We start from the raw sequence: 57,671 nt of genomic DNA on the forward strand, positions 1-57,671 counted from the left end.
GGAATCTGAGATAATTTAGCGGAAGCCCGTAAACCAATTCCAGGTTCAGGTCCATGCCAGGTAACCGGCATATTTTGATTAGAAGAAGCGCCCGTCGTCAATACTTTTAATTCCTGTAAACAATCCGCGTGGTCCAGCAATAATTCCTGTGCCTGTTTTGGTAACGAACTTATCGGAGACTCTTCGTTTGCCATTAAATGGGTATAGAATCCCGCCGGTCGTCTCACCGTCTGTGCCGCATTATTGATAAGAATATCGAGGCGCTCGTATTTTTGTTCTATAAAATTACAGAAAATCTCTACACTCGGAATGTGTCGTAAATCCAATCCATGTATTTTTAAACGGTGTCCCCACTCCATAAAATCTTCTTCCTTAGAAAAACGCAAAGCTGAATCCACCGGAAAACGGGTCGTCGCAATAACGGTTGCTCCTCCACGCAAAAGCATTAAGGTAATGTGATATCCTATTTTTAATCTGGATCCTGTTATAATCGCTATTTGTCCCTTTACATCCGCTGTTTGGAAACGTTTGGCATAATTAAAATCTCCACAATCAGTACACATGGTATCATAGAAGTGGTGCATTTTAGTAAATGGGGCTTTACAGACGTAACAATTTCTAGGCGTTTCCAGTTCTAATTGTGTTTTGTTAGCAAGATCATTAAAAGCCAATAGTTTTGGCGCCATAAATATACTCGCTTCCCGAGCGTGTCGTATTCCGGTTTCTTTACGAGCGGTTTTATCTTGCTTTTCCTTTTTGCGCTTAGCCACTAATCTTCCGTCTTTTTTACGTCGGGAAAGTTCGTCGCGATCTGGTCTCGAAAACATTCCTGCTACCTTGATCAAGGCTGTCCTTTGGTCTTTCTCAATATCAAATATCTCGTCAGTATTCGAATTTAATTGTGCCAATATGGCGATGCATCTATCAATTTCATCTGAAGTTATTGCGATCTTAGGCACTATTTCATCTTTCGTCATCATAAAAAACGGGGATCAGTCTTGGCAAAAACACCAAGGGCGCAAATATAGTTTTAAAATGGTTCCCCTACTCGCTTTTTTTCTGATAGTCCAAACTCGTCAAAAACACTACGTAAACGGACTCGTTTCATGAAAGTATTGCTCCAACACAATGACATTGGAGTCCTATTTATTAGGTAAAGAATAATCTCCAAATACAACAGTACATTGTTTTTCAAAGCTCCTCTTTTTTTCTATATTTGCGGTCGCGACAAAGCAATTCTAGCTACCGTAACATTCTTTAACGAGAACAAATAAAAAATGATAGCCATCATAGGCAATATAAGAACAGTTTCTTCCAATCTCAATCTTTTTGAAAACCAGCCCGCATTAGCTAATGCAATTTTTAAAATTTCAATCTTTGACGACATAGACAAATGACCTCCTTTTAACCTTGATTTAGACAACGAAAATTCTCCAAGGCAAATCAAGAATATTTGACAATGGAGCAACTTTTTCAGCTGTTGCCTCAACTGCTCGTTTAGCTGACCTTCTAAACTCTTTTGACAAAATAAAAAACGAATTTAAACTTTTAATATAAAATTATAATGACATCTTTCAGTAAACAATTATCCTTACGTTGGTCAGATTTAGATCCTAACTTTCATGTTCGTCACAGCGCCTATTACGATTTTGGTGCGCAGCATCGTATTGAGATTCTGGAAAGTCTTGGCTTGACCATGAAAGTCTTACAGACCAACCATTTTGGTCCGATACTCTTCAGGGAGGAATGTATTTTCAGAAAAGAAATCGGGCTTTCCGACACCATATTTATCCATACCAAAATTTCTAAAATGAGACCTGATGCTTCGCGTTGGTCTATTGTACACGAATTCAAGAATGAAGAGGGAAAATTGTGCTCCACTATAACCGTTGATGGTGCCTGGATGGACACAACGCTTCGAAAAATAGCTAACCCAACTCCTGCCATAGCGATGGAAGCCATGAGCAGTATTCCAAAGACGGCTGATTTTATCGAACTTTAAATTATTGGGATTCCAAAAATTGCAAGCGGTATTCTTAATTGAAAACAGAATTGACCCGTTGGGAATAACAACAAAAAGACTGATAATCAATGATAATCAGTCTTTTTTCTTTATATTGGTTCAACAGAATAAAAAAGAGCTTAGGCCACTATCCTTACAACTGCTTTGAGCAATGAAACTCATTTCATCAGAGGATAATTTCATTTCAATACGTAATCACGTAAATAGCAGCTATAAACGTATGGCAGACAGGACTCTGGGCATCTATAATAAGACAGGCAAATGAAAAGTAAGATTGGCATTGTATTATCAGGAGGTGGCGCCAGAGGTGTTGCACATTTAGGGATTTTAAAAGCGTTGGAAGAATTTGGAATTGTGCCTACTCATATTTCAGGAACCAGCGCAGGTGCCATTACAGGTGCATTTTATGCAGCAGGCTATTCTATCCCTGAGATTGTAAGCATCTTAAAAAAAGGACAGATCTTTAATTTTTCCAATATTCTGATAAAGAGACAGGGCTTATTTGCCATGAAAGGATTTCATGATATTTATAAAGAATACTTTCCTACTGATTCTTTTGAGGACCTCAACATACCATTATATGTAGCTGCTACTGATATTTTAAAAGGAGAATCGGTTTACTTTTCATCGGGAAATCTATCCCAATCGCTAATGGCTTCTTCCTGTATACCTATGTTGTTCCAACCTGTACATTATAAGAACACATTGTTTGTGGACGGCGGAGTGCTCAATAATTTCCCCACAGAACCTTTAAAGGGGCAATGTGACATCATTATAGGCAGTTATGTCAATTCAATCAAGAAAGAGGTGGATCAAGTTCATATGAATAATATCATGGACCGTTGTTTTCATTTGGCCATGAAAGGTTCTGTTCAAAGTAAAATAGACAGTTGCTCTTTATACATTGAACCGCCAAATATGAGTCAGTTTAGCATTTTTAACCTGAAGAGAGCGGATGAAATTTTTGATTATGGATACCAATATGCACGTACTTTCGAAAAACAGATAAAAGAACTCGACCTTGAGTTGTAGTGTATTCTAAAATTCTCCTCTCGAGATTTACCACCTTAATAAATCTAAAGATCAAATATTTTAAAACAGATCATTGCTATTTTTTTTAGTTTGTTTAACACTCAAAAACAGACTGTTATGAATTTAATTCGTAAATTTGAGTAGCAACGCTATGTAAAACCCATCATTTTTTACGAAATAAAAAAATATGCTGTTTTTTTATTGTCCTAATCGTGTTTTTAATGTTAGGAATGGTCTTGCATAAAACAGTACTATCAACTAACCATTTAACAAAAACAACCATGGAATTTACTATTCAATTTGTGCAAACCCCAACTAATGACGTAGCTCATGATATAGTCTTCGATAAACTGGAACAATTAGGAGAGCACTACTCTTGGCTTATTCGAGCGAAAGTTTTTTTTAGGGACGTAAAAGATTCCAAAGGAAAAGGGAAAATATGTGAAATCACATTAAGTTGTCCAGGTCCCCAAGTATTTGCCTCTTCCGATGAGGAAAGTTTTGAAGCCGCAGCTAAAGAAACCATTCGAGATCTCGACGTACAGTTAAAAAAACGCAAAGATGAGATGCAAGAGCACTAAAATAAATTCATAAAGCCGATAACTTGTTTTAGATGTTGCTTTATGATCCAACAAGTTTAAAATAAGAAGCTATAACCGGAAAAGGTTGTAGCTTTTTTTATACTTTTATAATCGATTGCAGCGAAAACCTATTAAAAGCATTTCATACCCCCCATGTTTCCCTAATCCAAGAGACGGATCTAAAGGGCAAAAAAAATCACCATTTCTTTGTGAAATTTACGATTCAACCCATTACACTGAAATCATACTAATCACTTCTTTAAACAAATAAATTTTGGCAAACAAAACCTCCCAACATATACTAAGCACATCGGCGAACCTACTCGGTTTTTGTCTCTTTATAATCACGTATCTACACATGACCGATGCCACAAAAAACAGTTTGACAAATGAATTCACCTCCGTCGTCGCCTTATTATTAACTATTTCGTCTCTTTTATTTTTTTTTCGATCCGAACACAAAATCTGGATAGAGAAATCCGACTTGAAAATCTGGCCGAAAATTTTTTATCACTTCCTTAATTGGAATTTTTGCGATAATCTTATTTATCATCGTCACGTATTGGAATCAACAAAACAGTAGCGCGAAAACCTAAGCCTTAACTGATGTCTTCTTTTCGCACTGTCGGGCCTTTAAAAAAAATGAAAATGAAAACTATTCACTATTTAGTATTAACTTGTATTATATCAGTCTTTAGCGCTTGTAAAGGACAAAATAAAGAAGCAGAAAAAATGGAACAAAAGCACCAGTTTACTAATGAATTAATACATGAAACGAGTCCCTACCTGTTGCAACATGCCCATAATCCGGTAAATTGGTATCCTTGGGGTGAAAAAGCATTTGAAAAAGCCAAACAAGAGAATAAACTAGTGATCATAAGCATAGGTTATGCCGCCTGTCACTGGTGCCATGTAATGGAAAAAGAAAGCTTTGAAGATGTGGCTGTCGCCGAATATATGAACGCCCATTTTGTTTGCGTCAAAGTGGATCGCGAAGAGCGTCCTGACGTCGATCAGGTATACATGACCGCGGCTCAATTACTTACAGGCAGTGGCGGATGGCCATTGAATGCGTTAGCGTTAGCGGACGGAAAACCATTTTATGCAGGAACCTATTTTCCTAAAGAAAACTGGCTCGAAATGCTACGTTATTTTGTGGATAAGCAAAATACAAATCCACAATCGCTGATTGACCAAGCCCAAAAAGTTACGGAAGGTGTTCAAAGTGCTGAAAATGTATCTTTTGTAAAAGAAACGTCGATTACCTCCATTGCCAATTTGAATTCTATTTTTAAGAAATGGGAACCCCGAATTGATTTTAAAAAAGGCGGTGGACAAAGAGCGCCAAAATTTCCAATGCCAGCCAACTGGGAATATTTATTGCAATACCACCATTTGACTGATAACCCCGAAGCCTTGAAGGCGGTCACTGCCACCTTAGACAATATGGCTTTTGGCGGAATTTATGATCAACTGGGCGGCGGATTCTCCCGCTACTCTACCGATGAAGACTGGCTGGTTCCTCATTTTGAAAAAATACTTTATGACAATGCCCAACTGGTTAGCTTGTATAGCCATGCCTACCAATTGACCAAAAACCCCTTATATAAAACGATTGTTTATGAAACTCTGGACTTTATTGAAAATGAGCTGACTGCTCCGGAAGGAGGGTTTTATTCTTCCTTGGATGCCGACAGTGAAGGGGAAGAGGGAAAGTATTATGTATGGACTGCCGAAGAAATCAATACTATTTTAGGGAAAGAAGCTCCCCTATTTTCTGATTTTTACAATTCTACTAAGCAGGGAAATTGGGAACACCAGAAAAATATTTTATTCAGAAAAGATTCGGATGCAGCAATAGCCGCAAAATATCAGATTTCAATAGAAACCCTGCAAAGCAAAATTCATGAAAGTAAAAATAAATTGCTAAAGGTCCGTGCTAAACGCGTAAAACCAAGACTGGACGATAAAATCCTGACAGCATGGAATGGCTTAATGGCTAAAGGATATGTTGATGCCTATCGCGCCTTTGACGAACCTACTTTTTTAAATAAAGCAATAAAAAACGCTACTTTTTTAAGTACGGAAGCTATCACCGAGTCTAATGAAGTAATGCGCAATTATAAAAATAATAAAGTTACAATACACGGGCTCCTGGACGATTATGCGTTTACGATTTCAGCATTTATCGATTTGTATCAGGCTACTTTTAATGAAAAGTGGTTGTATAAAGCAAAAGAGCTGAATGATTATGCGGTCACCCATTTTTATGATGCCAAATCGGGTATGTTTTTTTACACACACAATAATCATTCGAATTTGATTGCCCGAAAAATGGAAGTGGCAGATAATGTAATCCCTTCATCCAATTCTGAAATGGCGAGAAACCTATTCTTTTTAGGGTTGTACTTTGACAATGCCGATTATTCTCAAAAATCCAAACAAATGCTAACCAACGTGCAAAAGGATATCCATAATGATATTCAGTATTATTCCAATTGGGGACGTTTAGAAATGCTTTTCATAAAACAACCGTTCGAGATTGCGATTGTGGGCCCCGATTTTGAAAACGCCAGGAAAGCTTTCGATAAAAAGTATCTTCCAAATGCGATTTTTCTAGGCGGAAAAACCGAAGGGACATTGGCATTACTCGAAGGGAAGTTAAACAAAGGAGAAACTTTCATTTATATCTGTCAGAATAAGTCATGTCAACGCCCTACCACTGACATTGGGGAAGCCATGAAACAATTAAAATAGAACGGTAATGCACCATAGAAAAAGTCAATAGAAAACTATTGACTTTTTGATTTTTTAATTAGTTCTATTACTTTTTAGACCCTTCTTATTAAACTGAGAACAAATAGCAGGACCACAGCTCCTAAAACAGCGGTAACTACTATTGCTACACTAAAACCTCCCACAACAGCACCGGAAATTCCTAGTTTTGAGCCAAGCCAGCCCCCTAAAAAACTACCGATAATACCAATAATTATGTTGCCGATAATACCGAAACTGCCACCGTTAATAACTAGACCGGCTGACCACCCTGCAACTACTCCTAAAAGTAACCACACTAAAAGACTTTCTCCTGACATATTTAAATAATTTAAAACATGAAACAGTGGTTAAAGTTACTTGAAAAAGGCATTGATTTTTCACATAGCATAAAAGTATTCTTGTCAATTACCTAATCATTCGACCCTAAAACAGTACATAACAGACCCGTAAACACCTTTTTCGGGCTATAAAAAAGTCCTTCCTTTGGAATCTATTCAAAAAATAGTGGTAATTTAGTAACCTATAAACAAGTATCTCCAAGCTGTTTTTCTTCATCCTACGCCTGTAGTAGTATTATTTTTTTATAGTGCTGCTTTATTATTCGTTTAACCTTATAAATCAAATGTTATGACTAAATTACTTTATGATCGATTAGGCAGCTCAACAGGAATCACTCAAATTGTAAATGATGCTGTGCAGGCACACATAAATAATCCGGCTATAAATGCACGGTTTCTCCTTCTTAAAAAACAACCTGAACATTTAGATTCCATCACGTAACACACTATTGAATTTTTTAGTGCAGGTAGCGGTGGTCCGGAAACCTACTCTGGAAGACATATAGTCACTGCTCATACAGGAATGAATATAAATCGGGGAGAATTTACACATGGCATTGATGATATATTAAAAGTTTTGGAAAACAATCACATCGATGAAGAATTGAAAAAGTACATTCTTGGCATTCGTCCTTAAAAGCATGGTAGTTTCTCTACAGCACTAACAGTCCCTATTTCATGATTTGCCTTAAAAAGCATTTTTTGGTAAAGTCCGTTTTACCGCAGGGTACGGCATCGTAAAATTATCATACTCACTTGTTAGTTATAATTGCAAATTATTCACTTGTTTTTATATCGAATAATTTTCTCTTATCTTTAAGTATATATTCTACTATGGAAATATTTAATCATATTCTTAAACTCAGCGCGGGTATAGGCCTTTTCCTTTTTGCTATGTATTTACTGGAGGAATCTTTAAAAAACCTTTCTGGAAGGAGTTTTAAACTTTTTTTACAACGCATTACAAAGAACGCGATTGGGGCCGTTACAGGCGGTGCGATAGTAACCGGTATTCTTCAGAGTAGTTCCATGGTGTCCTTTATGGTGCTCGCTTTTGTGGGCGCTGGTGTGTTTACCATGAGAAATGCGATGGCTATCATACTAGGGGCAAATCTGGGAACAACACTTGATAGTTGGGTAGTAGCGACGCTAGGGTTTAATATGGATATAGAAGTAGTTTCCTATCCCGCCGTTTGTGTAGGAGGCCTTATTCTTATCCTCTTTGGAAGTCGGAAAACCTATAGATACATTTCCTACTTTCTTTTTGGATTTGGTTTATTGTTTATTGGGTTATCCTTTATGAAAACAGCTATGGAAGCGCAGGTAAAAGTTTTTGATTTTTCACACTATGCGACAATGTCTTTGGCCGTTTTTTTACTTATCGGTTTTATAATTACCGTACTTGTTCAATCCAGTTCTGTAACAATGGCACTTACACTCAGTGCGCTTCATGTTGGAGCTATAAGTTTACCAATAGCCGCCGCCATTATATTGGGCTCACAAACCGGAACTACTATTAAAATAATGCTAGGTGCTGTAGGCGGTAATGCTTCAAAAAAGCGAATCGTATTGGGGAATTTCCTTTTCAATGTTTTCATTACCATCTTTGCTTACCTCCTTTTAAGCCCCATACTATTTCTGATTACTGATCTTTTTTATGTCAATGATCCTCTAATTGCTCTTGTCCTTTTCTCCACAATAATAAATTTGGGTTCTATTATCATCTTCATCCCCCTATTAGACAAATTCATTCATTTCTTAGAGCGCTTTTTCAAAGAGTCTGATCGAGCTGTGACTGCTTTTATTGGGCATGCCAGTATAGCTGAGCGCTTGACAGCTTTAGATTTATTTAAAAGAGAAACAAACTATTTTATACACAATTCCATGCTATTCAATTTAGAGCTTTTTAATATTAACACTCGGTACATTAGTGAAAATTCTGATTATAAAAGCATCAATGTGAAGAAGAAATTTTTTATAAAAACAAAAGAAGAAAAATATAATTTTCTGAAACAGTTGCAAGGAGAGCTACAGGTATTTTATTTAGAATTACGGCCAAAACTACAATCAGAACAGTACTCTAATCTCAACCAGTTAATTTCTGCCGTCCGCAGTTCCATGCACTCTGTAAAAAGTGTAAAAGATATAGGCACTAATATTGCTAATCTCAGAAATTCGTCAAAAGACATCAAGTATAAATTTTTTATCCATAACAAACAAGAAACGGAAGCACTATACCAGCAGTTTAATGCACTCATGACTGAAGAAAAACCTGCTGATTTTGAAAATCTACAACATGTTTTCAATACAATAGAAGATAATTATAGTTCCGCACTGAATACCTTCTATTCAGAGGCGCAAGATGCCCCGTTAGAAAAAATTGATATTACCACGATTATTAATTTTAACAGAGAACTTTTTACTTCTAACAAGGCGATGCTAATGACAGTAAAAGATTTTTTATTAAAAGAAGAAGAGATCCAGGAATTCCATGAAGTGCCACTGCATAAACGATAGAACATTAAAAGATTGGGACAGTATCTAGATTATTTTCAACAATAACAAAAAAAATTATAAAAGAAAAATTCCATTTGCTATGATTCTAATCCAATAATTTTACAATTTAAACTTTCTGTTTTATAAAAGAGTCCCAATATAATTATCCATCTTTGTGGTTAACTCAATTTTGAATTTTAGTAGATCTTGAGTTTTTTGATTTAAAAAACAGCACCATTTGAAAGAATATTTTAAAAAAGGTTTGAAAATTTTCCAATGGACAGTAGGAACAATCATCGTATTATTCCTGCTGCTGTTGCTGCTTATCCAAATCCCCTACGTGCAAAATTTCGCAAAGGATAAAGCGGTACTTTATATTCAGGATAAAATCAAAACTAAGGTTGTTATAGCTAAAATTGATATTGGTATTCCCAAAACAATAATACTGGAAGGGGTATACTTTGAAGGTCTTAAAAAGGACACGTTGTTATCTGCCAATAAACTTGCCATTGATATCAGCATGTTTCAATTGTTCAATAATAAAATTGAAATTAACTCTGTCGATTTAGAGGGAGTTACGGCAACTATAAATAGGGATTCAGTCTCCGTATTTAATTTTGATTATATCATAAAAGCATTCTCTTCTCCTGACAAGCAAGATCCAAACACAACCCCGATGACATTCTCACTAGAAAACATCAATCTGGATACGATACACTTGAGATATAGCGATGCCTTTTCAAAAAATGGCCTTTCCATCAAACTGAATCACCTAGAAACCCGCATCAAAACTTTTGATTTAGAGAAGATGGATTTCGAAGTACCCAAGATCAATATTAAAGGGTTAAACCTTAAATACAAACAAGGTATTACAGCAAATAACAATGAGGATAGCAGCACTTCTCAAACCAGATATAAACTTCAGTTAGGCGCAATTGATTTATCTGAAATTGCAGTAGATTATCAAGATGAAGCCAGTCAATTAAGCTCCACTTTTTATTTAAAAAAGGGACTTACTAAATTTAACAATACTGATTTTTATAACCATTTTTTCCTGATCGATGTCCTCAATATATCTGATGCAAATGGGAAAATAGCCTTTGGTAAATCAGAAAAAAACACGACTAAAAAAGAATCAGCTGCAAGTACAAGTAGAGACTGGGATTTTAAAGTCAGAGAATCCAATATCAAACGCGTTGATTTTAATTATGATAATCACAATACTGCTGCGATACCAAAAGGCTTTGATTACAACCATATAAAAATAAAGTCGCTAAGCATTGCTACCCAGGAAATCCATTACAATTCCGTAAGTACCTCCGGAAAAATAAATGCTTTTAAAGCAAAAGAACAAAGCGGACTCGAGATTCAATCATTCAAAGCTGATTTTTTCTATGGGAAAACAAATTCTTTTTTTAAAAATTTATACCTAACAACTCCCCAAACCGTAATAAAAGACGAACTCCTGATAGGCTACCCGTCGATTGCTGCCCTTAGTGATCATTTAGAAGAATTAAGTGTTAATACCACTTTAAAAGAAAGTAGCTTAGGATTTAAAGACCTTTTACTTTTTGCCCCTGATTTAGCCAATACGGTGCCTTTTAAGAACAACCAAAATGCCATACTTCAGGTAAACGGCAGGCTATTTGGCAAATTGGCTGAAATCCAGATACCAAGTGTTGCAATCAGCGGCATCGGCAATACAACATTTGTGGGCAGTGGATCCATTATCGGGTTACCGGATACTGACAAAGCCTATTTTGATATTGACATAAAAGAACTTGTGTCCACGGCAAAGGATATCAATGACTTTCTGCCCAAAAAAACTATCCCGAATTCCATCAACTTGCCTGCATCGTTTAATGCCACAGGAACTTTCAAAGGAACAATAAATAACTTCGCCACTGATCTGATTTTGAAAAGTAGTTTTGGTCCTGCAAAAATGAAGGCCTCATTTGATCAACGACTAAAAAATAAAGAAAAATACGAGGTCAAAACAGAGCTCAACAATTTTGATCTGGGAAAACTAATACAAAACAATTCGTTTGGAAAAATAACTGGAAATGCCACTATCAAAGGATCCGGATTAGACCCAAAAATAGCTGATGCCAAAGTAAAAGGGACCATCGGAAAAATCTCTTACAATAAATACAACTATAAAAATCTCGATCTTAGCGGAACCATTGGCAACGGCCTCTTTCAAGCCAATGCTAACAGTAATGATACCAATTTAACCTTTGACTTGGTCAGCAGCGGTAGTTTTAAAGACAAATACCCTACCGGAAAAATAAAGTTAAATATTGATGTTGCCGACTTAGAGAAACTGAATTTACATGCCGGTCCAATGAAGATTAGAGGGGTCTTAGATGCGGATATTCAATCTGTCGATCTCGATTATCTTAATGGAAAATTCAATATTACCCATCTTACCATTGCCGATGAAAAAGAGCAATTTATTATGGATTCCATTACCATGATTGCTACTTCAGATGCAGACAAAAACACGCTGTTCTTTAAGTCTCCATTTTTAAATGCCGAAATAGAAGGGAAATACCAGTTAACGACAATAGCTGACGCGATCACTAACTCATTCTCCACTTATTACAACCCTACCCCTTCCCTCAAACAAGCTGCCACCGGAGAGCAACAGCTGCGATTCAAAATTGCAATTTCAGACAGCCCAATTTTAGTAAAATTTATTCCTGAATTAAGGGGCCTTGAACCTATTTCAATCTCGGGTAGCTACAATACGGTCAATGATTCCATAATCTTGAATGCGGCGATCCCTAAATTAGTCTATGGTGACAATACAATTACTAACGCAGTACTTAAAGTAGATACAAAGGACAATGCTTTAGTATACAATCTTGTGGTGGATGACATTCAAAACAGCCAATTCCAATTGCCTCATACTTCCATTACCGGAAAAGTGCAAGACAATACTGCCTACTATACCTTGCAGTTAAAAGATTTGAAGGATATAGAAAGATACTTGCTCTCTGGAACGCTAAAAGCAGCAGCGGGAAACAATGAGCTTCATCTCGACCCAACGAAACTACTACTTAATTATGAATCCTGGAAAGTGGATGCGGATAACCTAGTTCGTTTTGGAAGAAAAGGAATCTATGCCAATAATTTCGAACTAAGTAAAGAGCAAAGCAGGATCAAAATACAGTCAAAGTCTGAACAAGCAAATGCTCCTTTGGCAATTGACTTCAACGATTTTAAGATCGAGACCATCAGTAATATCGCCGTAAAAGACGACTTAGAAATAAGCGGAAACATGAATGGTAATGCAGTCGTTACAAACTTGAGTCAATCTCCTGTTTTTACAACTGATTTGATTGTGGACCAATTTGCTTTCAAGAAAGACACCGTTGGTACCGTTACTCTACATATTGACAATAAAGCAACTAACACCTTCAATACCAGAGTTTCCATAACGGGACAGGATAACTTGGTCGATTTAAACGGAACCTATAAAACAGGTGACGGGAATTTAGACATGAACTTAGATATTTCAAGATTAAACCTGAAAAGCATTCAGGGTTTCACATTGGATAACCTAAGAGAAAGTACTGGTTTTTTTACCGGGAATTTTAAAATTACAGGAAATACAGATCAGCCAAAAGTAGTTGGCGATTTGCTTTTTAATGACATTGGATTTAAGGTCACCCAACTTAACTCTACCTTTAAGTCGCTAAATGATAAAATTGCATTTACCGGCAATACCATCATTTTAAATCAATTTGCCATAAAAGACGAAAGAGACAATGATTTAGTCATCAACGGAAAAATCGATAGTCAAAATTTCAGTAACATCGGCTATGATTTAACGCTGGATGCAGTAAATTTTAAAGCCATCAATTCAGATGAGAAAGACAATGAGTTGTATTACGGTGAAATGTATCTGGACAATCATCTGAGAATAGGCGGCACCTACAACAACCCTGTCGTGGACGGAAATATCAAAGTAAACAAAGACACTAAGTTCACGATTGTAATGCCACAGTCTGATCCGTCGATTGCAGATCGCGAGGGTATTGTTGAATTTATAGACCAGGACAACCCACCAATGATCCAGACGACGCTCCGAGCAGATGAAGCCCTGAGTAATCTTGAAATCACAGGAATCAACGCATCTGTAAACATCGAAGTGGATAAAGACGCTGAATTGTCCATTGTCATCGACAAAGCCAATGGTGATTTTTTAAAATTAAAAGGGGAAGCCCAGTTAACAGGTGGTGTTGATTCCTCTGGAAAAACGAGTTTAACAGGACGATACGACTTAAAGGAAGGGTCTTATGAAATGAACTTCAATTTTATCAAACGCAAATTTGACATCAAAAGCGGCAGTTATATTCTGTGGACTGGGGAACCAACGGCGGCAGATATCAATATCTCGGCAGTCTATAAAAACGAGGCCGCACCCATCGATCTTGTGGGAGACCAGTTAGCCAATGTAACAGCTTCCGTGAGAAACACCTACAAACAAAAAATTCCTTTTGAAACCGCATTGAAAATGAAAGGCGAACTGATGAAGCCAAGCATTTCCTTTGACATCATCCTGCCGGAAGGAAACAATAGCGTTTCTACCGAGATCATCAACGCTACACAAGCTAAACTGACCCAATTGCGTCAGCAACCGGATGAGCTCAACAAACAAGTATTTGCTTTGCTGCTGCTGAACCGTTTTATAGGTGAAAATCCATTTGCCAGTGAATCCGGAGGGACTACCGTTTCGTCTCTTGCTAGAGAAAGTGCCAGTAAAATCCTGTCGCAACAATTAAACAACTTGGCAGGCGATTTAATAAGCGGTGTCGAGCTGAATTTTGATTTAGTTTCCTCCCAAGATTACACCACCGGGCAACTGGAAAACAAAACCGATTTAAATGTTGGGATTTCTAAAAAATTGCTGAATGATCGATTGAAGGTAACCATAGGAAGCAGCTTTGGCCTGGAAGGACCGCAACAGCAAAACCAGGAAGCCAGTACTATTGCCGGTGATGTTACAATAGAATACCAGCTCTCTAAGGACGGAAGATATAAATTAAAGGCCTATCGTAAAAATAAATACCAAGTGGCGCTGCAAGGCCAGGTGGTTGAAACTGGGGTTGCTTTTGTGATTACTTTGGATTACAATGAATTTAAAGAGTTATTTGACAAAGCAAAAGCAGAAAAAAACAAAAACAAACTAAAATAAAGAACATTCCAAACAGCAGTCTGATGAATAAGAATTCCATACTATATCTTCTTTTTATACTATTGTTTGTGGCGAGCTGCAGTGGTACAAGAAACTTACCGGAAGGCGAGCTTTTGTATGCGGGTGCCAAGATAAAAGTGGAAGGCGACGAAACGCCAAAAAAGGAACGCAAGGCATTAAAAGCAGAGTTGGAAGCTATTGTCAGACCAAAACCCAATGGATCCTTTTTGGGCTTTAGACCCAAATTATTTATTTATAAGCTGGCGGGTACCCCAAAAAAGCAAAAAGGATTTCGCTATTGGTTAAAAAATAAAGTTGGAGAAGCGCCTGTGTATTACAGTAAAGTAGATCTGGAATACAACAAACTGGTTTTACAGAATAATGTCGAAAACAATGGCTATTTCAATTCTAGATCCACGGCTGATTCCACACGTCGCGGCAAAAAAGTGTCCGCTGAGTACACCGTACTGCCCAAAAGACAATACCACATTAGAGAAATTAAATTTCCCCAGGATTCAACTATCCTTTCCAGTGCCGTTCGCGAGACTGAAGATAGGACCTTGCTGAAAAAAGATCAGGGCTACAATCTTACCACCATTAAAGAAGAACGCTTGCGCATCGATGCACGACTTAAGGAAAAAGGATTCTACTATTTTGCACCCGATTATCTTAAAGTTCAGGTGGACAGTACAGTTGCGGATCATCAGGTTGATTTAATAGTCAAGGTAAAAAAGGAAACCCCAGAATTAGCGCAAACCCAGTACCGCATCAACGACATCATCGTATATCCCAATTATTCCATTAATGCGGACAGCCTTGTTGCCACAACAGATTCAGTTGTAAAACACAACAACATTACGATTATCGATCCTGAAAACATATTTAAACCCCGTATTTTTGATCATACTTTATATTTCAAAAAAGACGATTTCTACAACCGTACCAATCACAATTTGTCCTTAAACCGCTTGGTCAATTTAGGAATGTTTAAGTTTGTAAAAAATCAATTTAAAGTCGCTGACACCATCGGAAATTATCTCGATGCTTATTATTACCTCACCCCTTTACCAAAAAAATCAATTCGTGTGGAAGTATTGGCCAAAACGAATTCGGCGAATTATACGGGAACAGAACTCAATGTGAACTGGAGCAACAGAAACGTGTTCAAAGGAGCTGAATTGCTTACCATATCAGCATTTGGAGGACTGGAAGTACAGGTTTCGGGTTTAAATAACGGTTTCAATGTCTATCGTTTTGGTACAGAGGCTAACTTAGTTTGGCCCAGAATCATATCGCCATTCCATTTTGTGTCCTCCGGCGGTTTTGTCCCTAAGACTAAAGCGACTTTAGGATATGAATTCCAAAATAGAACCAAGCTGTATTCACTACAAACGTTCAAGGGTTCTTTTGGCTATCTATGGAAGGAAAATGAACGTAAAGAACATCAGTTCAACATCACCGAAATCACTTATGCCAGTCCGCAAAACGTGACGCCTTTGTACCAAGAGCAAATTGATGCTAATGCCTCCCTTGGAAAAGTAATTGAAAAGCAATTGATCTTTGGTCCTACGTATTCCTATACCTACACGAACACTATGGAGAAAAGAAGGAAGAACAGCTTCTATTATAAGGCAAGTGTTGATCTGGCAGGAAATATCGCCGGCTTGACCACCGGAGCTAATTTGAAAAAGGGAGATACCATAAAAGTATTCAGTGTGCCGTTCAGTCAATTTGTAAAAGTGGAAAATGAGTTCAGACATTATTTACAATTGGGTGGCGAAAGACAATTAGCCAGCAGAATTATTGCCGGAGCTGGATTTGCTTATGGAAACTCGAATGAGATGCCATTTATAAAACAGTTTTTTAACGGTGGAACTAATAGTATCAGGGCATTTCGCGCCAGATCTATAGGACCTGGAAGTTTTGATGGATCTACTACTACCAATACCTTTCTTGCTGATCAGTCCGGAGATTTAAAACTGGAATTCAGTACAGAATACCGAGCGAAGATTTATGATATCGTAAAAGGGGCCTTGTTTGTCGATGCCGGAAACATCTGGTTGCTGAAAGACAACCCTGATAAACCCGGAGCGCAGTTTTCTAAAGATTTCTTTAAGGAACTTGCTGTGGGCGTGGGTGCCGGATTGCGTTTTGACTTTTCTTTTTTGGTCCTGAGAACAGATCTTGCTTTCCCTATCCGCAAACCGTATTTGCCGGAAGGCGACCGTTGGGTGCTGGATCAAGTAAGCTTTGGAAACAGTTCATGGCGAAAAGAAAACTTGGTTTTTAACCTCGCCATCGGCTATCCGTTTTAATAGTGTCGTGCTATATTTGTAGCTTTATTCGTATACTAGTACCATTTTGTAAGGAAATAACTACCATCTTTCATTCGATATAGATCAAATGTATTGGACTATTTTCATAGTAGACCGCAAAACCAGTACAAGCTATCGTCAGTAGCCTCGATCAGTTTAGATTACTGTGTAACTTTGTTTAGTATAAATAGATAAAATCAATTTATTATCTAAAAAACAGACTTTTTTAGCTCAACTACTTGTAGACTAATAAAATCCGTTTTATCGACATGCTAGCTTCTATATGCTACAAACAATGATTAATAATTTTACTTTCTATCAGAGAAATAGTATGGCTGATGAAATTATAGTTTTTGCAACACGTAGACTTTCACTTTTAATTGCAGAATAATTATATTTTTACCCTGTGTATTATCATATAATTAACATTTGTTCAATTACAGACAAAATCTTTGCTAATTTCGATTATATTTGCGCTATAAACTACTCTATTTATGGAAGAATGTATCTCTGTCTTTGATATGCTAAAAATTGGTGTTGGCCCATCTAGTTCTCATACCCTTGGACCTTGGCGTGCAGGAGAACGCTTTCTTGAAGAGTTGAGAAAAAAAAATCTAATTCAGTCTGTTACCAGAGTGAAAACTGATTTATATGGCTCCTTATCCTTAACAGGAATAGGACATGCTACTGATTTAGCCGTTATGTTAGGCTTAAGCGGCCAAGATCCGGAATACATTCCTGTAGAAAATATTGATGGAATCATAAAGTCCATTAAAGAGAAAAACCAAATCAATCTAGGCAATGAGTTCTTGATTCCATTTTCCTTTTCACAGGACATTGTTTTCAATAAAGAGTTTCTTGCTTTTCATTCTAATGGAATGAAATTTACGGCTACTCTGGCTAATGGAAAAGAATATGTAGCCACCTTCTACTCCATCGGCGGTGGATTTGTGGTCAAAGAAGAACGAGTGAATGCCAAGAAGAAAATAGAAATAAAACATGCTTTCCCATTCCCTACAGATAAAGCGGTCGACGTTTTAGCCTACTGTACTGCCCAAAACAAGAAAATCTCTGAAATCGTTTATGAAAACGAGAAATCCATGCGTACCCCAGAAGTGATTGACCACGAGTTGATGCGCATCTGGAACACCATGTTAGATTGCATGTACATAGGTTGCCATACAGAAGGAATTCTCCCGGGCGGCTTGAATGTGCATCGTAGGGCTTTTGATATGCATCAAAATTTAATAGGGTTATCTAATTACAGCGACCCGCAAACGTGGATGGAACAAATCAGATTGACCGAGGTTAAATTTCGCCAAATCCTAAAGTGGGTAAGCTGTTTTGCCTTATCGGTCAATGAAGTCAATGCCGCTTTGGGAAGAATTGTAACCGCACCCACTAATGGTAGCGCGGGAGTAATTCCGTCCGTCTTGATGTATTATCTGGTGATTGAAAACCATAACGCAGGCGAAAAAGAAATTAAACAATTCCTTTTAGTCGCTGGCGAAATAGGCAGTATTTTTAAGAAAGGATCAACCATATCAGCCGCTATGGGCGGTTGCCAAGCTGAAATAGGCGTTTCCTCCTCCATGGCTGCCGCGGCATTGTGCGAGGTACTAGGCGGAACCCCTGAACAAGTTTTAATGGCTGCTGAAATTGCCATGGAACACCATCTAGGATTGACCTGTGACCCTATTGGCGGATTAGTACAAATTCCTTGTATCGAACGCAATACGATGGGCGCCATAAAAGCCATACATGCTGCTGAACTGGCGCTCGAATCCGACCCTAAACATGCCAAAGTACCCTTAGATAAAGTAGTCGTAACGATGTGGGAAACCGCTAAAGATATGAATAACAAATACAAAGAAACTTCAGAGGGCGGACTCGCCGTAGCGGTGAACATGTCTGATTGTTAATCGTTGACCGATATTCGTTATAGGATGTTCGTTAATCAATAATCGTAATCAGTCTTGCGCTGGACGGTTTTTGTTGTTTGATTTTTACTACTCACTACTTCCTTTGCACTACCCACTATAATTTGGGAGGGTGTCCTTCTCCAAGCGTCCTACCGTCAGGCTGTGAAAAAACCTCCTTTTCTGATAATTTCATAAATAATACAAACTCATAAACGACAATATAGTCGTTCTACTTCAAGCTCTTTTTTAGGCAGCAAATTGTAGTTCCTTTTAATAATGTCTTTATAAAGCCTAAAATAGTTCGTTAGAAAGGCAAAACAAGCTTTTGCTTCAATTACAGCAGGAATTTTTGGAATGTTATTGTGTTTGCCATTTTTGTTTTCATCGAATATGGCTGATTTAGTTGGCGCAGGATTTCCTTTTGTTAGCGGAGCAATTTTAATAGCTGGCGGACTTTTAACGTTGTCGAATTTATCACGTACAGAAAAAAGCCAGCTGGTAACAGCCGTTTTGAGCTAGTGTGTGATTTAGTGGAATTACCGTTTCGCATCATATTTTCTGCAAGCCGAAAAATGAAAGGTTACGAACCACACACCATCTCCAAGCGTCCTATCCCTGTGAGCAAATGTTTTACAGTAGAGAGACAAACGAGAAAATGAAAATATTAGACAAACTACTCATTACACTTGTAGTAATATTTATTGTATCAATAATTATAGCATTTATTTTTCCTGAAAATATTGAAATCCGAAACAGATTTTACCAAATCATTTTCGATAGTTATATTATAATTATTTCGCTCTTGTTTTTATTGATTTTATTAGTTCTTAAAGGTTTTTTTAATCTCATACATAAAAAACGAACTGAAGGTTTTATATTGATTTTTATACCTCGAATAGTTATATTTTTTTGTGGTTTTTTTTCGCTTTATTTATGGGATATTTTGGAGTTTTCAAAAAAGACCTAATCATTTTTCAATATTATGAAACTAGAATTGCGGGAAATCCTAATTCAAGAATTTTAAAAATCAATAACAATTTAAATTCTAGTCTCAGAAAATATGAAAAAATAAAACTGGAAAAATATGATTCTATTGAATTTATTTATTTCTCGAATTTGAAAGCTAATTGCAATTCTATACCGAAAAATATAAATTACAATGGAATTGAATATAAATTGAATATTTGTAAATAGATACAGTAGCTCACAACAACGGTTTTGCCGGATTTGGGCTTTCGGCTTAACTCGTTGTTGGCTTTGTACTTGAATTAGAAGTGATTAACCGAAAGAAAAAACTTAACTTAGTCCCAAAACCGAGCAAAGCCGCGGGACGTTAGATGTAATTTTGGACGACACTTTACAACTCAATCAATCAGGTAAAAAACAAACAACGGGTAAGCTGAAAACCGAGCAGAGTAGGCAAACAAAAAAATAAAAACAAAATGGAACAACAACAAAATCATCCAACTCCCGAAAATATAATGAAAATTGGTACGGGTTTTTGGGCTTCTAAAATTCTTTTATCAGCAGTAAAGTTTCAAATTTTCACAACGCTTGCGGAAAAGAAAACAATGTCAGCAATTGAACTTAAATCATATTTAGGTTTCAAATCCACCGACCGTAATGTGTATGATTATTTGGATGCGCTTACAACATTTGGTTTCCTAAACCGTGAAGGTTTGCTCGAAACTGCCAAGTATTCAAACAGTATGGACACCGATTTTTTTCTTGACAAAAATAAACCCTCTTATATCGGAGGAATGCTGGAGATGTTGAATAATCGTCTCTACGGTTTTTGGGGAAATCTTGAAGAAGGATTATTGACTGGCCTTGCTCAAAATGAAGCAAAAAGCGGAGGGAATCTTTTTGAAGCCTTGTATTCTGATGCAGACAGGCTAAAAGAATTTATCCACGCTATGAGTGGATTTCAGATGGGCAACTTTATGGCCTTAGCGCAATCATTTGATTTTTCAAAACACAAAACCCTGATTGATATTGGAGGATCTGCAGGAATGCTTTCTATAATGGTAGCCAAACATCAGGAACATATGAATTGTACCAGCTGGGATTTACCTCCGGTTGCACCAATTGCAAATGAAGTAATTCAACAATTTCAAATGCACGACCGTGTAAAAACAGATAGTGGAGATTTCTTTAAAGACGAATTTCCAAACGCAGACATCATTACGATGGGAAACATTTTGCACGACTGGGATGAGGAAACAAAGTTGATGCTAATTAAAAAAGCATATAATGCATTACCTGAGGGCGGAGTTCTAATTGCTATTGAAAATATAATTGATGCCGATAGAAATAAAAATGCGGTTGGCTTGATGATGAGTTTGAATATGCTCATTGAAACAGGATCTGGCTTTGACTATACGTTTTCCGACTTTAATAAATGGACTAGTGCAGTTGGATTTAAATCAACCGCTTTACTCCCATTGACTGGACCTACAAGTGCAGCTATAGCATACAAATAAAACTACCGCTAACAACGGGTTTAAGAAATTGGCGGCTTTGTGCTTAATTGAAGCTTTCGTCTTCGCATCAAGTGCAGTGCTAGCCGACAGTTTTCGTCTCCAAAATAGCCAACTTCTTAAAACCGCAAAACGTTGTGCGCCATTAAAACCAATGCCAATTGAAAATGAAAATAATCAAAATCACCAAAATAATAGGAATAATTCTAGTATTACTCTATGTGGGATTCTCTAGTCTTTTATACTTCTATCAAGAAAAGTTAATTTTCATTCCTACCAAGTTGACTACTGATTATAAATTTGACTTTAAAAGAGATTTTGAGGAAATCAACCTTAAAACCATAGATGGAGTTAATTTAAATAATTTATTATTCAAAGCAGATAGCACTAAAGGGATTATTCTTTATTTACATGGTAATGGAGGTTCTCTTGACAGATTCGGAAAACTCGCTGATTTTTATACAAATCTTGGGTATAATATTTTTATGACAGATTATAGGGGTTATGGTAAAAGCGAGGGTTCCATTAAAAGTGAAAGTCAATTGTATCAAGATAATCAGATGTTATACGATGAATTAAAAAAGACCTATTCAGAAGATAATATAATTATAGTTGGGTATTCTTTGGGAGGTTCTATGGCTGCAAAATTAGCTTCTACTAACAATCCAAAGTATCTGATATTGCAAGCCCCTTATTGTGGTGGTGATGATTATGATACGCGACCTAAAAAATCAAGTGATGTACCCTTAGAAATAAAAATAGCTAAACTTTTACCTCTAAACCTTTTAATAAGATATACGTTTAAAACAAATGAATTTATTGGAAATTGCAAGATGCCTGTTTTAATATTCCATGGCGATTCTGATGATGAGGTACATTATGGAAGTTCAATAAAACTCAAAGAGGATTTTAAACCAGAAGATAGACTAATAATTCTTGAGGGTGAAAACCATAGTACAATTACTAATAATCCTATATACCAAAAAGAACTAAAAAATCTTTTGGAAAATTAAAAACGAACGCACAACAATGTATATAAGTAATTGCTTGTTCTCGCCTACTTAAGAAAATCCTCGCCGATTTTCTTAGTTGGTTTGTATTTGCTAAATTAGGTGCTTAAAACACGCAACAAACCAGATTCAACAACGTTGTGGATAATTTTTAAAAATGAGAAAAGAAAATACGATTGCAGGATGGCAAAGAATATTATACATCATAATTCCATATTTATTAATTGTTGGGATATTCCAGCTCATTGGAGGTATGATTTCAGGTGTTGAATTTAACAATTTAAATTTTCAGAAATCTTCAGAACAAACCTTAATAATATCTTTTTTCTCATTAATAGGAACTACTCTTGTTGTTTGGATGTTTATGAAATATATAGATAAAGAAAATTTTATTGGGTTAGGCTTTCATACAAAAAATAGATTGAACGAATTTTATCTTGGCTTCCTTATTGGAGCAATAATAATTATTAGTGGTTTTGTATTATTACAATTTCTAGATGAAATTAAGTTTCAAAAAACACTATTTAACTTTAAAGAATTAATATATTCTATACTTTTATTTCTTGCTGTATCAATCACAGAGGAAGTTCTATTTAGAGGATATATATTGAGAAATCTAATGCTCTCTTATAATAAATATTTTGCTCTTATATTATCATCAAGTTTATTTTCGTTAATGCATGGATTTAATCCAAATCTTGATCTATTTGGCTTAGTGAGTATTTTTATAGCCGCAATATTCTTAGGAATTACTTATATACATACCAAAAATCTTTGGTTCCCAATTGCTCTTCACTTTAGTTGGAATTTCTTTCAAACAGTTTTAGGATTTAACGTTAGTGGTAAAAATATTTATTCAGTTGTCGAATTTAGTATGAAAGAAAAAACGCTATTGAACGGAGGGAATTTCGGATTTGAAGGATCTATTTTTTCTATCATTGCAATGATTATAACAATAGCAATAATTTCTATTTATTATCAGAGAAAAAAACTAACCACAACATCGGTTACCCGCAAATAGAAGGCATTCGAGTGAAAAGTGCTATTTTAGACACCAAGTAACAAAACAACAAAGCCGACAAGAGCGTTTCCCTACACCCGCTACTTGCATTAACCAAGACCGTTGTACCTAATTAAAAACCCTTACTTCTTTTTGAATCTCTTATTAATCATTTTTTTTTTCCATTCTTCTCCAAAGAAGTCAAAAACATTAAGAGAATAGATTCCCAATATTACTCCCCAAGAAAGCAGTATCCATAAAAAAATAATCCAATTGGATGAATCATTAACTGCAATAATAAATGGAGCTACCAAGCTTAAAGTTGCAATTGCAAGAAGCTTATAAAACCCCTTAACATTTTGAACATACTCTTCTTCTTTTCTAATCTGTTCCATTTCCTGCGTCTTATCTGAATCAGTAATATTGATTTCAAAAACCGCTGCTAAAGATTTCAATGATTCTAAACCTGCATTCTCTCCATTTTCAATTCGCTGAATCGTTCTTATACTTAATCCACTCATTTCTGATAATTGATCTTGTGACCAATGTCTTTCCAATCTCATTTTTTTAATATCTCTTAAATTAATTGTTTTTATATTCATTATTCTTGAAGTTTGAGTATAGATTATTGTGCAAAGGTAAGTATTAACCTTTCAATGAGTTTGACATCGATAAGACATAGTCGTGACAGGTGTGGAACAGTAAGCTGACACTATTTATTCACAACAACAACAACAACAACAACAACAACAACAACAACAACAACAACAACAACAACTAGGTACAACAATAGATATGAGTAATGCTGGTATAGAGGTGAAAAGGAAAGATTAAAAGCTTAATTTTGGGTTTGGTAAAAGAGATAGGATGGAGATATTTCTTCCGCACTACACATATCTGAGCTGTGAGCGGTAATTCCCCTCTTCTCCAAAAAAAACAATTGCTTTAAGGTCAGGTTTTTACGGAAAAAATTGAATAATTTGAAAACCAATAAATAAAAACATAAAAAAACTGATTTTCAGAATATTAAAAAAAACGTTACTCAGAACTAAAAATGACAAAAAAAGAACAATTAATTGATTAAATATTAGCAATGGAAACGATATATATTGCAGGAGGATGCCTTTGGGGCGTACAAGAGTTCTTAAAACACCTACCTGGCGTACTTGAGACCCAAGCCGGCAGAGCTAATGGCTTTACTAAATCCACTAAAACAGCCTATGATGGTTATGCCGAATGTGTAAAAACAACCTTTGACTCTAAGCTTGTTTCAATTGAAGATTTAATTCATCACCTTTTAGAAATCATTGACCCTTATAGTATCAACCAACAAGGAAACGATATAGGAGAAAAATATCGCACAGGTGTCTACTGCGATAATCAAAATCACTTGCTAAAGGCAAAAAATTGCATTAAGAAAGTAGAACAGACACTAAATCATAAAAATAAAACAATAAAAAAGATAGCTATTGAAGTGCTTCCTTTAACAAATTTCATCCCAAGTGACGCAGAACATCAAGATAGATTAACCTTACACCCCAACGACTACTCTTATTGCCACATTCCTTTAGACGTACTGTATAAGTATAAAAAAAGTAGCAACTAATATTTAGATAGGTGCTAGAATTTCGTCAAGACTGTAATTTAAAATAAGAATAGGATAGCTAGTCTTAAGCAGACTTTCTATTTTTAATTAACAAGAACTTAGCTATTCTTATATGTATTTCTTTTATTTACGTATTCATTAAGAGCAAGAGAAGCGAAAATAAGACTACCACCAATTAAAATCTTCTTAATATCTGCCTCTTTATTCCATATAACAAGGTTGACAATTAATCCTACTGGAATTAACGCATTGTTCATAATCGCTAACGAGCCTGTGTTTACCTTAACAACACCTTTGTTCCAAAAAAAATAACCTGCACCTGAAGCCACAGAACCCAAGTATATTAATATTCCCCACTGAACTGATGTAGTTGGCATTTTTTCTATTGAGCCAAAAATGAAAAAAGCAATTAGTGCTACTAAAAACGCACCAATAAAAAACAATCCGAAAATAGTATGTTTAGGTGTACTTTCTAATTCAGGTGTAGATTTTAATAAATACTTGTAGGCAACTTGACCAACAGCGAAGCAAAGGTTTGCACCTTGCGTGATTAAAAAACCTAAAAATACATTTTCACTAATACTTGAGTATTGAATATAAGCAGCTCCTAAAACAGCTATTGAAGCAGTAAGTAGATGTCCTTTATGAAATTGCTTACTTAAAATGTCATTTAATAACGTAATGTAAATTGGTGTGAATACACTAAAAAGTAACACTTCTGGCACAGTAAGAAACCGAAACGATTGAAAGTAAAAACAATACATCAAACCTAATTGAACCGCACCAATTGCGGTAAGTCTGAAAATTGTTTCTGCTTTAATTTTCTTAAGCCTTAAAAAAGGCAAAAATATCATTGTAGCAATACCTATACGCATCAATACTGAAAACCATGCATCAACATACCCAGAAAGATATACACCAATTAAGCTAAACGAAAAAGCCCAGATAATAGTAACGCCAAATAAATACCTCATAACTTAATCATACATTACTTAAAACAAAAATTCTTTACTTAAAAACGAATGTATAAAATTATCTAAATAAAGACAATGAATTTTAATTAATACTTTAGTTACAATTAACAAAGCGCTCAAACAAGAGTCTCTATTGAATGTGATAATAGAACAAATAAAGTTATTTTTGAAGGTGCTAATAAGTGTATTCCTCTATGGTTGATAAGTCCCGTTTTGACCAAATAACTAATTGTAGTATTACACTGTTTTACTGAAAATACAATACCTAATTGCATGGATAAAAACTACCGCCAACAAAAGCTGTAATTAATACGGGTTTTGGTGTTTTATCCAAAAGTTGGTGTGTTTTTATCATCTCCGCCAAATCTTTTGATTTGGCTTTAGAACAAAAAAGATAAAACAAAATAAAAAGTTTTGGCTAAGTGCTTCATCGGAAATTCAGTAATTTTAATTCATTCAAGAAACAAGAGGCAAAAGAATACATAATAAATCGTTCGAAAAATGAAAAGATTATAATAATAAATGAAGCCCATCATAACATAAGACACAGAATTATTACTACTTCTCTTTTATATAGTTTATATGATAGTGGTTATCGTTTCATTAGATTAGAAACACTTTCCGACACTTTAATAAATAAAATAAAATTTCTAATATTAGAAAGCGGTTATTATACTAGAGAACCACAAATGGCTAATTTATTAAAAGAAGCTAGCAAAATAGGATTTACATTATTTAAACACGAAATAAGTGATGGCTCTAATGGTAAAGAAAGAGAAATTGGTCAAGCAGAAAACATAGCTAAATTAATTAAAGAAAATCAAAATTCGAAATTTTTGATACTTTGTGGTTGGGATCACGTTATTGAAGGAACGCCACGAAACAAAAGTTGGCAAAATTCTATTTTTTGTAATATTACTATCGAACTTCTATGTTAATCTAGTTATATAATACGCGTTACATACGCTTTATTTTGTTCGTGCAAAATAAGTAGGTACGCGTCACATATGAGCAACAGATTAGTGAATGCGGAAGCGGCGATTAACCAGCTCCGCAAATTGAAGCTGCTGCTCCGCTACCGTTGTATATTTAATGTAGACTACTGAAAACACTAATTTGAAAATCTATGGGATTATGGTTCCTGTATTATCTTTTTTATTTTTGTTTTTATTTTTCTTTTTCTTTGTTTTCCTTTTTCTAGGCAAAGCCTCTTCTGGGAATGGGAAAAGTATGGTAGAGTTTTTTTCTGTAGCAATATTTGCTAATGTTTGATACAAACGTAATTTAATAGCCGATGGTGATTGATCAATTAATTTACCTGCTTCCAATAGTTTTCCAGCCGCTTGTTCTTCAGCTAATGCTAAAATAATTCTAGCTCTTCTTGAACGTTCGGCCTCTGCCTGATTGGCCATCATTCGTCTCATATTCTCTGGTAGTTGTATGTCTTTTATTTTAACATCAATAATTTCTATACCCCAAACTTCTGTTTCTTTCTCAACAATGGCCTTAATGTTTTTTCCCATTTCCTCTCTTTTAGAAAGTATAGTGTCTAACTCTACTTTTCCACAGACATCCCTTAAAGCGGCTTGTGAAAGCTGTGTTATTGCAAAATTAAATTTTTCAACTTCTAGGATTGCTTTTTCTGGGTCGTTTACCTTAAAAAATACAACCCCATCAATACTACAAGGCACATTATCTTCGGTCATCACTTCTTGCGACACTATATTAATTGTTATAACTCTTATATCTACAACTTGAATGGTTTCAACAAATGGAATTATCCATCTAAAACCTGGACGCATGATACTAACATACTTACCAAATCTAAATTTTAAAGCTCTCTTGTATTCAAAAATAATTCGTATCCCTGCTAAAAAAAATAAAAAAATAAGAATACCTATAAACAATGGTGAATTCATAATACAGATTTTTAATTAATATCTACTAAAGCGTTAAACCTCAGGCTCAAAAGCCCTAATAAATATACGATTATTAATGCTAGTTTCAAAACATTATTCCTAATAAACTATGTCGAGGGGGAGCTATCGAGGAATTCTCTGAATCAATAGGTAAGAAAAATCCATTTTCTGCATGCTATTATTAATAATATTCATGGATAACAAGTAAAAATCATAAAACCTAGGAGGTGTTTTAGAGTAAGTCCGCTCTGCGAAGTCTCCTGACTTTGCACCTTTTTAATACGCTATTGCGAAAGAATATTACGTAACATTACCCCATTTTATAACTGCAACAGTTGTCTATTGGATCGCTGTATTCGCTAGACAATTATATCAAGATTCTGCAATAGAGTGTTTAGTTTTAGTTATTAAATACAAAGGAGCGGTTTTATATACTATGTAATTTTGAGTAATCGTATCCACTTAATAGTTCCATCTGACCGCAGAGAATTATCCAGTTTAATTCGAGATTTCAAAAATTCATTGCAAAATCAATTTTAGAAAAAATACAAAATAGTCCTGATAGCAGCAAAAGAAGTTCACTCCACTTTAATAAGAATTTTAAACTTATTAAAATAATCCTTCAGGTGAGCAAAGCAATGTATTCTGGCTTTAGTTTGCAAAGCGTTTTAAAGCAAGCGCTGCAAAAGTCTAGAATCACAAAACCTATTATACCAACATCTTAGCTTAATTTCGGGATATTTAATTTATCTTTAATAATAATTTTTTGAATTTAATGATTAGTTTTTACTTGTTATTATTTGTCTTGACTCATCCGCAACTGCGTGATAATTGCATAACGTACTACTTAATTAAAACACATCTTATGAAAAATAAAATCTTGTTCTTATTAATAAGTTGTATTATTTCTTTTAATTATTCAAATGCTCAAAGTATAAAGCTTGACTCACTTGATTTATTTATCAATCAACTTATAGAAGACTTTGATGTGCCTGGTCTTTCCATCGGAATCGTGCGAAACGATTCAATTATTTATTCAAAAGGATTTGGGACAAAAGAAGTTAACACCAGTAATACTGTTAATGAAAACACTCTTTTTGCTATAGGATCAATTTCAAAATCTTTTACAGCATTGACATTAGGAATACTTGTAGATGAAGGTAAAATTAAATGGGATGACAAAGTCGTCACTTATTTGCCCTACTTTGAGTTGTATGACCCGTATGTAACGGCAAACTTCACTATTAGAGATTTACTAACCCATAGAAGCGGCCTCAAAGATATAAGTGGTGGAACTCTTTGGTATCATTCCGATTTATCGAGAGTTGAAATAATAAAGAATTTTAAATATCTAGAGCCTGTATCGGGCTTTCGAGAAAAACCTGCTTATCAAAACATAATGTATATGGCAGCTGGAGAGATTGTAAGAGAAGTTACTGGAACGGAATGGGACAAGTTCCTTAAAGAAAGAGTATTCAACAAACTTGTAATGAGTAATAGTACTTCTATTTCATCTGTAAGAGAATCTAATAAAAACTTGGCTCAACCTCATATTTGGAACGAAAGTTATGACAAACAGTCTATCGAGCAAGAGAAAATGGATAATTTGGCAGCAGCAGGTTCAATATATTCCTCAGCGAATGAAATGAATAATTATATGAGGTTTTTACTTAATAATGGTGTTTTTGAACGAGATACAATAGTAAGTAAAGAGATTATTGATGACATTTTTACACCACAAATTATATATCCTATCAGTAACCCTCCATTCGGAAATGAATTCTCTTCTTATGGTTTTGGTTGGTGGCTTAGCCCGATAGATGGTCATAAGGTAATTGAGCATAGCGGTGGTGTTGACGGTATGTCTGCTAATCTTTTTATGGTAAAAGATTTAAATATTGGAGTAGTTATACTTTCTAACTCATCAAAAGAACCTGCTGCATTTTTATTAAAAGCAAAATTAATGGAGATGATATTTGAGGATGCCTCCTTTGATCTATATGAAAGAGTAAAAGCTATACGAACTAAACGTTTGGATGGTTATAAAAATGCAACTAGTCAAAAGAAGAAAATTGATGGTACACAACCATCATTAGATGCGGCATTATATACTGGAGTATATAGTGACAAAATGTATGGAAAAATTAATATTAAACAACTTAAAAAAAATGAGTTAGAGATTTCATTTACTCATTCTTCCGTTTTTAAAGGAATACTTAAGCATTGGCATTATGATACCTATCAAATTGCTTGGTATGATATTAGAGTCCCAAATGGATACCTCACATTCAATTTTAATTCAGACAGAGAGATCAATGGGTTTGATATAAATCAGCCTAATTTACTTGATGTTGACTTTGGTGAATTGAATATAAAAAGATTAAAAGAAGATAACCCGATAAAACCTGTGGTGGTTGATGATAAAATACTCAAAAGTTACGTGGGTGAATATGAAGTATCACCTGATTTAGTTATTACTATTTCTAAAACTGGAAAACAATTAAAAACTCAAATGACAGGGCAATCTGAAATATTCATTATCCCAATTTTAATTAATGTTTTTCAAGTACAAGATACCGAAAGGAAATTTGTGTTTAATCGAACAAATGATGGGAAAGTTGAAAGTTTAACTCTTATTCAAGGAGAACAACAATATACGTTTGAGAGAATAAAAAACTAAGTATAACAATGCATATACTCCATTCAAACGACTCATATATGGAACTGTTGCCGGTGATTTGGAAACAACGATTCAAATAATTCAGAATAAAATAATTGTTTAAAATTAGAGTATTAATTATTCATTTAAATTATAAAACTATGAAAGCTTTTGAAAACGCAACAACATTTTTCCACAATTGTGAATCTGCAAAAGGGTGGGATGCCTGTAAAGATTATGTAACGGAAAACGCTCCATTTAATGCTCAAAGTGAGCTTTTAACCGATATAACAAAGGTTGAGGATTATGTTAATTGGATGGCCAGTTTAGTTAGCATTACCATGCCCGGTTGCTCCTATAAAATACATGTCTCTGCTTATGACGAAAAAAATAACACGGCTATCTTTTTTGCCACTTTTACAGGTACACATTCTGGAGATGGTGGACCTATCCCTCCAAGCAACAAAATTACAAACACAGATTATGTTTATGCTATAAAAATGGATGATGATGGAAAGGTAGAAAGTATGACTAAAATTTGGAATTCCTCATGGGCAATACGAGAACTTGGTTGGATGTAAGCTATTCAAAATATTTAGAATTCAAGCTTTTAGGAATGGTAATAAAACTACCACCAACAATCGTAATAAGTAATTGCTTGTTCTAGTCTACTTCTGAAAATCCTCTCGGCTTTTCGGCTTGGTGTGTACTTGCAAAGTTGAGTGGCAACCCAAGCAACTAGTAATAGCCGGTACCGTTGGCGACAATTTAACCCCGACCATAACAAAAAAATCATGAGGTCAAGATTTTCATTTTGGACATATTTAATATCTATAATTATTATATGCAATCTCTTTTTCACAAAAAGAATATTATTGTAATCTAAATCGCTTCTATTTATTTTATAATTAACACAAAAAAGGCAGTTTGGCGGTTTTCGGGTGAACTGCTGTTAGCTGTAATATTCCCCAATCCTGTATAAATTCTAAACAGTTATATATCAAAACGACAAAGTAATTAAACGTTACAGCAACCCATTAAAGTTAAAAGTTTCAACCGAGTCTAGTACTGATAAATACCGAAAGAACTTTAGGCTTAAGTAGTGGCTTCAATTTTAGTAGTGCCATTTGTACAGAAAGTTTTGCCAGGCGAATACGAAAACGCTCAACTCGTTTTAATAATAGGATTACAGATACCTCTAAATTTGAAATTTTAAAACCCGAAAACGCGGTCTTTTATAAACTTTGTGATTCCTATAACCATAGCATGCAAAGACAACCATAAACTCAGCCAAAACCTTAATAAAAAAAGAATTTACCGAGGAGAGGTATTTATAACAACAATAGTAATCTTATATGTATCTATTTTGTCATCTTTAATCCTTTTAAAGTAGTGGTTTTTTTAAGAAAAACCTTAAAAAGGTATACAAATGTTAAAGTTAATCTCTTGACTTTAAGACAGTATTAATAAAGTCCCCGTATTTAAATTGTAAACTGCACATTAATAATTAAAACACTTACATATGAGTACAACATATTTGAATACCAAGTCAAGAGGATTAACTAAAACAGTAGCTGAATTCTCCAAACAGGATGGTCAGAGCAACAGTGAATTCCGTCAATTTATCAAGGAACAAGTGGTGGAGCATAGAAAAGAAGGAATGGACGTATTTAAATCCCCAAGACCAGGAGATGACCGAAATAACGAATAACTTCCTATCCACAATGGAAAAGGAATAAATAAAAAAGAAGTAAAAGGCTATTTAGAAAATCTAAATAGCCTTTTCTCAATTTATCTGAAAAAGTAATAAAAACCATAAATTATGACAAATAAATACCTATTAAACTAAAACTAACACAGTAAATAATTTATTGCTAGTCCTCAACTACTTGCAAATCTTATAGCGTCTGGACGCTGGAATTTCCTATCAGTGATTTATTTACTAAATTAGGTATTTAAATGCGTAACAAAAAATAGACCTAACGTTGTACTTCATTATAAAAACACTCAAAAATTGATAAATCATGAAACATATTATTATGGCATTTTTTTTTGCAGGGATTTTGATTTCTTGTAATTCATCAGACAAAACAAAAAAAGAAATACAGGAATCCTCTGTAATGGAATCTCAAACAAAAAGTACATCAGATTATATCAACAAACAATTAAAGGATATTGATACTGATGAAGCTTTTATTGCAACAGCATTAATGGCTGCTCCAAAAGAAAGCAGATCCAAATGTAAAGTTATTGGATATAATATGGCAGGTGAATTTGTGACGCTTAAAGAAGGAGATAATGAATTTGTTATTCTTGCAGATAATCCCAATCAGGATGGATTTAGTGCCGCATGTTATCATAAAGACCTCGAACCTTTTATGGCGAGAGGAAGAGCCTTAAGGGCTCAAGGAAAGACAAAACAAGAAGTCTTTGCTATCCGTGAAGCAGAGATGAAATCAGGTCAACTTAAAATAACTCCTGGGTTGACTTTACAAATCTACTACGGGGCAAAGACAGTGTATGACTCTGCAACCTCAAAAGTTGAAGGTGCGCAACTTCGTTATGTAGTATATATGCCTTGGGCCACATCAAAATCTACTGGTTTACCAGAAATCCCGATGGCTTCAAATCATCCTTGGATTATGGAACCTGGAACACATAGAGCACACATTATGATTTCACCTTTACCAGAAGATAGAGAGTAGCCTTGATAAGGAACTATAAGTAATGATATCGCTGATAAAAACAGAACTAAAAAAAAGGAAATAACGCAACCACAACCCCCAACATAATTTATTTGCAAGTTGTAGCCTACATACTGTACGATACAAGCGAACTGACTGAAAGCAATTCGGTCCCAGGAGCTATGTCGACTATTCAGTCTGAATTTACTAAATTAGGTCCTTAAAAAACCATATACCAAACGTTAGCAACAATTAAAAAAATTTAAACTGAAAATTCAACAAATGGAAAAAAGATGGATAATAGCAATATAGCTTTTTTTAATAATCACTTTTGTTTTTTGGAGGCTTACTAATGCTCATTTCAAAAAAGACTATGGTAAAAAGATCTAGAAACTATGGGGAACGAGAACTTTTTATTGGCAAGGTGCATTATTAATCAGTGGAGATATCACAATTCTACTACTGTTTGTTTTTAAATGGGCATATGTATTGACTTTTTAGAAGCCTAAAAAACAACTAAGCTGCCAAGAGCATGTTCCTACCTACGCTGCCGCACGAATACTTTTATGCAGCTATAACCAGCACTAATTTTCTATATTTAAATAGTACTTTTTTTTTAGCAACGAGTAGAAATTATAAGTTTCTTAATCCAGAAGGGGCTATACTTTATTAGCTTTGCTGCAGCGGGATAGTTAGATGTATTTACCTCTAATGAGTATAAAAATTTGTTTATTGAGAGTATAGAATATTGTCAAAAAAAGGATTACAAGTAAGAAAGATACTAAAATATTAAAATGAAAACTAAGTCAAGAATAGCATCAATACTAAAAGCGAATAGTCTAGATTTTTCTAGTACGGGTATGCAAACTTTTGATTTATCTGAACTCAACCTTGCAACTAATCTGGAATTCCAACTACCAACCAATGTAAGATTGGGCCATTTAGTAGAAAAAATTGTTTCTGAATTAATTAAAGCATCTACCAACTACAAAGTGCTCTATGAAAACATTCAGGTAATTGAAGATAAAAAAACCATAGGTGAAATTGATTTTATTATTGAAGATGAAAAGACAAACCAGTTAATTCATATGGAGTTAGCCTATAAGTTTTATCTCTTTGACCCACACATTTCTTCGGAACCAATAAATAACTGGATTGGCCCGAATAGAAATGATTCTTTGATAGAGAAATTAGAAAAGTTAAAAACAACGCAATTTCCTTTACTCTACCATAATCTTACTAAATCAATGTTTAATACTATAGCAATTGACGAAGTTTCTCAAGCGCTATGTTTATTAGTTTCCTTGTTTATTCCTTATGAATATAAAGGAAGCTTTAGCCCTATTTATGAAAAAGCAATAAAAGGCTACTATTTAAACATGGAAACATTTACTAGTCTTAATAATCCCGCAAAAACCTATTATATACCTTCAAAAAAGGAATGGGGCATCGCTCCATCTGAAAATGAAATATGGACCGACTTTAATGGTATAGAAAAACAGGTTAACACCAGTATTAAAGAGAAACAAGCCCCACTATGTTGGCAAAAATATAAGGATTCCTATTTAGCTTTTTTTATTGTTTGGTGGTAGGTTTAGTTAAAGTACTAAAAGATAAGTAGAAGGAGAAAGGTGAACTCCTTGAAAAAAAAACGACCAAGCCGAGCCGGATATTGGCAATAATATGGAAAATCAGTCTACTTCCAAAAGGCTTTATACAACTATTTCACATTACGCGATTCTTTTAAATCTAGCAACTAAAATAACCTAACGAGACAATACTTCACCTCAATTATTCTACCTTTAGGATCAAATTATAAACCCGCTTGAAAGAAAAACTCAAACAATTAGAATTATTTTTAAAGAGCTCCAGCTTTGACCGAGGAATTCGAATTGGATTTGGGATTGCTGTTCCCCTTGCAGTGCTGTATCTTTTAGGGTATTCTGAATATGCTCCAGCTGTTATTATCGGTGCTTTTTTAAATGCGCCAGGCGACATCCCGGGCAGCACTAAACGTAAAGTCAATGCTATTTTAGTCAGTATTGGATTAACAATGGTTATTACAGCTATAATCCTATTTTCAAAACCTTTCCTACCCCTTTTATTGGTGGCACTTGCAATGATTACATTTGCTGTGTCGCTGCTTTCGGTTTATGGCTTTAGAGCATCTTTAGTGTCCTTTTCTGGCTTGTTGGCAATGGTAATAGCAATTGCCATTCAAAAAGAAACAGCGTATGATATTTTAGTTCAAGTTGCCTTAATGGGAGTTGGAGGTCTTTGGTATTTAGTCGTATCCTTTATTTTTCAAAAAATTGCGCCTGTAAAAGATCAGAATCAGCTATTGTCAGATACGCTTCTCCTTATTGGTGAATACCTAAAAATACGAGCTAAATTATTAACAAAGAAAACCAAACGTGACGAACATCTTAAACAAAGCTTCGTCCTTCAACATCAAATCAACGAAAAGCAAGAAACACTCCGAGAAACACTGCTTACCGCACGTAAACGTTCCGGACGTTCGCATTATGAAGAAAAACAACTATTAATCTTACTCTCTTCTATTAATATCTTCGAATTGATAGAAGCAAAACATTTGGATTATAAAATGATTGATGCCATTTTTGGCGAGCATAAAGAATTTCTAAAAGCTTCCAAAAATCTGAGCAAAATCATGGGCAACCACCTCATCCGTTTGTCTGAATTATTGATTCAAAATGATAAAATACCAAATAAAGATAGTCTATTAAGTGCATTAGCAGAAGCCAACGAATCTATCAAAAATTACCTCGATACAGTCAAATTACCTGAAGCGCGTGAAGGTGCTTTAGTATTGAAAAACCTATACGATTACCAAGAGCAACTGCTACAAGAAATAAGAGTTATTAGACGTGTAATGGCCAATGTCAAAGAGGCTTCCAAAGTATCCTTAAAAAGACAAGATTCGAGTCAGTTTTTAACGCTCCAGGAATACAGACTGAATGTCCTTGTTCAAAATTTCAGTTTGGATTCCACCATGTTTAGACATTCATTGCGCCTTACCATTGCGATAGTATTTGCCTATCTGTTAGGCTTTCTTTTTGACATCCAAAACACCTATTGGATTTTGCTGACCGTCATTGTTATTATGCGACCTAGCTATGGTCTAACCAAAGAGCGATCGAAAGATCGTATCATCGGTACACTCATTGGTGCTGCTATTGCTGTTGGTATTGTGCTGCTTACTCAAAATGTAGTGGTTTATGCAGTATTGGCATTTGTTTCATTGGTATTCGCATTTGCATTAATTCAGCAGAACTATAAGTTTGCCGCCGCATTGATCACCATTAGTATCATCTTTGTGTATTCCTTAATCAATCCTAATGCCTTTGAAGTGATTCAATACCGCGTCATCGACACTATCATTGGAGCCACTATCGCTGTCGTTGCCAATTATATACTTTTGCCAAGTTGGGAAGCCAATAATCTAAAACAGGTACTTCTGAACGCTTTAAAAATGAACAAAGTATATCTTTTAGCAACACAAGAGTTGTATCAACATCCTTCTGAACACAAACTCTCCTATAGTTTGGCAAGGAAAGAAGCATTTCTTGCTATCAGTAATTTAAATGCTGCCTTCCAGCGATTGACCCAAGATCCAAAATCGAAACAGAAAGAATTTCAACTCATTTATGAAATTGTGACGCTTAACCAGACAATGGTTTCTGCCATCGCATCCATCGGTAATTTTATCAGTAATCATCAAACTACTCCTGCTTCCATAGAATTTAATGTACTCATCAAAAAAATCTCTAATACCTTACAAATGTCATTCGATAGTTTTGACGATACGCAAATAAAGAAAAAAGTTGCTGAAGAAGTTGCTGAAGCTGCAGAGGAAAAGTTGTTGGGTAAATACCAGCAATTATCAAATTTGCGAGATGAAAATATCAGATTGGGACACACCGAATTAGATATAGAAACGCTTCATGGTCTTCAGGAAGCTTATTTGATTGCCAATCACATGACCTGGTTAAAATCCCTTTCAGAAAACCTACAAAAGGCAACGGAACGTTATCGTTCGGCTATTGTAGAGGACCAGCAGTAATTTTATTGGGTTTTAGTAAATAACTCCCAACATTATTTTCAGCACTACTATAGCACTTCCTTACGAAATGAATTTAGCACTTATCAATATCATCTTTTATCTAGTTTAGTATATATTCAGTCCTAATCCTATTTGAAACTTGAATTGCCGAAGACGCAAAAAAAATAACTCATAAATTACGAATTAGTTACGTCTTATAATTGCCGCTTACTAATATTTGGTTTATCCTATTCCGGAATTGGAACTTTCTTTTAATCGAATATCAATTGTTCTTTCTTGACAATTAACCTCTTCATTACCTTCATTAAATTTGCCTCTTTTGTTTTCTGACAAACCCAATTCATTTTAGAATCAATGCGAAGCAACCGCCAATAAAATGGCTACGTAATGACATATAGCAGCTGCGAGCACAAAAAAATGCCAGACAGCATGGCTGTAACGGTATTTCTTCCAAAAGTAAAAAACAACACCCATTAGGTAAAGTGCGGCTCCAATTAGAATCATTGTGAGGATATTGGAAGGAATACTTTCGAAGAAAGTACGTCCGCCAGCAACCATAATCAAACCCATTGCTATGTAAATTATCGTAGAAAAAATCTGCCATTTTCCTATAAAAAAAATCTTATAAATGATTCCCAATGCCGTAAGACCCCACAAAACCGATAGCAACGTTATACCAAAAGAACCAGGCATATACATGAGTAAAAACGGAGTGTAAGTACCCGCTATCAAAAAATAAATACTGATGTGATCAAGAATTTCAAGTGTGCGTTTTGCCTGAGCATGCTGAATTCCGTGGTAGAGTGTAGAAAAAGTAAAAAGTTGTAAAAAACAAAAACCATATATAGCGGCACCAATAATACTAGGAGTGTTATCACTTTTAATGGCAAATGTAATTAGAATAGGAATACTTACAATACCGAAAATAATTCCAAAACCATGTACGATGCTGTTTACAAGTTCTTGCCTGATTTGTATATTTGAATCCTGATTTTGCATAAAATTGATTTGACAAGGCTTATTGTTTTACCCTTTTTGTAAAATTACTTAAATCTAATCCTAACTTAGTTCTATTGGCTATCTAATTTACCGTTTTCTTACTATCTATTCTACTTCCAAGAGATCTCTTCTAATGCTCCCGGATGAATCCTTTCGTGTAGTTCTCGTAAACACTAATTTTCTATATTTACTTAATAACCCTGTTTTTTTTTTTAAGTAATGAGTAGTAATTATGAAGATAGAAACCGATGAAAAAAACATGATTCTCAACAACCTTTTTTTACAAAAAGCAACAAAAATAAATTCAAGATAGTAATAGGTATAGTTCTATTAATGGGCTTCTTACTCCCTGGTCCCGCGCGAACCCTTTCGTTTAGTAATCATAAACCAACACGACCATAAAAATTATATAATAATCTTGATTAGTATTACGAGAGTCCGCTCCTACTCACTAATTACAAGCAAGTTATTATCGTCTCTTATTACTTTAAAAAACCATGCGCTTACCTTAAAATTATTGTTCTACCCTTCGGGATAAACTGGAATTGACAATTTTCCTTCAAGACATACAACAGGCACAAACAATAACCTTTGAGCTGTATCAAGCTAGTAATAAAAATGTAGTAAACATGCTAACAACAACTACCTTTGTTTCATGAGAAAACAAATTGCTATTATAGGTGGCGGACCATCAGCTTTTTTATTGGCTGCTTTTTTAGATCCCGAAAAATTTACTATTACCATCTATGAAAAAAACAAAACAGCTGGTCGTAAATTTTTAGTTGCCGGTAAGGGTGGTTTCAACTTAACTCATTCAGAACCGATTGAACAGCTTATTAAACGGTACACACCAGATGATTTTTTAGACAAAGCGCTACTGACCTTCACCAATACTGATTTTAGAAATTGGCTCGACCAAATTGGGGTTCCAACATACATAGGAAGCAGTAATAGAGTATATCCAAAAGAAGGGATTAAACCTATTGAGGTACTGCATGCCATTCTCAAATCTCTCAAAGAAAAAGGAATTATTTTTAAATATGAACATACTTTTTCTGATTGGGGCAATACTAATAACCCGATTATCAATAACAAAACAATACAAACAGATTATACCGTCTTTTCTTTAGGCGGAGGCAGTTGGAAAGTTACTGGATCTGATGGAAACTGGCTTGATACTTTTTCTAAAAAAGGAATCAAAACAAAAGCATTTCAAGCATCAAACTGCGGTTATCAAATTGACTGGAAAACTGATTTTATTCAAAAGCACGAAGGAACTCCTTTAAAAAACATTGCTATTTCTTGCAATAACGTTACTCAAAAAGGAGAAGCAATTATTACTAAGTTTGGATTAGAAGGAAATTCTATTTACGGACTGAGCCCACAGATTAGAGAGCAGTTGGATACAAATTTAAAAGCAATCGTTAGTATTGATTTTAAACCTTCACTAACATTAGAAGATGTGCATTCTAAAATAAAATTATCTAAATATAGAAATACTACTGATATCTTAAAAAAAGAAATCAAACTAAGTACATCTCAAATCGATCTATTAAAAATATACCTGTCTAAAGAGTCTTATTTGAATACAGAATTAGTAACGAGACAAATCAAAAATTTTCCTTTAGAAATAATAAATAAGGTATCTATTGATGAAGCAATTTCTACCGTTGGAGGAATTGATTTAAATGCGGTTTCTAAAAATTTTGAACTTACAACAATGTCCAATCAATTTTGTATTGGCGAAATGTTAGATTGGGACACTCCAACTGGTGGTTATCTATTGCAAGCTTGCGCAAGTACTGGTGTATTTTTAGCTAATTATTTAAATAAAAATAATTAAAAACGAGCTTATCAAGTTTAAATTTAGTTTTGAGTTTGAGTTTTTCAGCTTCATTTAAATCCGAAATTTATTTTACTTCTCTAAAAATGCAGAATTGATAACTAGTATAGATAAATCGATTACTGCTAAAATTGTTCCAAGTAATACTTACAATCAATTAATAGAAAGTAGTCATTCAATAACTAAATCACATAAAAGAGAAAATAAAAAGGGCATAATAATATGCATAAAATAGAACTACTAAGCTTAAGCTTCAAAGTTTTTTTCTTGTGTACTATGTACTATAAATTTCTAATTTGCCTTTTAAAACTCATACGTTAAAAATATAAAAATTCAGCTTTGTGTCAATACGAAAAAACAGTATCTTGTTGCACCATACGTTCATAAAAAATGCCGTTATATCTATACCTACTTGACATGACTAACATAAAGCTTTGTAACATTGAATCAAGATGACAAACACTAACACAAAATGAAAATTACAAAAGACAGTTTCTTTATTTCCTTTCTCATATTTACTATTTTAATTTTGATCGTGGTATTCTCGCTAAAGAATATTTATGATTTAAATAATAATTCTAATAAGGTTATTCATACCTACGAGGTGCAGATGGATTTGGCTAACAATCTTTCATTGTTAAAAGATATTGAAACTGGTGCAAGGGGTTTTGCCTTGACAGGGAATAAAGCTTACATAGAACCTAATGCTCTGGCAAAGCCAAAAATTAAGAAAAACATTTTGCATTTACAGAACTTGATTAAAGATAACCCGATTCAAGAAATAAAATTGGATTCGCTTAAACATCTTATTAACTTGAAAATTGCATCAAGTCTCGAAATTATTACTGTGAGGGAGCAGGTTGGTTTAAATGCAGCAATTGAAATCATTTCTACGCAGAAAGGCAAACGAATAATGGACGAGATTCGAAAACTCTCCTATAACATGGATAAATTAGAAGAAAAATCATTACGTGATAAAAATAAAATTGCCGTTGACAGTTATTTCCTTGCTCAACTTTATGTTGTTTTAGGAGGTATTATCTCCATATTAATTGCAACCTTCTTAATGATTATTAATAACAAATCTTTAAAACTGAAAAAACACCTTCTAAAATCGGAAGAAGTATTAACCGTTGCATTGTCTTCCAAACAACAATTTTTAGCCAACATGAGCCATGAAATTCGCACACCAATGAACGCAATTCTTGGATTTACTAAGATTCTATTGAAAACAGATTTAGCACCAAAGCAAAAAGAATATTTGGATGCTATAAAAACCAGTAGCGATGGATTAATCATACTCATTAATGATATACTAGATTTAGCAAAAGTAGATGCAGGGAAAATGACATTTGAAGAAATACCTTTCAAAATGGAATCGTCGATATCAAGTATGATTCAGGTGTTTAATGTAAAAATTAAGGAAAAGAATTTAGAGCTAGTTAAAGAATATGATCACAAAATTCCAGAAGTGTTACTAGGCGATAAAGTACGTTTGCACCAAATCCTTTTAAACCTTTTGGGTAATGCTGTAAAGTTTACAACAAAAGGAAAAATTACCGTAGCTGTTCGTTTGTTGACTGAAGATAAAGATGAAGTACGCATTGAGTTTGCAATCTCCGACACAGGAATAGGAATATCAGAAGATAAATTAGAATACATTTTTGAAAACTTTCAACAGGCAACAAGTTCGTCTTCAAGAATATTTGGAGGAACAGGATTAGGACTTGGCATCAGTAAACAATTGGTGGAACAACAAGGAGGAACTATTTCGGTAAAAAGTAAAGTTGATGAAGGGGCAACGTTTAGTTTCACTTTAAGCTTTAAAAAAACCAATGCAGAAATTAAACACGAGACTATAGAGTTAGAATTAGATGAGGAAATCAAGGTCATAAAAGTATTATTGGTTGAAGATATTAAACTCAATCAATTATTGATGAAAATAATTTTGGAAGATTTCAACTTCGAATATGACATTGCTGACAATGGAAAAATTGCCGTTGAGAAACTACAAACAGAATCTTACGATATTATTTTGATGGACTTGCAGATGCCAGAAATGAACGGGTTTGAAGCCACAGAATATATTCGCAACACGATGAATTTAAAAATTCCAATCATCGCTTTAACAGCAGATGTAACAACCGTTGATGTAGAAAAATGCAAAGCAATAGGAATGAATGACTATATTTCAAAACCACTTGACGAGAGAGTTTTATATACTAAAATCATTGAATTAGTAGAAGTCTGAACATATGACAAAGGTTTAGGCAGCCAGAAAGGTAGTACATAATTAAACTTTGGCAAATATGCGAGTCAAGTGCTGTTTTAGAGCTTTGCGCATCTAAGCAACAGTTGTTATAAGCTAATAGTTGTATTCTAAATCGTCAATACCCAAGCCTTAATATATTTTACCAAGCACTATGAATACCATGAAAGAAATCGACAAAATAGCTTTTATTGAAATCCAAAAAGGGAAAATATTAAGTACCAAGTCTAAAGGAAAAACTAAATATTACATTCCTGGCGGAAAACGTGAAAGCGGAGAGAGTGATGAACAAACGCTAATAAGAGAAATAGCAGAAGAATTAAGCGTTACTATAATCCCAAATACGGCTGAATATATTGGAACATTTTCAGCGCAATCTGACGGAGAAAAAGAAGGAATAAATGTGATTATGACATGTTACAAAGCAAAATATTCTGGGAATTTAAAAGCTAATAGTGAAATTGAGGAAATAAAATGGTTGAATTACAAGGACCTTGCTATTATCTCTGAAGTTGATAAAAAAATCTTCTCCTTTCTTAATGAAAAAGGAGAGCTGAAATAAAAAATGTATTATAAAAACTGTTTCCGAATTTTGTAGTCAATACGAGCATTAATTTTCATACCTAAGGTTTTTTCTTACCGGAAAAAGATTAGTTTTCATCATCGACAACATGTAACCGTGAATAATAATTGAATACAAAAAATGGAGTACGATTATATTATCATAGGAAGTGGTTTTGGTGGTTCGGTTAGTGACTTATGATTATCGAAAAAAGGCTACAAAGTTTTGGTGATTGAAAAAGGAAAATGGTTCAAAGCTCAAGATTTCCCGGAGACCAACTGGAATTTCAGCAAATGGCTTTAGATGCAAAGTTTCCGTTTCTTTGGGATCATGAAATTAACCATCTTAAAGCATGTCGCAGTTCTTTCTAGAACTGCTGTAGGTGGCGGCTCTTTGGTATATGCCAATACATTGCTGATTCCCAAACCCACATTTTTCAATACCAGTGGTTGGAGTAAACTCATCGACTGGAAAAATGAACTAGCTCCTTATTATCATGAAGCACTAAGAATTTTTGGTGCAGCTAAGAACCCCAAATTGTTTGACGGAGATATTGGGCTTAAAAAAGTAGCTCATAAATTGGGTATGAAGGATAAATTTGATTCCACCAACGTCGCTATCTATTTTGGAGAAGAGAATGTTACAAAAGAGAATCCGTATTTTGAAGGTATAGGGCCGGAAAGAACAGGTTGCAACTTTTGCGGTGCATGTATGACTAAATGTAGAAATAATTCTAAAAACACGTTGGACAAAAAATATTTACACTTGGCACAAAAATATGGAGCAGTAATACTATCCGAACATGAGGTTTATGATGTCAGACCAATAAACACAGAAAATGGTTTTAATGGTTATGAAGTTTCAATAAAAACTACTAAAAATTATTTACTGAAAAAGTAACATTAGAAGCAAAGGCGTGATTTTTTCTGGTGGTGTATTAGGAACTATTAAATTGCTGCTCCCGTTAAAAAAACAGCTCCTTACCTAGTATTTCAGATAGATTAGGGCAAGACATAAGAACCAATAATGAAACTCTAGAAAGTGTTTCTAGTCTTGAAAAAGACAAAAACTTTTCGAAAAGAGTAGCTATCGGAAGTATTTTAGATACCGATGAGAATAGTCACCTAGAAATACGTAGGTATTTTGAGGGCTCCAATGCATGGAAGCTGATACATTTACCCTGTGCTATTGGCTACGAGAATCCTTATATTATCAATCGCTCTATGATTTCAGAAAATCCAAAAGTTAATCCATCATTATCAATAACTGCCAGTGCGGAGCGAGCTATGGATCAAATTCCTTTTAAAAACACTTAAATTCTTACTGAAAATAACCGTTATAAATAAATGATGAATTGAATACCAATCATCTATTTGATAAAGTCCAATAGCATTGTATTATTTTTATATTATGCCGGAAAATCGGCACAGGTTAATGGTATTATCCCAGAGCGCTTTGCACTAAAATATTAATTCGTTTGGTGTAAATATAAATCTATAAACTATTTCAAGATGCGTCGCACTAATTAGCACAGCCATTAAAACTTTTATACATTATTTTATCAAATACTGCGGGAATTTTTAAATAATCTTATCACTTTGTCAAGCTAAAAATAAAAATATGTTAAACATTCTAGCAACAGCTATCTTTGTTCTATGAAAATGATTAACTTAGATTTACAAGTTTAATTACGACTTGCATAACTCAAATCAAACGACTAAACGTTGTAATTAATTAAAACTAAGTTGTTATGAAATACTTAATTTATATGATACTTCTATTTTCTTCAATGAACCCAAAAATAATTTTCGACTTTAACAAAAATTCAGACGTTCAAGACTGGATCGTTGTAGATGATGCTGTGATGGGGGGCGAATCATCAAGCACTTTTATATTAAATGATGATGGTTTTGGTGTTTTCGAAGGCAGTATATCACTGGAGAATAATGGAGGATTTTCTTCTGTGCGTTATCGATTCCAAAAAATACAGGTAAAGGAATACACGTCTATTATTATCAAACTTCAAGGGGATGGTAAAGAATATCAATTTAGGATTAAATCCAATTCAGGAGATTATTATTCCTACATAGCCCCGTTTTCTACCTCAGGAGAATGGCAAGAAATAGAAATTCCACTAAAAGAAATGTATCCCTCGTTCAGAGGAAGAAAACTTAACCAACCTAATTTTTCAAAAGATTCTATTGAAGAAATTACCTTTTTGATAGGAAACAAAAAAAAGGAGAAATTTAAACTCTTGATCGATAAAATAGAATTAAAATAATACATCGCAACGCTACGATTAAAAACTATTTACTACCCTAGATAAAGTCATTAAACCGGACGTTTATTCAACAAGCCACACATTGCTATGCCTACATAAAAGCGTGGTCAAAAACAGTTTATTAAGCCACTTCAATACCAAACGAATTTATGTTATACAGCAAAGCGTTGCTCTATAATCTAGTCGTAATACGATAATAGTGCCATTCGAGTGGACTATATCGCTTATACAATTAATATAAGACTAAAACATCCAAAATAGGGATGATATTCTTTGTTGCGTTTAATTTAGAAAAAAAAAATCTCTTCTATATTACATTTTGATTATGATCACACCGGAATAAATATCGTTCTCGAGAAACTAATAAACTAGTTGGAATAACATACACTACTTGGATTAATAGTATAGGATCAGGATTTAAATCTAAAATGATGGAATAAACACGTTTAGAGGCTCCATCGATAAAAAGTTAATCACTTATCTTTAATTACTTGGCATGTTTTAATAAAAAAACACTCTTAACTAACATTATAATAAAATAAGAGACCAATGAAAAAAAATTAATTATTGAAGGAAGTTGGACGTGAGCAAAAACATGCGGGTCTTTTAAGATTAGCCAACTAGAGCATTTCTGCTGCTGGAAGTAGTACTACAGGTCTTGAAAAATCGAGATAATTATGATATCTGGCTCTTATAAATCATGGATAAATTCCAAAAAATAAAGAAAAATAAAAGAAGGCTCCTGCTCGATGCAACTGAAAAAGCTAAAGACTAAAAAACAGTACTATTCCTATTATGGAAAATCTTCTCAATGCCTAGCTAAGTGAAGAACTTAAGTCAGCTAATCGGTATTTCCTCCAGAAACAAAAAAGACGGCTAACTGATATATAAATAACAATAAAATATAATTGATATGAAAGCACTACAAATAATGAAATATGGCGAAATCAAAGAAAGTCTATCTATCAATGAGATCGAAAAACCTACGTTAAAACCGAAAGATATTTTAGTTGAAGTTAAAGCAGCTTCGTTAAATCCAATTGATTATAAATTGGTGGAAGGTAAATTGAAAGACATGATATCTTTAGATTTACCGATTACAATAGGTTTTGACGTAAGTGGTGTGGTGATAGAGAAAAGTGCAGATGTAACTAATTTCGCAATAGGAGATGAAATATATTGCAGAGTGCCTCAAGAACAAATGGGAACAGTAGTAGAATTTGTAGCGGTCAATAGTGAACTAGTTGCTAAAAAGCCTAAAAACATCTCATTTCAAGAAGCAGCTGCATTACCGTTAGTAGGGCTCACTGCAATACAAGCGTTGGAGAGTGTAGGCATTAAAGAAAATGATAGAGTTCTTATTCATGCAGGGTCTGGTGGTGTAGGTAGCTTTGCAATTCAATATGCCAAAGTAAAAGGGGCTATTGTATATACGACTACTAGCAACAAAAATGTAGATTGGGTCAAAGCTTTAGGTGCTGACCGAGTAATCGACTATACGACTGAAGATTATAAAGAGATTGCCCAAAATTTAGATATTGTTTTTGACACTTTGGGAGGCGACTACACCTTTGATGCTTTTGAAGCGATTAAAAAAGGTGGAAAAGTAACTACCATAGCAGGGCCTCCTGACGAAGAGACAGCGAAACACATGGGCATGAACGATTATAAATTGTCTGAAAAATTATTAAAACTGATTGAAAATAAAGCGGCTAGCTATAAATTAACCTGGATGCAACCTGATGCTGAGCAATTAAATAAAATTAGCAAAATGGTTGAAGATGGGGATATTAAGCCTATAATAGATCTGATTTATTCGATCGAAGATGCAATCGATGCCTACATATATCTCGCTAAAGGTAGAGCTAAAGGAAAAGTAATTATAAGTCTAGTATAACTTTTTATATTTCGAACTAGCTACTTGAGGATTATTTAAGAACCAATGGCTTTGACTATAGCACTATTGGAACTGCATTACTATCTGATATAACGATAACAGTAAAAATATTAGATTACTAGATTAAATTAATTAATGCAACTTTCAAGAAAAGGGATAAGACAATGAAAAGTACGATTACGTTATCAGAATTATAACGAAAAAGCTATCCATCAAACCAGAATCTATCAAACTATTAAATAGAAACAAATAACACTTTAAATATTTCAATAATTAAAGCAATGTACACAGCAGAAGCAAAAGCAACAGATGGTTGAAATGGCCACGTAAAAAGTGGCAACGACGTATTAAATCTAGAAGTAAGATCCCCTAAAACCTTGGGAGGTGCAAATGATGATTATACTAATCCAGAAATGCTTTTTGCATCAGGATGTGCAGCTTGTTTCGATAATGCCTTAAACTTAGTCATTAAAAAAAGTAAAGTTAACACAGGAGAGACAAGTGTAAATGCAAAAATTAGCATAGGACAGATCGAAAGCGGTCGTTTTGGTTTAGGGGCAGAATTGTGGTTAATATTCCCGACGTTACGTCAGAACTTGCCCAAGACTTAACAGAACAAGCACATCAAGTATGTTCCTACTCCAACGCTATACGTGGAAGCATTGAAGTAAAATTATCCGTAGCCAATAATTAAAGAAAACAAAAGTATAAATATTAAAAAGTAACGCTGACAGATGGGAACAAGAATCAAAGACATCCATATAGATCTATAGTAGTTTTCGTGCTCTATTAATCGAGAAGAAATTAATTAATAAAATGTCAAATTTAATTCAAAATATTAATTCAACATTTAAATTGATTACAATTTTACTTCGGGTACTTTTATTCAAAGAAGAAAAATAGATTTAGCTCTTTTCAAATAATTGCTATTCCTAGTCCCAGTACGTAGTTACCTAAAAAGTAATGGCGCTAGTAAATCATTCAAGGGTTTTAGCGTAGTGGCAATAGAATAATCGAAAATAAACTTGCGTTACGTTGCATAACTAGCGGTTCAAGAGTAAATCCAAGTTAGAGAAATAAGACTATTGGAATAATAGAATCAAAAGTTTGTGCTCCATACAAATTTAAAATACTTATGTACCGTTTCTGGCGCAATGTCTAGAAAACTTGTAAATTGTATCTGTCCTGATCAACATAATGGGAATTCAATTTTGAGAAAAAAGTTTTTCCCTACTAACATGCTTATTTATATCTCTAAATAGGCTTTGTAACTTATCAGCCATTTAATTCGTGAAGTTGATTCAGCGAAATTTCTAGATGATAAAAGATAACAATGTATATTCTTTATCAAAAAGATCTTATCTATTTATAAAAATTGAATCCTAAAAAAATAGAATAAAAAATACTTACACAATAAAAAGCCCCAAATTAATGAGGCTTTATTTTTTTATTGCAAAACACAAATTACTTAGGCATAACTACAGTGTTTATAACGTGGATTACACCATTACTACCCATAACATCTGTCGCAGTAATTTCACTATAATTATCATTTGAGTCTTTCAACCAAATTTTATCATCTTTCTGCATAACAGTTAAAACTTGACCATTTAATGCCTTAAGTTCTACAATACCATTACCCTTTTTTAAAGCAGCTACAACGTCAGTTGCAGTTAACTTTCCAGATACTACGTGGTAAGTTAGAATATTGGATAATGCTTTCTGATTTTTTTCTTCTAGTAGAGAGTTTAATGTTTTAGAATCTATTTTAGCAAAAGCAGCATTCGTTGGAGCGAAAACAGTAAATGGTCCTTCTGCTTGTAAAGCACCAACTAAACCGGCAGCTTTTAATGCTGTTACTAAAGTGGAGAAATCTTCATTTCCAACGGCAACATCTACTATTGTGCCTTGCGCAATAGTATTTTGAGAAAAGGCTACAGACAGCGTGATTGTTAAAATAAGAAGTAATTTTTTCATAAGTTTTATTTTTATATGATTAAAAAACGAATATACACTAAATATTTCGTTTTGTCTAACTTTAAGCATTTTTAATTAAACAAAATTAATGAATATGATTACTAATTGTTATAAACTGAAAAAGCAATACTAGATCATTTGTACAACATATTGGAGAAAGTAAAAATATTAAAAAGACAAAAACCAACCTAATGCAGCTATATAAAATGTCCTTGATTACCTAGTTAAGAATCTCTAGAAGATCAACAAGAGGAAGTGAGCTATTATTTTATCCATTCTTACTCATTAAACAAGGTGTATATAATTTAAACCTCCTGTAAACTAGCTTAATTTATAAGTTTTGCTTCCATAATCTAGGTTGATATAAATGAGAAATATGCCCATATTCAGTTGATAATCGAATTGACAATGTTGTACAGAATAGAGTTCTATGGCTATCGTATTATTTACCGTATGTATATTTAATTTCACAGTCCTAAGTTATCTAATTCTTCAAAATCTAGATGAGGTTTCAAAATGACTGATTAAAAGCAAGAGAGAAAAAGAGTATCAGTAATAAGTATTAGTAGTAAAATAATAAGGCACTCAAGTTATAGAAGTCAACACTATTAAAAAAAAATTAGATTGCATTCACAATCATATTATAGTAAAAGGAATTATAAATCTAGATTAAAAGCAGCACTATTGTTCTGCTAAATAATGCATTTTACAATTAATGATATAACTATCGACTTACGTAAAGATCGAGAATCTTTTAAATATAATTTTAATATATCAATCTTAGAAACTTTTTTAGTGGTTTCTAAGATCAACATCCCATTATGGCCAACAAGAGTCCATAAAATCAGACTTTATATAGCTCTAATTAGAATTGGAAAACTATTTAAAAAAAACTTTGTACTATCGCTGTTATAGCAAAACATATTTTATCCAAAAATTTTCATGTAGACAACCCCATTACCATTAGTAACCCGCAGAATAATTCTTCTAACAGCATATTTATCAAATCGAATAGAAGAAAACACCAATTGCTGATTGAAAAAGAACCTATAATTATTGCTTGTAAACAACACCTTCTTTCATAACAAATATTACATTGGTTACGGTGTTGATATCCTCGGTTGGGTCACCATTAGTTGCAACAATATCTGCTAAATAGCCCGGTTCTAAAGCACCTATTTGCGTATCCATTTCTAATATTTTGGCGTTGACTATTGTGGCTGCTTGGATGGCTTTCATCACTGGCATGCCTGCTTCTTTCATATAGATAAATTCCTTGGCATTATCACCATGAGGAAATACCGCAGCATCTGTTCCAAAACCAATAGGCACACCTTTTTTGTAGGCTTTAGCAAAAGTCGCTTTGATTTTCGGCCCTATGGCTAATGCTTTAGGTACTACTATGGCAGGATAATAATTGGTAATAAGTGCTTTCTCTGCCACATAACTTCCTGCTGAAAGTGTCGGGATATAGTAGGCATTGTACTTTATCATTAAGTCCATAGTGGCGTCGCTCATCTCTGTTCCGTGCTCTATGGTTTTTACGCCACCTCTGATGGCGCGTTGCATACCTTCATCTCCATGGGCATGAGCTGCTACTTGCATTCCATAGTCTTTAGCAGTGCTCACGATGGCTTCTACTTCCTCTTGGGTGAACTGTGGATTGCTCCCACTTTTGGCTACTGACAATACACCTCCTGTAGCGGTTATTTTAATCCAGTCGGCTCCGTTTTTATAACGTTGTCGCACGGCTTCTCGAGCATCGTCTAAGCTGTTGACTACTCCTTCTTTTGGTCCTGGATTTCCCATTAAGTCTTTACGATATCCATTTGTTGGGTCAGCATGCCCTCCTGTAGAAGCTAATGCTTTTTCGGCAGTTAATATTCTTGGTCCTACTACTTTTCCTTGGTTAATGGCGTTTCTAAGCGAAACGTTTATACCTGAGCCACCAAGGTCGCGAACAGTGGTGAATCCTGCCATAAGAGTACTTTTGGCAAACCCAATTGAGTTGAATGCTATATCGGCATCGTTTAGGGTAAATTCATCTATATATTTTGTTGGGCTGGTTTCTTCTTCAAGGTGAACATGCATGTCTATCCAACCAGGCATCACTGTTTTAGTTTTTAAGTCAATGATTTTATCTTCTGGATTTGTGGGATTTGTAAAACCATCTTGGATCGCTTGGATCGTTTTGTTGGAAACTATAATAGTTTTATTAATAAGCACTTTTCCCGTTTTGGTATCTATAATTTTACCACATTGGATATAGCTGTCTTGGGCAAATGAAATAGTGGTACAAAACACAAGAAACAAAAGTAATAGGTTTTTCATAATAGTTTAATTTACGTTTAAAGATATGAAAAACATTACATTAACTGCCGATTTTTATTTTGTTGACTTTAAATAAAAATAATTTGATCTATCTGATTATTTTATTTTTTCTTCACAAAAACGGAGTGTAGAAAATAACGGCGGTGTTTTGAAGCATCTTTAATAATTGAACCATTTTATAGTCCTATTATACAATACTTTAGACTGAAATCTATATTATAAATAGTCATTGAATTAAATCCATTTAATAACTGTGATAGGCTTAACTAAGGGTTTATTTAATTAGCCTATAAACCTTAACATTAAATAAAACAGGGGAGCACGCTCCACCTATTTGTTACTTATTTATCAACGCAGTCGACTGCCGTGAATTTATATTTCACTTTTTCAAAATCTATCGGCTCACCTTTAACAAAATGAGAGGCTCCCAACGTGATTTGTATTTGTCCATTACCTAAAATTAGTTCATCACCGCGCTTTAAAAATGCCATTGGATTTTTATATGTTTTCTCTTTATATCCACCTTGGACAAACGTGTAGCTGGCAAATAAGGTATCGCCACGAAATTCTCCAACGATTTCACCAACCTTTTTAGGCATATTAGAAATTGCCATCACCATATCACCAGTTATTCCTCCATTTTTGAAAGTGTTAATTTTCAAATCAAGCGTATCCTCCTCATAAAGCGCTTTATAACACTGGACGCTTATTAGTTCTGCGGCTTCCTTGGCTTCAATGATTTTTTCACTTTTATTATTTTTACAGCTGATAACTCCGATGCAAGTTAAAAGCAAACAGAAAAGACCTAAATTTTTCATAGTAGTTGCTATTCGTTAATAAATTTGGCTATTGCCGGTAGCTAAGCTACAAATAAATAGTGTGTATTAAAAAGAATTAATCTAGAAAGTTTTAACTATCTTTAATTAATGATGCTTTTACCGAACAAAAAGTTTTGCGCTAGCTCAATATATCTAAACGAACAGAAAGCAACAGACTGCTTTTAAAAGCGATAACAAAATAGAACTTTATTTAATATTATCGAAACGGTTAATAAATAATACATGTCCAACCTCGCCAAACAACGGGTTTTTCGAGTTGGATTACTACTTTTTATAAGTTCATGTAAAAGCCCTTTTGACGAGGTTAAAATGCAGAATACGCGCAAAACATTGGCTAGTACGTATTATTTACTACCTTTGTACGATGCAAATACAAATTATCTTACAATACCTAAAAAGTGAGTTGTCAAAATATGACTATACTATTTGCGCTATTGAATAAAAATCGAATCCCAAATTACAACTCGCTTTTTACTCGTAATATTTTATTTTAATTAGAAAAAACAGACTATGTTTTCAAAAATCACTTTGATAATCGGCTTTATGCTGTTATCAACAGGAGCTTTACAAGCTCAAGACAAACCAGAAGTAGAAATAGGTGGTGCAGTACGATTCAATTATAATTTATCCTCTTGGAAAGAAGGACAAAAAAAACGCGGAGGTGATTTTGGATATGATGTCTTTCGTATCAATGCGAAAGCCAAGTACAAAGGAATCAAGCTGAATGCAGAATATCGCTTATACTCCGAAGGTTTTGGCGGCGGAATGCTAAAACAAGGTTGGTTAGCTTATGATTTCGATTCTAAAAACGAAATTCAAGTAGGACTCACCCAAGTTCCTTTCGGTATTACTACCTACAATTCTAACAACTGGTTTTTCAGTCTTAACTATTATATAGGTTTAGAAGACGATCATGATATGGGAGTAAAATTCACGCACACTGACAAAAACTGGAATTATAGTTTGGCATTTTTCAAAAATGCCGAAGAGTTGAGATTTGGTAACAATTCTGATGTTTCAAATAGCAGATATTCCTACGATGTAGCTTCTATTGATTTAGATGGTGATGGAGTTTTGGATTTACGTAATAAGGAGGTAAATCAAGCTAATGGAAAACTAAGCTATACAATAGGAAACGACAGTATTAATCATAAAATAGGTACATCTGGACAGTTTGGAGGGCTCTACAACTTAGACACCCAAAAAATGGGCTCGCACTACGCAGCATCATTGCATTATGAGTTAAAGTACAAACGATTTGGTGTAAAAGCGCAAGCTTCAAAATACAAGAAAAGCTCAAAAAACCCTAACGGACAAAGCAACGATCTTATTGCCATGGCAGCTTATGGTGGTTCTTATTTAGTTGCAGCAGAAGGAAACACCTATACTTTAGGGGTATCGTATACTGTACCGGTGAAATGGGGTCCAGTTTCGAGTTTACAGTTTTATAATGATTATGGATACTTAGAAAAATTAAACTCTGATTTTAACGATACGTCTATGAACGTTACTGGTGTCTTAGTTACTGCAGGTAGTGTATACACTTACTTTGATATTGCAGCAGGTAAAGATCAGCCTTGGCTAGGTCCAAACTGGACCAATGGATTAGGTGCCGGTGCAGCAGACGCGAAATGGGAAGTGCGTTTCAATATGAATATTGGGTATTACTTTTAGACCCTTTTTCATATTGAAAAATAAAGAAAATTACTTTTATCTTGTATGAATTATAGGGAATTTATAAAAGATAAAAATATTTAAAAATAAAAAAACAGCTTTTAATCTTAATCAGATTAAAAGCTGTTTTTTTTTATATTCTCATTTACCTACTAGTAGTTTATCTTTTCAGTAAAGAAATAGAAGGTGACTCATTCTGATTTTTACTAAAATGCAGTTATGCTCTCAAATGTTAATAAACGTCTTCAATTATATAGTGCGTTTCATTAAATTGAAACTTACTTCCTTTTTCTAATCCCCTCATGTTAGCATAAATGGGAGCTTTGGTTGAAATACCAAAGACTGTATCTCCATCCACTTCAACTTTTTCACTTGATACACCAATAAAGAAAACAAATTGTTCGGTAACAACAACTGCTCCGGGTGCCACAACAGTGTTTTCTTTTGTGATATCCAATCTATTCAGGTATGCTAATTCTTCTTGGGCAAAAGCGAGCTCATCACCAATTACTTTGAGTAATTCGTATTTACCGGCCCTACGGTCTTCACTCTGACTGGCAGACTCATTCTGGCTGAAGGTATCTTTGTTCATTTCAGCTTCCCGCTGTGTAAAATTATCAATCAATTCATCCTGTTTTTGTATACAGGCTTCCAGTATTCGCGTTTTATCTATTCTACTTTTCATATTACTAACATCATTTTATTAAGTAATAAAGGTATACTATTTATTCCACAACTGCCATTGCATTACCTATTATGGATAAGCCACATCAATTTCTATTGGTAAATAGAATAAATTTGATTGTACCGTAGCGTCAGTCAAACAGAATTTTACTTCTATCGCTGACCATCTATATTCCTGCAGAGATCCTATCCCGACTTGCCTTTCCCCTCTATATATCCAAAAACCATTTCAGTTACGCGAAGAACAACGGAATTAGATTAGTTCAAAATCCTACCAATAGGGAAATCCACATAAAAAATAGTACCATTACATAAAAACTAACTATACTACTCCTTTCTCCAGATCAGCTATATTAGTGGTTTTATCGTATAAATTCATATATTCGTAAAGGCGGAATTATATAAGCTTAAATCTCACTACTGCTTCAGGCCACACAACATTGCTAACAATAAATGACCCTGTCTGAGTTCACGTACTAATTGTAAAAAATTATGATAGAATTATATTTAAAGACGAATGAAATAAAGAAACTCGATTTAATAAGTGAAATTAAAACTGACGCTAAAGATCTGTTTAATATTCGGATTATTGATTTTACAGATAGCGTACTAAAGGAGGTTTCTGAAAAATTCGGACTCGATCTATCAATTTTTAATCAAAGGAAGGATATTGAAATTAGCTCACATTACCTGAAATCGCATGACCAATTATCTTTTAATTTTTCAATACCCAATTATAATTCGGAGACCCTTTTTAAAGAGGAGGAAATATTTATAATCATCAAAAAAGAAGTAGTCTTTTATTTTTTATCATCAAACATCGATAAGGATTTTGTAAACCTGACAAAAACAAGATATGATTTTACGAGTATACATTTTGGTTCTCATTTAGAACATTTTGTTTTTCAAATAGGCATAATTTCAGATTACTATGCCGATTTGACCGAAATAATATCCAAAAGAATAAAGCGTTTTTATGAGAACATTTTAAATTCAAAAGAATATGACGCAACAGATTTAGATTTAATAATGATACTCAACTTCAATAATCTATTGATAAAAGAATCGATAAGTAATTTCCAAAGAATCCTACATTTACTGATACAAAACAAATTTGAATTAATAACGATAACAACTAAAATCAACTTAGAACTGGACGATATCGCCGTGATTTCAGACCATATTCAATTTAATTTTGACAGACTTGATGATTTGGAGGAGAATATAAACAGTAAAATTGATTTGGAACAAAATAAAATATTTAGAACATTAACCATTATTACAGTATGCATCTCTTTACCAACGCTAATCGCAGGAATATATGGAATGAATTTTAAAAATATGCCTGAATTAGACTGGAAATTTGGATATCCGTCAGCAATTGGACTAATGATAATCAGTTTTATAATAGCATTAATTTATTTTAAAATGAGAAAATAGATTAGATAGATCTAGTAAAAAACAGTTGATTTCCTTCCTTTGAATGCCCTATTTCACTAAAATTAACGGCGTTTACAACCCCATTAATACAACAGACATGAATATAGATAAAGACTTTACTTTTCAAACCATTAAACTAACTCTTGATTACGAAGGAGAAGTGACCGCAACACTCATTTCTTCAAAACGCAATGTAGGGAACAGAAAGAGCGTATTGTACTTACATGGCTATAATGACTATTTTTTTCACGCCCATATGGCTGAAAAATTTAATGAAAATAACTTTGATTTTTATGCTCTCGATCTTCGGAAATACGGTAGATCCCTTCTGAAACATCAGCACCCTAATTATTGTAAAGACATTCAAGAATATTTTGAGGAAATATCAATTGCTATCCGTGAGATTGACAAACTAACTAAAGTCCATCTTTACCTGTTTGGTCACTCAACCGGAGGATTAATAGCAAGCAGTTATATGAATTACGGGGCGGAAAGAAACCGAATAAACGCTCTTATTTTAAATTCGCCGTTTTTAGACTTTTATCAGTCTCTATTTGAGAAGTTCTTCAGTTATTGGGGTTCAAAAATCATTTCCACTATAGCTCCGTATGCCAAAATTAATGGAGCACTACCTCCAGTCTATGCACAAAGTGTAAATAAAAACTTTTATGGTGAGTGGGATTATAACTTGGATTGGAAACCCTTAAAAGGATTCCCAACCTTCTTTAGATGGGTTGTTGCGATAAGTATCGCTCAGCAAAAACTGGCAGACTCTAACATTAAAGTGCCCATTCTCGTTATGCATTCTTCAGCTTCCAAAAAGATCAACACTTTTTCCGAAGAACCTATGTCTAGAGATACAGTATTAGACATTGAAGACATAAAAAGAGTTGGAGTAACGCTGGGCGATAACGTAACTTTATTGCAAATTGATCATGCGTTGCACGATATCTTTCTATCTACGAAAGCGGTTAGAGAAACCGCTTTTGATAAAATGTTCTCCTGGATATTAAAAGTTAAATAACTAACTACCTCCAACACTTTACAACCGGCAAAAAAAAGTCCGGTTATCCTAATCTGATAGTAACGAAACAAATATCGACAATGAAAAATATGTGGGACGACAGATACGGTAAAACGGAATTCGCCTATGGCGAACAGCCAAGCAACTTCCTTAAAGAACAGCTTATTAAAATTCCTGTAGGTACAATATTATTTCCCGCAGAAGGCGAAGGACGAAACGCAGTTTATGCGGCCACACTCGACTGGACTGTTGATGCCTTTGACCAAAGTATAGAGGGTGAAAAGAAAGCGCTAAAATTGGCTGAAAAGCACCATGTTTCCATTAACTATATGGCTGGAGAGTTTCAGTCATTGACTTACACAGAAAATCAATTTGATGCCCTTGCTTTAATCTATGCCCATTTTCCGGCTGATAAAAAATCAAACTATCACAAAATATTAACAACCTATCTGCGACCTGGCGGAATAGTCATTTTTGAAGCTTTCAGTAAAAGGCATTTGGATTACAACCGCATAAACGAGAAAGTAGGCGGACCAAAAGACCTTGAAACGTTATTTTCAATTGAAGAAATAAAATCAGACTTTGAGAACTTTGAAATTATTGAATTAGAAGAAAAAGAAATTCAACTTAACGAAGGACTATTCCACAACGGTCTGGGGATGGTAATCCGTTTTGTTGGACGCAAAAAATCATAAACAAAAGCCAAAACAAACCTCGCGACAGAAGGGAATCCCTACCTACAAAAAT

Annotated in this window: 41 protein-coding genes (1 of these 41 running past the window's edge); 31 read left to right on the forward strand and 10 right to left on the reverse strand. The window is 34.2% G+C overall.

The features are described from left to right. Positions 1-977: the 5' portion of an SDR family NAD(P)-dependent oxidoreductase gene (locus CXF59_RS03980; RefSeq protein ID WP_101136406.1), read on the reverse strand. 574 nt of this gene lie to the left of the window's left edge; the window shows 977 of its 1,551 coding nt (coding positions 1-977); it begins with the start codon at positions 975-977; its stop codon lies off the left edge, out of view. A 587-nt stretch (positions 978-1,564) separates the two neighbouring features. Here CXF59_RS03980 and CXF59_RS03985 point away from each other — a divergent pair. The 4 genes from CXF59_RS03985 (at position 1,565) to CXF59_RS04000 (ending at position 6,393) form a co-directional block, all read left to right on the forward strand. Continuing rightward, complete coding sequence (locus CXF59_RS03985) at positions 1,565-2,002, forward strand: thioesterase family protein (protein ID WP_101136407.1); 438 nt, start codon at positions 1,565-1,567, stop codon at positions 2,000-2,002. Positions 2,003-2,284: 282 nt separating this feature from the next. Next, positions 2,285-3,055: a patatin-like phospholipase family protein gene (locus tag CXF59_RS03990; RefSeq protein WP_101136408.1), complete on the forward strand. Its 771-nt coding sequence runs from the start codon at positions 2,285-2,287 to the stop codon at positions 3,053-3,055. 281 nt (positions 3,056-3,336) lie between these two features. After that, positions 3,337-3,636, forward strand: a complete 300-nt coding sequence (locus tag CXF59_RS03995) for an HPF/RaiA family ribosome-associated protein (RefSeq protein ID WP_101136517.1) — start codon at positions 3,337-3,339, stop codon at positions 3,634-3,636. A 648-nt stretch (positions 3,637-4,284) separates the two neighbouring features. Next, positions 4,285-6,393, forward strand: coding sequence for a thioredoxin domain-containing protein (locus CXF59_RS04000; protein WP_101136519.1), 2,109 nt, complete (start codon positions 4,285-4,287; stop codon positions 6,391-6,393). A 74-nt stretch (positions 6,394-6,467) separates the two neighbouring features. Here the strand turns inward: CXF59_RS04000 and CXF59_RS04005 are convergent, their stop codons facing one another. After that, the gene (locus tag CXF59_RS04005; protein WP_101136409.1) at positions 6,468-6,731 is read right to left on the reverse strand and encodes a GlsB/YeaQ/YmgE family stress response membrane protein; all 264 of its coding nucleotides are present in this window, start codon (positions 6,729-6,731) and stop codon (positions 6,468-6,470) included. Between the two features lie 310 nt (positions 6,732-7,041). Here CXF59_RS04005 and CXF59_RS14870 point away from each other — a divergent pair, with 310 nt between their 5' ends. From CXF59_RS14870 to CXF59_RS04050, 8 genes are all read left to right on the forward strand, one after another. Continuing rightward, positions 7,042-7,194, forward strand: coding sequence for a hypothetical protein (locus CXF59_RS14870; protein WP_157824515.1), 153 nt, complete (start codon positions 7,042-7,044; stop codon positions 7,192-7,194). Between the two features lie 392 nt (positions 7,195-7,586). Next, positions 7,587-9,269, forward strand: coding sequence for a Na/Pi cotransporter family protein (locus tag CXF59_RS04010; protein WP_101136410.1), 1,683 nt, complete (start codon positions 7,587-7,589; stop codon positions 9,267-9,269). Positions 9,270-9,486: 217 nt separating this feature from the next. After that, a complete protein-coding gene (locus CXF59_RS04015; protein WP_101136411.1) occupies positions 9,487-14,451 on the forward strand; it encodes a translocation/assembly module TamB in 4,965 nt (1,654 codons plus the stop codon). Between the two features lie 23 nt (positions 14,452-14,474). Next, positions 14,475-16,766, forward strand: a complete 2,292-nt coding sequence (locus CXF59_RS04020; RefSeq protein ID WP_101136412.1) for a BamA/TamA family outer membrane protein — start codon at positions 14,475-14,477, stop codon at positions 16,764-16,766. Positions 16,767-17,260: 494 nt separating this feature from the next. Further along, on the forward strand, positions 17,261-18,688 hold the full coding sequence (locus CXF59_RS04025) for an L-serine ammonia-lyase (RefSeq protein WP_101136413.1): 1,428 nt from the start codon (positions 17,261-17,263) through the stop codon (positions 18,686-18,688). A gap of 1,442 nt (positions 18,689-20,130) precedes the next feature. Further along, positions 20,131-21,171 carry a methyltransferase gene (locus tag CXF59_RS04040; protein ID WP_101136416.1) on the forward strand — a complete coding sequence of 347 codons (1,041 nt, stop codon included), beginning with the start codon at positions 20,131-20,133 and terminating at the stop codon, positions 21,169-21,171. A 164-nt stretch (positions 21,172-21,335) separates the two neighbouring features. Next, complete coding sequence (locus CXF59_RS04045) at positions 21,336-22,181, forward strand: alpha/beta hydrolase (protein WP_232758638.1); 846 nt, start codon at positions 21,336-21,338, stop codon at positions 22,179-22,181. A gap of 154 nt (positions 22,182-22,335) precedes the next feature. Then, a complete protein-coding gene (locus tag CXF59_RS04050; RefSeq protein ID WP_101136417.1) occupies positions 22,336-23,199 on the forward strand; it encodes a CPBP family intramembrane glutamic endopeptidase in 864 nt (287 codons plus the stop codon). Between the two features lie 122 nt (positions 23,200-23,321). On the opposite strand, the gene CXF59_RS04055 is transcribed toward CXF59_RS04050, so the two are convergent. Next, on the reverse strand, positions 23,322-23,780 hold the full coding sequence (locus CXF59_RS04055) for a helix-turn-helix domain-containing protein (protein ID WP_101136418.1): 459 nt from the start codon (positions 23,778-23,780) through the stop codon (positions 23,322-23,324). Between the two features lie 491 nt (positions 23,781-24,271). On the opposite strand from CXF59_RS04055, the gene CXF59_RS04060 reads away from it, so the two are divergent. Next, positions 24,272-24,784 (forward strand): peptide-methionine (S)-S-oxide reductase, encoded by a 513-nt coding sequence (locus CXF59_RS04060; protein WP_101136419.1) that lies wholly within the window; start codon positions 24,272-24,274, stop codon positions 24,782-24,784. A 98-nt stretch (positions 24,785-24,882) separates the two neighbouring features. On the opposite strand, the gene CXF59_RS04065 is transcribed toward CXF59_RS04060, so the two are convergent. Continuing rightward, positions 24,883-25,758, reverse strand: coding sequence for an EamA family transporter (locus CXF59_RS04065; RefSeq protein ID WP_101136420.1), 876 nt, complete (start codon positions 25,756-25,758; stop codon positions 24,883-24,885). A 422-nt stretch (positions 25,759-26,180) separates the two neighbouring features. On the opposite strand from CXF59_RS04065, the gene CXF59_RS04070 reads away from it, so the two are divergent. After that, on the forward strand, positions 26,181-26,696 hold the full coding sequence (locus tag CXF59_RS04070) for a hypothetical protein (protein ID WP_101136421.1): 516 nt from the start codon (positions 26,181-26,183) through the stop codon (positions 26,694-26,696). Between the two features lie 186 nt (positions 26,697-26,882). Here the strand turns inward: CXF59_RS04070 and CXF59_RS04075 are convergent, their stop codons facing one another. Beyond that, entirely contained in the window at positions 26,883-27,677 is a 795-nt protein-coding gene (locus CXF59_RS04075; protein ID WP_101136422.1) for a slipin family protein, read from the reverse strand. Positions 27,678-28,542: 865 nt separating this feature from the next. Here CXF59_RS04075 and CXF59_RS04080 point away from each other — a divergent pair. From CXF59_RS04080 to CXF59_RS04105, 6 genes are all read left to right on the forward strand, one after another. Then, positions 28,543-30,357 (forward strand): serine hydrolase, encoded by a 1,815-nt coding sequence (locus CXF59_RS04080; RefSeq protein ID WP_198554628.1) that lies wholly within the window; start codon positions 28,543-28,545, stop codon positions 30,355-30,357. 140 nt (positions 30,358-30,497) lie between these two features. Then, positions 30,498-30,917, forward strand: coding sequence for an ester cyclase (locus CXF59_RS04085; RefSeq protein ID WP_101136424.1), 420 nt, complete (start codon positions 30,498-30,500; stop codon positions 30,915-30,917). Positions 30,918-31,858: 941 nt separating this feature from the next. Beyond that, positions 31,859-32,047, forward strand: coding sequence for a hypothetical protein (locus tag CXF59_RS04090; protein ID WP_101136425.1), 189 nt, complete (start codon positions 31,859-31,861; stop codon positions 32,045-32,047). Between the two features lie 313 nt (positions 32,048-32,360). After that, complete coding sequence (locus CXF59_RS04095) at positions 32,361-33,041, forward strand: hypothetical protein (protein WP_101136426.1); 681 nt, start codon at positions 32,361-32,363, stop codon at positions 33,039-33,041. A gap of 773 nt (positions 33,042-33,814) precedes the next feature. Further along, a complete protein-coding gene (locus CXF59_RS04100) occupies positions 33,815-34,612 on the forward strand; it encodes a DUF1853 family protein (protein ID WP_101136427.1) in 798 nt (265 codons plus the stop codon). Positions 34,613-34,845: 233 nt separating this feature from the next. After that, positions 34,846-37,104 carry an FUSC family membrane protein gene (locus tag CXF59_RS04105; RefSeq protein WP_101136428.1) on the forward strand — a complete coding sequence of 753 codons (2,259 nt, stop codon included), beginning with the start codon at positions 34,846-34,848 and terminating at the stop codon, positions 37,102-37,104. Positions 37,105-37,455: 351 nt separating this feature from the next. Here CXF59_RS04105 and CXF59_RS04110 read toward each other — a convergent pair whose 3' ends face one another. Next, positions 37,456-38,103 carry a hemolysin III family protein gene (locus CXF59_RS04110; RefSeq protein ID WP_101136429.1) on the reverse strand — a complete coding sequence of 216 codons (648 nt, stop codon included), beginning with the start codon at positions 38,101-38,103 and terminating at the stop codon, positions 37,456-37,458. A 655-nt stretch (positions 38,104-38,758) separates the two neighbouring features. Between CXF59_RS04110 and CXF59_RS04120 the strand changes: the two genes are divergently transcribed. From CXF59_RS04120 to CXF59_RS15665, 7 genes are all read left to right on the forward strand, one after another. Next, positions 38,759-39,946 (forward strand): NAD(P)-dependent oxidoreductase, encoded by a 1,188-nt coding sequence (locus CXF59_RS04120; RefSeq protein ID WP_101136430.1) that lies wholly within the window; start codon positions 38,759-38,761, stop codon positions 39,944-39,946. Positions 39,947-40,418: 472 nt separating this feature from the next. Then, a complete protein-coding gene (locus tag CXF59_RS04125; RefSeq protein ID WP_101136431.1) occupies positions 40,419-42,197 on the forward strand; it encodes a CHASE3 domain-containing protein in 1,779 nt (592 codons plus the stop codon). A 181-nt stretch (positions 42,198-42,378) separates the two neighbouring features. Then, complete coding sequence (locus CXF59_RS04130) at positions 42,379-42,777, forward strand: NUDIX domain-containing protein (RefSeq protein WP_101136432.1); 399 nt, start codon at positions 42,379-42,381, stop codon at positions 42,775-42,777. A 303-nt stretch (positions 42,778-43,080) separates the two neighbouring features. Next, positions 43,081-43,677, forward strand: a complete 597-nt coding sequence (locus CXF59_RS15215; RefSeq protein WP_232758640.1) for a GMC family oxidoreductase N-terminal domain-containing protein — start codon at positions 43,081-43,083, stop codon at positions 43,675-43,677. Between the two features lie 850 nt (positions 43,678-44,527). Further along, on the forward strand, positions 44,528-45,058 hold the full coding sequence (locus tag CXF59_RS04140; RefSeq protein WP_232758642.1) for a CIA30 family protein: 531 nt from the start codon (positions 44,528-44,530) through the stop codon (positions 45,056-45,058). Between the two features lie 913 nt (positions 45,059-45,971). Next, positions 45,972-46,955, forward strand: a complete 984-nt coding sequence (locus CXF59_RS04145) for an NADP-dependent oxidoreductase (protein ID WP_101136434.1) — start codon at positions 45,972-45,974, stop codon at positions 46,953-46,955. A 377-nt stretch (positions 46,956-47,332) separates the two neighbouring features. Beyond that, entirely contained in the window at positions 47,333-47,566 is a 234-nt protein-coding gene (locus CXF59_RS15665) for a hypothetical protein (protein WP_369828530.1), read from the forward strand. Positions 47,567-48,419: 853 nt separating this feature from the next. Here CXF59_RS15665 and CXF59_RS04155 read toward each other — a convergent pair. From CXF59_RS04155 to CXF59_RS04165, 3 genes are all read right to left on the reverse strand, one after another. Then, on the reverse strand, positions 48,420-48,932 hold the full coding sequence (locus tag CXF59_RS04155; RefSeq protein ID WP_101136435.1) for a fasciclin domain-containing protein: 513 nt from the start codon (positions 48,930-48,932) through the stop codon (positions 48,420-48,422). Positions 48,933-49,985: 1,053 nt separating this feature from the next. Then, on the reverse strand, positions 49,986-51,263 hold the full coding sequence (locus CXF59_RS04160; protein WP_101136436.1) for an amidohydrolase family protein: 1,278 nt from the start codon (positions 51,261-51,263) through the stop codon (positions 49,986-49,988). A gap of 341 nt (positions 51,264-51,604) precedes the next feature. After that, positions 51,605-52,081 carry a hypothetical protein gene (locus CXF59_RS04165; protein ID WP_101136437.1) on the reverse strand — a complete coding sequence of 159 codons (477 nt, stop codon included), beginning with the start codon at positions 52,079-52,081 and terminating at the stop codon, positions 51,605-51,607. A 531-nt stretch (positions 52,082-52,612) separates the two neighbouring features. On the opposite strand from CXF59_RS04165, the gene CXF59_RS04170 reads away from it, so the two are divergent. Continuing rightward, a complete protein-coding gene (locus tag CXF59_RS04170) occupies positions 52,613-53,776 on the forward strand; it encodes a hypothetical protein (RefSeq protein ID WP_101136438.1) in 1,164 nt (387 codons plus the stop codon). Between the two features lie 232 nt (positions 53,777-54,008). Here the strand turns inward: CXF59_RS04170 and CXF59_RS04175 are convergent, their stop codons facing one another. Next, positions 54,009-54,461 (reverse strand): hypothetical protein, encoded by a 453-nt coding sequence (locus CXF59_RS04175; RefSeq protein WP_101136439.1) that lies wholly within the window; start codon positions 54,459-54,461, stop codon positions 54,009-54,011. A gap of 491 nt (positions 54,462-54,952) precedes the next feature. Between CXF59_RS04175 and CXF59_RS04180 the strand changes: the two genes are divergently transcribed. The 3 genes from CXF59_RS04180 to CXF59_RS04190 all read left to right on the forward strand — a co-directional run bounded on the left by CXF59_RS04180 (position 54,953) and on the right by CXF59_RS04190 (position 57,619). Further along, positions 54,953-55,900: a CorA family divalent cation transporter gene (locus CXF59_RS04180; RefSeq protein WP_101136440.1), complete on the forward strand. Its 948-nt coding sequence runs from the start codon at positions 54,953-54,955 to the stop codon at positions 55,898-55,900. A 97-nt stretch (positions 55,901-55,997) separates the two neighbouring features. Beyond that, entirely contained in the window at positions 55,998-56,924 is a 927-nt protein-coding gene (locus CXF59_RS04185; protein WP_101136441.1) for an alpha/beta hydrolase, read from the forward strand. An 80-nt stretch (positions 56,925-57,004) separates the two neighbouring features. Then, complete coding sequence (locus CXF59_RS04190) at positions 57,005-57,619, forward strand: bifunctional 2-polyprenyl-6-hydroxyphenol methylase/3-demethylubiquinol 3-O-methyltransferase UbiG (protein WP_101136442.1); 615 nt, start codon at positions 57,005-57,007, stop codon at positions 57,617-57,619. Positions 57,620-57,671 lie beyond the last annotated feature (52 nt).

It is taken from the genome of Flavobacterium sp. ALD4 (assembly GCF_002836475.1).
Classification (GTDB): domain Bacteria; phylum Bacteroidota; class Bacteroidia; order Flavobacteriales; family Flavobacteriaceae; genus Flavobacterium.

Coding starts and splice junctions, on each gene's coding strand:
- CXF59_RS03985 (WP_101136407.1), top strand. CDS start 1,565: ATGACATCTTTCAGTAAACAATTATCCTTACGTTGGTCAGATTTAGAT.
- CXF59_RS03990 (WP_101136408.1), top strand. CDS start 2,285: ATGAAAAGTAAGATTGGCATTGTATTATCAGGAGGTGGCGCCAGAGGT.
- CXF59_RS03995 (WP_101136517.1), top strand. CDS start 3,337: ATGGAATTTACTATTCAATTTGTGCAAACCCCAACTAATGACGTAGCT.
- CXF59_RS04000 (WP_101136519.1), top strand. CDS start 4,285: ATGAAAACTATTCACTATTTAGTATTAACTTGTATTATATCAGTCTTT.
- CXF59_RS04005 (WP_101136409.1), bottom strand. CDS start 6,731: ATGTCAGGAGAAAGTCTTTTAGTGTGGTTACTTTTAGGAGTAGTTGCA.
- CXF59_RS14870 (WP_157824515.1), top strand. CDS start 7,042: ATGACTAAATTACTTTATGATCGATTAGGCAGCTCAACAGGAATCACT.
- CXF59_RS04010 (WP_101136410.1), top strand. CDS start 7,587: ATGGAAATATTTAATCATATTCTTAAACTCAGCGCGGGTATAGGCCTT.
- CXF59_RS04020 (WP_101136412.1), top strand. CDS start 14,475: ATGAATAAGAATTCCATACTATATCTTCTTTTTATACTATTGTTTGTG.
- CXF59_RS04025 (WP_101136413.1), top strand. CDS start 17,261: ATGGAAGAATGTATCTCTGTCTTTGATATGCTAAAAATTGGTGTTGGC.
- CXF59_RS04040 (WP_101136416.1), top strand. CDS start 20,131: ATGGAACAACAACAAAATCATCCAACTCCCGAAAATATAATGAAAATT.
- CXF59_RS04045 (WP_232758638.1), top strand. CDS start 21,336: ATGAAAATAATCAAAATCACCAAAATAATAGGAATAATTCTAGTATTA.
- CXF59_RS04050 (WP_101136417.1), top strand. CDS start 22,336: ATGAGAAAAGAAAATACGATTGCAGGATGGCAAAGAATATTATACATC.
- CXF59_RS04055 (WP_101136418.1), bottom strand. CDS start 23,780: ATGAATATAAAAACAATTAATTTAAGAGATATTAAAAAAATGAGATTG.
- CXF59_RS04060 (WP_101136419.1), top strand. CDS start 24,272: ATGGAAACGATATATATTGCAGGAGGATGCCTTTGGGGCGTACAAGAG.
- CXF59_RS04065 (WP_101136420.1), bottom strand. CDS start 25,758: ATGAGGTATTTATTTGGCGTTACTATTATCTGGGCTTTTTCGTTTAGC.
- CXF59_RS04075 (WP_101136422.1), bottom strand. CDS start 27,677: ATGAATTCACCATTGTTTATAGGTATTCTTATTTTTTTATTTTTTTTA.
- CXF59_RS04080 (WP_198554628.1), top strand. CDS start 28,543: ATGAAAAATAAAATCTTGTTCTTATTAATAAGTTGTATTATTTCTTTT.
- CXF59_RS04085 (WP_101136424.1), top strand. CDS start 30,498: ATGAAAGCTTTTGAAAACGCAACAACATTTTTCCACAATTGTGAATCT.
- CXF59_RS04090 (WP_101136425.1), top strand. CDS start 31,859: ATGAGTACAACATATTTGAATACCAAGTCAAGAGGATTAACTAAAACA.
- CXF59_RS04095 (WP_101136426.1), top strand. CDS start 32,361: ATGAAACATATTATTATGGCATTTTTTTTTGCAGGGATTTTGATTTCT.
- CXF59_RS04100 (WP_101136427.1), top strand. CDS start 33,815: ATGAAAACTAAGTCAAGAATAGCATCAATACTAAAAGCGAATAGTCTA.
- CXF59_RS04110 (WP_101136429.1), bottom strand. CDS start 38,103: ATGCAAAATCAGGATTCAAATATACAAATCAGGCAAGAACTTGTAAAC.
- CXF59_RS04120 (WP_101136430.1), top strand. CDS start 38,759: ATGAGAAAACAAATTGCTATTATAGGTGGCGGACCATCAGCTTTTTTA.
- CXF59_RS04125 (WP_101136431.1), top strand. CDS start 40,419: ATGAAAATTACAAAAGACAGTTTCTTTATTTCCTTTCTCATATTTACT.
- CXF59_RS04130 (WP_101136432.1), top strand. CDS start 42,379: ATGAAAGAAATCGACAAAATAGCTTTTATTGAAATCCAAAAAGGGAAA.
- CXF59_RS15215 (WP_232758640.1), top strand. CDS start 43,081: ATGCAAAGTTTCCGTTTCTTTGGGATCATGAAATTAACCATCTTAAAG.
- CXF59_RS04140 (WP_232758642.1), top strand. CDS start 44,528: ATGAAATACTTAATTTATATGATACTTCTATTTTCTTCAATGAACCCA.
- CXF59_RS04145 (WP_101136434.1), top strand. CDS start 45,972: ATGAAAGCACTACAAATAATGAAATATGGCGAAATCAAAGAAAGTCTA.
- CXF59_RS04155 (WP_101136435.1), bottom strand. CDS start 48,932: ATGAAAAAATTACTTCTTATTTTAACAATCACGCTGTCTGTAGCCTTT.
- CXF59_RS04160 (WP_101136436.1), bottom strand. CDS start 51,263: ATGAAAAACCTATTACTTTTGTTTCTTGTGTTTTGTACCACTATTTCA.
- CXF59_RS04165 (WP_101136437.1), bottom strand. CDS start 52,081: ATGAAAAATTTAGGTCTTTTCTGTTTGCTTTTAACTTGCATCGGAGTT.
- CXF59_RS04170 (WP_101136438.1), top strand. CDS start 52,613: ATGTTTTCAAAAATCACTTTGATAATCGGCTTTATGCTGTTATCAACA.
- CXF59_RS04175 (WP_101136439.1), bottom strand. CDS start 54,461: ATGAAAAGTAGAATAGATAAAACGCGAATACTGGAAGCCTGTATACAA.
- CXF59_RS04180 (WP_101136440.1), top strand. CDS start 54,953: ATGATAGAATTATATTTAAAGACGAATGAAATAAAGAAACTCGATTTA.
- CXF59_RS04185 (WP_101136441.1), top strand. CDS start 55,998: ATGAATATAGATAAAGACTTTACTTTTCAAACCATTAAACTAACTCTT.
- CXF59_RS04190 (WP_101136442.1), top strand. CDS start 57,005: ATGAAAAATATGTGGGACGACAGATACGGTAAAACGGAATTCGCCTAT.